Consider the following 57,671-nt stretch of genomic DNA (forward strand, 5'->3'; position numbering starts at 1 on the left):
AACTCTGCGCCGACTCCGACTTTTGGTCAGCCCGGACACGGTTCTGCGTTGGCATCGTGACCTGGTGAAGCGCCACCACGCCCAAGCGAGCCGGCGTCGAAAGCCTGGACGCCCGCGGACCGTGGCATCGATTCGCCGCCTTGTCCTGCGTCTGGCGGCCGAGAACTCCTCGTGGGGCTATCGGCGCATCCACGGAGAACTCGCTCTTCTCGGAGTCGCGATCGCTCCTTCGACTGTGTGGGAGATCCTCAAAGCTGCCGGCGTCGATCCGGCGCCACACCGAGCGACCGTCACGTGGGCCAAGTTTCTGCGCTCCCAGGCTGACGCTGTCCTGGCCATGGATTTCATCGAGACCGTCACGCTGACCGGCGCACGCCAGTACATCCTCGCCGCTGTCCACCACGCCGGTAGACGCGTGCGCGTTCTCGGCACAACCGCGCACCCAACACATACCTGGGTGACACAGGCCGTCCGAAATCTCCTGATGGACCTCGGAGACGTCGACGGCCTCGCACAAATCAGGTTCCTCATCCGTGATCGCGACGGCAAGTACCCCGCACTGATCGATGAGATCCTCGGCGGCGCCGGGATCGCGACGATTCTGACCGGCGTCCGGGTGCCTCGCATGAACGCGATCATGGAACGCTGGGTCAAGACGCTGCGTGGTGAGCTCTTGGACCGAACGCTGATCTGGAATGAGGCTCATCTGCGGCACGCGCTGCGTGAGTACGAGCAGCATTACAACCAGCACCGTACCCACCGGTCCCTCGCTGCCGCAGCACCCTTACGAGCCCGACTTCAAACCCTTGGGCCTGAACGGATCGAACGCCTCGAGGTACTCCGACGGGACCGTCTCGGTGGAGTCCTCCACGAGTATCGGCATGCCGCTTGACCTGTGTGGACGTAGTTTTCGGCACGCACAGGCCCGACGGGGTGTTGCCCTGGTGGCGAAGTGCTCCCAGGCTGCGGCCGGCGTGATTTCTTGCAAAGTTCCTCGATCTACTTGAATCACATCGCTACTTGGGGCTGTCGTGACAGCCCGCGTGGCACTGGTTGCACCTGCTGCCGTCCATGGCCGCGACCTGCCACAGCTCGAGGTCCAACGGGAAACCCGCGTTCCGGATGGCGTCGATCGTGTCCGGCAAAACCTGTGGCTGGGAGTCGCGTTCCTCGTCCAACACGGGAACGTGATGGATGTAGGCGCCAGCGTACGTCTCGCAGAACTCGATGTAGCGAGGCGTGTCCAGCACGAAAGTGTGGACACCGAGATCGACGCTCGGCGTTGGTCCCATCAGCGTTCCGGGGTTCTCGGCGGCTGTCACGAGGTAGGCCAGCGTCTGCCCGAACGTGCGCTCGGCCAGATCGAGGCTCAGGTCGTGGTCGCGCATGATGAGCTTGACCAACCGCGCCCAGACCTCCGGCGAGACGAGGGTCCGAGGGTCGCGAAGCCGGATTGCGGCTGCGGTCATGCGAGGGTCCTTTCTCCGAGGTTCGCCAGGTCCTTTCCGCACTGCCGTAGTCGAGGATGCTTCCGTTCACGGTGATCCACTAGGCCACGCCTTGTCCGTGTTCCTGGTCGTTGAGGTGGCCACATGGACATATTCTGGACAGGTGGTGCCCGCGCAATCACTGTCCGCAGCATCCCTGCGAGAGAGCATGCTCCGCCTTCGCAAAGGAGCTGCTCTTGCGCGCCCTACCTCGGTGCTGACCGCTCTCACACCGGAGGTTCGCGCTCACCTCGGCGGCTCTGGTGGCCCTCCGGGCTCCGCTGAGGAGGTCGGCAGGCTCGTCGCCGCGATCGAGCGCGGGATCGCCCAGTTGTCCGCGGAGCAGCGCGCGCACGTCGAGGTCGACTTCAACCTCGACCGCGAGCATGCACACCCGACGCTCACCGAGAGGCAGGAGTCGCTGGCGCAGAAGCTGGGGTGCGCCGCGAAGACGGTGCGTCGCCATGCTGATCAGGCGTTGGAGACGTTGGTCTACATGCTTCTGGCTGACCAGAAGACAACGGACGAGCAGCCCGCTGAGGATCGAACGAGGGGAGTAGGAGCGGTTCTGCCCGCCTTCTGGCGTCTGATGCCGGGCGCACGCGTCGACATCGTGTGCTCTGAGATTCCGGAAGACGAACGCCCCGAGTACGCGACACCGGCTGATCGCAACTACCTCCGCTACGCGAAGTTCGCGGATCTCGACACCCTGATCTACCTCCGCACTCGATTCGCTCAGCTGAATCCGGACGTGGTCGTCCGCGATTTCGCACCGTCCGAGTACTACGACACCCAGGCAGATGTGCTCTGCGTCGTCGGCGGGCCACCGTGGAACGCGACCTTTCGCGAGTTCCTGCCGATGCTCCCCTTCTACTTCGAGCCGCACGCGCTCGGCGAGGACGATCCGCTCGTCGTGCCGGCGCTCGGTCTGACGATCGGCCCGCACTGGACGGCGAAGCAGGAACTGCTGCAGGACCTGGCGGTTCTCACTCGGCTCACCCTTGCGAACGGTACGACGGTGTTCCTGTTCGGCGGCTGCCTGACATTGGGCGTTCTGGGCGCAGCGCGTTGCCTGCTCGAACCAGATCGCGGCTCTCGCAGCGCCGACTACATCAGCGACCTCGTCGGCCTGGACGACTTCGTCCTCGTGACTGAAGCACGTCGAATCGGTGCGTTGATCGACGTGCCGGACCTCAGCGCGATCGAACCGTTGCTGCTTCTCGCGCGCACGGCGAACGAGCCGTTCACCGCCGTCGTCGACAACACCAGCCGCCATCCTGCGACGAACCGCGCGTCCACGTGATCACGCCCAGGGACCTGCGGTGCTACGTGGTCAACCTGCTTCGTCGGCCGGATCGCCGCGAGTGGATCCAGCGGACGTTGCCTCCCGAGCTCGGCGTCACCTTCACCTCGGACTGGGACGGCCCGTTCGACGGCCGCGACCTCACCCGCGAGACGCTTGAGATCGCGGGCTACCAGCTCTTCCTGTGGCAGATCGAGTCGGACAACCCGTGGTGGAACAGGCCTTTGAAGCTCGGAGAGATCGGCTGCACGCTGGCACATCTGGCTTGCTGGCGTGACGCGGCCGAGCACGGCGACGAGGCGTACGTCGTGGTCCTGGAGGACGACGCCGTCCTCCAGGCCGATTTCCTGGCTGCGCTCCTCGATCGGCTGAATCGCCTGGAGCAGGCCGAGATGGAGTTCGACCTTCTCTACCTAGGGCGCTTCCCGCTCGAACCTGACCGTGAGGTCGGGCTGGGATTCGTAGAACCGGGCTACAGCCACTGCACGTTCGGCTATCTGTTGACGCGCAAGGCACTGGACGCGCTGCTGGCCCTTGAGCTGGAGCAAGCGATCGTCCCGGTGGACGAGTTCCTGCCGGCGTTATACGTCGACCACCCGCGGAGCGATCTGCGGGCCCGTTTCCCCAAACGGCTTCGTGCGTTGGCCCTCGAGCCGCCGCTCGTGCGGCAGCGCCCGAAAGACGAGGCGGGTAGCGACACCGAGGACTCGGAGTTCGTTGTCTCCTAAGACTTCCGAGGCGTGCTGCCACGCCAATGCGCGATGAGCCCTTGGAGCCGTTTTCCGGTCCACCGGTCTGCTGGGGTGTGCTCGTTCACGCCGGTCACGATGTGCTCTGGCGGTACGTCCTTCGTCACTACTGCGCCTGCGGCGACATAACTGCGCGGGCCGATCCGAACCCCGCCGACAACGCGAGCCCCGAAGCCGATAACCGTATCGGCCTCGATCACCGGCGGCTCTTCGTCGACCTCCCACCAGTCTTCGTGCGGGCGGGTGTACTCGTGCACGAGTTCGCCCATCATTGTGGTCCGATCCCCAATCCGAGCGCCGTCGCAGACGAAGCCAGCGACGACCGCGTTCGCGCCGATCGTGACGCGATCGCAGACGAAGGCGCCATACACGACGCGCGTTCCTGCGCCGATGGTGCTGTCATAGCCGATCCGGACGCGGTCTTCGAGCACACAGCCGTCGCCGATCCGCACGCCTTCATGGATTACGACCTGGTTCGCCAGCTGGCATCGCTCCCCGATGATCACGCGCGTCCCGACCAGCGGAGAACCAGGACGTTGCTGCTCTGCGGTGATGCGCGCTTCCTTCGGGTAACCGAGCGTGCAGTGGGTTCCGACCACCGAGGTCTCACCTATGGTGACCGGTGCGTAGAGGGACTCGATGTTCACGCGGAACCCAGCTTCCCGTTCAGCAGCCAGTCGACCGTCACCGCGATCGCCTCGTCTTCTCGTTCGCGCGAGTCGAACCCATGATCTGATCCGACCAGGGTGTGGAAGTCGCAGTTGCTCCGTGCGGCTGCGGTGTCGCGGGCGATGTCGTAGGAGACGTAGCTGTCCCGATCGCCGTGCACCACCAGCGCCGGCCGGGCGTCATGGACGAAGTCCAGCGCCGGCTCGTACCGACTGAACTCGTCGAACATGACACGGCCGAGCCGGAACTCGCCGTCGATGATGAGAAAGCCATGGGAGCGCAGGTACCCCTGCTGCTCGCGATTGAAGTTCTCCTCACCCCACGGCAGCTCCGGTTCCACGAAGGTGCGGCGGAGGTCGAGCACAGGATTCCAGAGGACGACCCTCTCGACCTCCGGCTGGAGCCACGGCAGTGACAGCGACGTGGAGACCGCGCCGAAGCTCGCGGCAACGATCGACAACGGGCCGGGGAGTTCTTGGCAGGCGTAGCCGACCGCGGCTTGGAGGTCGAGCAGCTCGCCCGCGATGGTGGTGCCCGCCTGCATGCCACCGCTGTTGCCGTGGCCGCGGTAGCTGAACCTGAGCGCGTCGAAGCCGCTGACGGCCAGCCGCTCAGCCAGCCGCACGAACATGCCGCCCTCGTTCATGTCGACAGTGATGCCGTGCGCCAGCACCACTGTCCCGTGCGAGTTGTCCGCTGAGCGGTGAACTTCGGCTTCGAGATGAACCCCATCAAGGGCAGTGAGGTGCACGCGCTGCGTGTTCATTGAACGACCGTAGCGAACGCGATGGGTCGCGACTGCGGAGCGCTCACGCTCGGCGCTGTCAGCGCGGTTCGCGCAACCGGAGTGTGTGAAACGGGACCAGTTGGTCAATGAGGCTCACGATCTGCTGTCGGCCATCGGCGTAGCCGATCGAGTAGTTCACAACTCCGAGCCAGTCGCCTTCCGCACTGGGAAAGCGTCCGTGCAAATGACCTGGTACCGCGCCGGTCAGGTCGAGCCCGGTTTCGACGACGTGGCGCGGTGCGCCTGGCGGGCGGGCGAACAGGCGATCCAGGCTGATCATGACGGGCGTGAGCACACGCCGATACCCGTGTACGTCGTCGCCCTCCAGGACGGTGAACGGACTCCTAAGCTCCATGATCGCCCGCTGAGGCCAAAGCTCGCCGGCCACGACTCAGGACGAGCTCCAGGTAGCGCTCCTCGGAGAGCTCCGCGCGATCAGGAGCCGTTGCGCCGGCGGCCAGCCGCCACGAGTGGTCGACGTTGTCGGCGATGCAGACCAGACAACTGATGTGTGCCGCTCCGTGATGGACGACCGCCCGGAACTGGAAGTGGCCGAGGGCGTGCCGGCCCAGCTTGCACCGGGCTGGGAGAACTGCGATCCGGCCGATCGAGTCATGCCGGTAGGTGAGCTTCCCGTCCATCTGGGACGGTTCGAGGTTCTGTCGATCCATGACGCCAGAACCTATCAGGACGATCGCACATATGTTCGATCGGATGCGTGTGGCGTTGGCTGTAGCAACTCAACCAGGCTTCGCCGGGTGGGCTAGTTCCTCCAGGACGACGTCTGCAGGCGCCGGGACGATCTGCGACGCGCGACGTACGGGTTCTGATGTCGTCCAAGCGGCCGAACATGTTGCTAGCCAACAAGAATGAAGGTCTCGCTGATCGGCTCGAGCTAGCGCGTCGCTAGGATCGTGCGCATGACTGCGGGTGAAGAGCCAAACGACGGCTTGGAGTGGGTGCGTGATCCGGCGACGGTGATGTGGTGCGTGACCTGCGTTCAGAACATGTCTGCTGAGGACTTGCTGTTGGTCGTTGGCGCCGAGGTCGACCCGGACGTTCGCTGGAACGCGCAGGAAGCGCAGATCGAGTCGCACCGGCAGGGAGGCTCTGCGGTTCGTGTTGCCTCAGCCGGTTCTTGGGCGATTCTGATCGAGCTGATGTCCCTTAAGGGCGCTGACGGGACCTGGCTGGAGGATGTTTCCCGCGGTCGCACTGCTGTCTGCTACTACCAGACCGGCGGAGGGATGGAGAGGTTCTCTCTCGCGATCGACGGCGTCATGGTCACCGAGTTCGAGCCGGCGATCGCCGCTCACCGCACCGGAAGCAGTCCTGATCGGCTTGTGGCCGAGATGCGCGCGGCTGGCATCGATCCTGATGGCGCAGGCGGTGAGTTCGACTTGGGTGCCGCTGCGCTCGAGTTGGTGGACCGGCTCACCGGGGTTCGTCTGACGAGCGAGATGGTGGTTTCACAGCAGTGGCCAGCCGCAGTCATTCCGCGCCGTCGGCCTGTATAACGCCTGACCGGTTTCCAGAAAGCTACCGCGTACTCGCCTTACTGCTGGAGAAGACACGCGGTAGCCGTCGGATAACTTCTGCTCGATCAGTCCGTAGTGACCCAATACGGACCATCGTCCAGAATTCGCTGACCTTGGACGAACTGGCCGAGATCACCTCCGACGTCCCTGTTCTGCGGTAGCGGCACGTGAGCTCGCATGCAGGTAGTGGTGCTTCCGGCGGGCTTGAGCACGGTGACGGTCCCGTTGTTCGACGGAATGATCTCGGCGCAATCCGGCCCGTTCATGCTGCCGCCCTGTTTGGTTGCGGCGAAGGGGAATTCGTCACAGCTGTCAGACGGCACGGTGCTCAGCTTCGTGAAGCTGGCGTCGCAGACCTTCCAGCGGTTGGCGCGTTGTCGCGCAGTGACTGCCTCACGGCGGAGCGGTGTGCCCCCAGTTTTCAGGCCTGGGTGGCCTGCGAGGTTGTTCTGGGCCCATCGCACACCAGCAGCTGCCACCGGGAACTCAAGGCTGTCGACGTTGAGGGTCGGGATGTGGTCGGGTACCACGCACCCAGATGAACTTCCAACCGCGTTGTCGCAGCGTAGCGTCGGAGCGCTGTAATTGACAGGCGTGTCAAGGAAAGAACCCGGAGAAACCAGGTGCAGCATGTAGCTCGTCTGGAAGCTGTCCACCACGCCTTTTGTCTGAGGATTGCTGTAGGCCATATCTCCCGACAGTGTCTCACCGCCGGCGATCGGGCTGCTATTCGAGAATGGATTGGGATCGGTCGTGGAGCACAGCGAGTTGCACGAGGCGGTCCAGCTCGCGAGCATCGTCGTGACCACGCCAGACGCAGAGCCGGCGACCATTAGAAGCGAAGCGTTCTCGGTTATGTTTGTGCTGTTCGGGTCGAGCGAGATCTCCTGGGTTATCGTGAATCTCGCGCTGCCCACCGGGTTGCCGGTTCGAGCATCGCGGGCGGTATAGGTGAGGCCCGCGCGCCAACAGGCGGAGAAGCGGGTATGTCTCCATTGCGCGTTTGGGTCGATCACGCACGACTCTTCTGCAGTGGATGCTCCGCTGTCTGGAGGCGCCAGTAGCTGTCTGCTGTCCATGCTGATCGTCCCGTAGTACTTCGCTTCTGACCCTAGTGCTGCAGGAGTCAATGCAACAACGAGAGTGGCGACAGCGGCGGTAACTAGCCCAAAACGTTTACTTAACTCCATTGAAAATTCCCTCTGTTGAGTCTAGTTTCTCGTGACTGTTTGAACGTTTGTGCTTCCGTGTCGTGAGTGCAACCTTTCTGGGATGTCTGGCAGTGCTGGTCGTGTGGCAAGCTCTGCGTGTTGCGCTGTTTGGCGCGGTTGGAAATTGTGGCGGTTGGCGAGCTGTGTGTGATATTTGGGAACTTCAAAACCGAGAACCCGAGACTTGCTGTGCGCTCGCGCCCGAAGGTCATTTTTGCCGAGCGTGTTGCTTGTTGTAAACGTCCAATCGGACGAGTGGCGCGCGAGATCAGACTCACACGGCCGAGCTTTCGTGTGAGTGTTGATCGCGTGTGCTTGTGTGCGCATTGCGGCGCCGAAGCTCAGCTAATTGAGCAACCTTCGCGCAACTGTTCGCTGCCGCGTATTCGGTGCATCAAATATCCGCCAAGGTGCGGGCGCCGAGAGTTCCGCCGCAGGCCGGATTGTTGTCGGCCTGGGAGGCGGCCGTGCTGGCGGAGTGGGCACCAGGTGACAAGAGCGAATCAGGAGTGGCGCCCGCCAAGGCAAGTCAAGCAGGCGGGGTGTCGGTGGAGGTGCTGCTTGACACGGTCAGACGGAGGTTGATGACGACGTTGGGGGAGTGCGGCGCGATCATCCGTGCTGCTTGAGGGAGAAGACGAAGGGGTATTTCTCGAAGCTGCCGATGGGCCGCGCCTTCTGGCTCATGTCGAGGCTGGGGATGGTGGAGGGCCAGGTGCCGTGGCCTCAGCTCAAGTGCTCTTGTTCAGTCCGGGGCTCAGGTGTGTACGGTGCAGATGTGTCGACGATTCTGGGACGTGCGTTCGTTGGTATTGCATCCGGAACGTCGGTTGTGGCGCTGTGGTTTTGGGGAATGAATGTATTCGCGCCGCCCGCGACTGCGAGGTCGGGTGGATCTTTGGCGGCTGCTCCGACGTGGCAGGCCGCCGCAGCGTGGAGTTTGTGTGCCGTGGTGATCGCCGTGTCGGCGCCTTTGATCGTTTTGACGGTCTGTCTCCGGTCGGCTCAGCGGCCGCTGACGGTTGGTAGCTGGTGGGTGCCGGTCGGGGCGGGGTTGACCGCCTGCCTGGCAGGGGTCTGGGACCTGGCTGGCGTCTACCGAGGGCTTCGGGCGATAGGGATTGCCGAACACATGGCAGGCGCCGGCTGGTTCGCTGATGCTGCTTGGTGGAGTTGGCTGGTCCGCTATCCGGGCGTCCCCGTCCGATCACTGGTGGCCGGATTCGTCGGGGTTGTTGTCGTCGTGGTGTGGGCGTGGAGGCGTCGGCAGCTGGAGCTTTTCGCAACTGTGGCTGTGGTTGCGGTGGCGTTGTCGGTGTCCATGGAGGCCGGAAGCAGCACCGACGGTGGCGGGGTGTTGACGCCGCTTCCGCCTGATGCCGCAGGGTTCTTGTGGGGTCATGTCGCGATCACGATGGTTTCTGGTGTCGCGTTGACCGCCGGGGTCGTGATGAGTCGCCTTGTTCGTGCGCGGTTTGAGCGCCGGACATTCTCCTTGACGTGAGGGGAATTGCGTGAGCTTGTTGTGGCTACTCGTCGTCCGGCAGTGAGTCGATCAGCCAGGCGCGGATTCGGTACTTCTCGAATCCATCGGGCCTCGCGTCGGTGAGTTCTTGCTTTCGGCTGGTCATGTCCTCGTGTTCGAGGACGTCCTGGCGTGCGGCGAGTGCACGTTCGCGTCCCTGATGGGCGACGTCGACGGCGTAGACGCCTGGTCCCGTAGGCAGTTCCATGCCGGTTGCGTCAGCAGTGGGAGAGCCGAGCTCGAGCAGGCCGCTCGGGCACTCGATTTCGAACGTCTGAGGTGACGACCAGGCGGATTCGTCGGGTTCAGAGGGTTGTACGGACCAGACTTCGAGCGTCGCTGACACCGGCAGGACGTCCTGGGCACAGCTGATGACGAGTTCGTAGCCGGTTGACGCGGCGACGGAGATCTGGGCCCGCGTGATCGCTTCGTCCACGCCTTCGCCTGCGTCGTTGTCCTGGTCGCGGACGGTGAGCAGCCGGTAGCTAGGCACTGTGATCAACTCGGCCTGTGCGAGCAGTTCCGGCACGATCAACCCTCTTCGTGGTGACGATGAACAATTGGAGGGGCTTGTCCGGATTTCCGCAGAAGGTCCGGACAAGATCCACCGGGCACTGATTTTAGCTAGGCGTGACCCGCACGTAGAAGGGGTCGTTGTCGAGGATGCGGTTCTCGCCGTAGAAGTTCGCGAGCTTCGTGCCGCCGCGCTGGTTGTCGCCGGCGTCGATCGGCCGGGCCGAGCCGTTCCACTGGAAAGGCTGGTTGCCCGTCGACTTCCACGATCCCTCGTAGGTGGACTTGAACGGGTACTCGTCGCAGTCCTGGCCACCGGAGGTGTACTCCGGTCCCCAGATGTTGCGGCAGATGTTCACCGAGGCGGTGTGGTTCTTGTCGATCTCGGAGCTGTCCATCAGCCGGTGCAGCGGGGTGGTCTTCCCAGGCGCTACCTTGCCGACGCGGCTGGGGAACGTCCGTTCTGGGTGGTTCTGGGCGTCGTCGACGTGACGGGCTTCGGCGTCGATGGCGGCGCCCGTCAGTGGCAGGTTCAGCGTCGGCACGTGGTCGGTGAAGACGGTGCCCTTGTGCTTGCCGTTGCCCAGTGACGGGCCGGCGTTGTCGAAGCGGACGTGGGCCACCGCGGTCGCCCACTCGTCGTAGGGGTGGGTCCGGCCGTCGCGGTACTCGACGATGAAGTTGAGGCGCATCGTGTGCGTCACGAACTTGAACGTGCCGGTGCCGGTTCCGTCGGGGGAGGTGACGGTGAAGGTGTCCATCCGTGGGTTGGTGTACCAGTCGTTGCTGGCGCCTGTGCGCTCTCGCGGGCCTGAGCACGCGATGTCGGCCATGCCGGAGCAGCTGTCGTAGTTGACTGTGAGCCAGGTGAGCTCGTGGTTGAGCTGGCTGGCCAACGCCAGGTTCTCGATGCTGGTGACGTAGTCGACGCGGCGGCTGCCGTCGTAGGCGAAGCCCAACGTCCAGAGGTCGAAGTGGAAGAAGCCGAGATAGGTGCCGTTGGTCGCGTAGAGGTTCGTCTCCTCCCTGGTGTGGTGGCAGTACTCGAAGCGGCTGCGCGTCCAGCCGTTCACGCGGGCGGCTTCGGCTGAGCGGTTCGAACATTCCTGCCGGAGGTCGGGCTCCTCCTGCAGCTTGGCCAGAGCGGGTGCCGCAGCGGTGCCGGGCGCGGCCACGGCAGGATGGACGGCGCCGGCGAGCAGGCTCGCGGCGATGGCCGAGGTGGCTAAGAGCTTTCTCAACACTCGGGTGCTCCTTGAAAGCAGGTGAGACCGGCGCGAATGCGCGCATCGGCGCTGATCTGGGCATGGTCGAGTAGCCGGTCGACTTCTCGTCGGCCAGCGGGCGCGTGGCGTTGTGGTCAGCTCATGTGGACGGAGATGAGCTCATGGCTCATGCGGTCGAAACTCAGGGCAGCGCGGTTGTGCGATCGGCGGTCGCCGGTGAACTCGCGGACTGGCCCTTCGACGGTCACCGTCACGGTCGAGTCGTTCTGCTGCAACGAAATCGCGCCCGGGTCGCCAGTCAACGCCTTGCGCGCGTTGAGGAAGGTCAACGCCGCAGTGCGGGCGTCCTGTTCCGTGAGCGCTGCGGCTCGGTTGCGAGCAGTGGGTTGGATCGAGGCGGACTCGTTGCACACCAAGCGTTGCCGTACGCAGTCACGCAGGCCAGGAACCAGGTCCATGCATTTCGAAGCGTCGTCGTCCATGCAGTCCTGAAGATGGCGCTGATCGACCTTCGACGTGGCGGTTGTCAGCTGTGGCGACGACTTCGCCGGGCTGGGTGTGGCCGTTCGGACGGACGATTTGGTGACTTCCCACGCCGCGACCGAGCCGGCTCCGTCCTGGGTCACGCTGGTGTCGAAACGCCAGCAGTAGGCGGGGTGGGAGCCGATCGAGCAATCGCCGTTGGGTGCCCTGGTCTTGACGTCCGCCGGTGCGAACCGCTCCCACGTCAGATTGCCGTTGAGCCATTGGATCCTGTTCGTGGTGCGCCCGAACGTGATGCCGTCGTACGAGTCGGAGCTGAGATCCCAGCCGGTGACGACGTGATGCGAAGCCTGGTTCACGCCGTCCTTGGTGGTACCGGCGAAGTTGAAGTCGTAGAAGATGTCCCTGGATCGGCACCCGTCGCAGTGCGGCAAGGACATGAAGCTGTGCTGCCGACCGTCGGACTCGTTCTTGAAGTCGCCGATCGGGTGGTAGTCGTAGCCGCCCGTGTAGTCGACCCAGTAGGCGCGGTAGGTCGTCTGTCCGGTCGGGCTGCCCCAGCCGACGTCGAGTCCGGTCTCGTAGCTGGTGGACATGTTCGCGTCGTCAGTGAAGACGCGCGTCGCGTTGTAGGCGTTGCCCGCGGTCGATCCGCCGTGTGACACCGTCGGGAACACGAACGCGGTGAACGCCCCGTAGATGTGCGCTGCCGTGGTCGCGCACATCTGGGCGACCGGGTTGTGCGGATCGCGATCACACATGCCTGGCGCGGCCTGCGCCGGCGTGCCCTGTAACAGTCCCAGGCCCAGCGTCGCCGCAAGTCCGACGCTTATGAGCACTCTTCGTCCCACCAAAACCCCCAACCGATGTGGACTTCAGTCGGAGACGCCGGGGAGAACCCACGCGATAATCGTTTGCTGCGCGCAAAAGACGCGCGCCAGATCGAGGTCGCGCGACGGATCCCCCAGATCCCCCAGGGCCCACCGTCGCAGCAGTTCGGCGCGACGGTCAATCCGCCTTGGATGCTTCACAGTTGACCGCAGCGCAATGCACGGTGTCGGGTGAACGTTCGTTGGTCACCTGCCGAGGTGGATTCGGATGGTGAACGGCTCCGAGCCCTCGATGTTGATCGCCCCGCAGGCCGAGCCTCCGATCTGACCGGTTTCGATCAGATGCTGGATCTCCTCGGCCTTCTTCCGCATCGCAGCGCTGTTGCACGCGACAGGCTCATCGGCGAGCCAGGCGGTGACCATGTTGGCGATGTCGACTATGCAGATCTCTTCCGCCAAGTCCTGAGCGCTGATTCCTTGGAAGCGGAAGTCTCGAACGCGGGTCTCGCTGATGAGGTATCTGTCTTTGGCCACCGGGAGGTACGCGATCGCGCGTACTCCGCGGTCCTCCGCGGGGCGGACTCTGAACACGTTGGGCAGCGATCTGGGGATCTGGCCCTCCGCGTGCAACTTCCACAGGCCCTGGATCGCCGCCGCGTCGAAGGTGCTCATGAGGAAGCCCGCGCCGTCATCGGCGGGCGTGATGAAGCTGCCGTGGTGGAACAGTTCGTCCTCGGGGATCAAGCCGCTCTCCTGCGCCTCGAAGAACGCTTCGGACCTGTAGAACGCGTTAACGGCGTAGGACAGCAGCGGCCAACGCCCTGACCGGGTCACGAAGTCGCTCGTGACGCGGAGCAACGGCAGTTCGGCGTCCTCGCAGATGCGGTCCTTGATGGCGTCCTTACGCCTCTGGTCGAGGTCAGTCCAGTGCTGACGGCCGTCCATCTCGACCGCGAACTTGGGCAGGCCGCTTTCGTGATCGAGCATCACGAAGTCGAGGTGTGTCGACAGCGCGAACCAGCGGTCCCGCGTGGCCAAGTCATCGAGCGAATCGATGTCGACCACGTCCGCCAGGCGCATCTTGGGCACAAGCCTGTCGCCCATGTCAGTCGAGATCGTTTGCAGAAGTTCGTCCGCCGCCTTCTCGTACCGGTTGCTCATCACCGGCCGCAGCCTGCTCGAGCGCGCCATCAGGAGGGCCTGCCACCACGTCCCGACAGGCTGGCCGAGGCCGGCGGTTCGTGCGCGGATGTGATTGCTACGCGCAGGGCTTCGGACTTCTCGTGATCCGTGCCCAGCTGTGAGACGAGCGTGATGGACGGCGGGCCCAGCGGACCCCAGCCGGGGAAGGACTCGACGGCGGACTTGATGACGTCCTTGCTGGTGTCCGCCCAGTTGTCGTCGGTGGTGGCGAAGAGGAGTTCGTCTGCTCGCAGCCACGCTGCCGCTTGGCACTTCTTCGTGACCTCTCTGCGCCCTGTCCTGCCTTCGAGAGTGCTGCCTGATGATTTGCACTCCGCGACGGTGATCGTGTCGTTGACGTAGGTGATCAGATCGAGCTCGACCACCTCTTGGCCGTTCTTGGAGAAGACGACTTCGCCGACATCGGAGAAGGGCTGTCGTTTGCTCGGGATTCGGGGGCGGCGTTGGAGATGCGATGAGAGCAGCGCCGGGACGTGCCCGTTGTCGCGCAGGACCTGTCGTCCCACGGGGTGCAGGTCGTAGAACCACGTGGGTTCGTCGGGTGGTGCTTTCCACGACCAGTGGTCGAGGTCGTTGAGCGCGTCGCAGCGTAGGCAGGACCAGCGCTGTCCCAGTTTGTCGATCGACAGGAACTGTTTGTCCTCGCAAATCGCACAACGCAGCACCAGGCCTCTGCGAAGCACGCCGGCGCGGCATGCGTCATCGACTCGCTCGCGGAGTTCTTCGTTGCTCAGCTCGAGACAACGGGCACCCAGCCCGGTGAAGCTCAGCACGCCTTCCCGTATGGCCAGCACAACGCCTTGGTTGTTGGGGTAGGCCTTGCTGGTCGAGGCGTTGGTGGGCAGCATCGCCTGCAGCGCCGGAAGCAGCGGGCCGCCGAACAGGTCGGTGTAGGCCTGGCGACCCCCGAGCATCTTGGCCAAGAGCGCGGCGCGCCGTCCTGCGTCGCTCGGCCGGGCGTCGTGGTTGTGCTCCCTCGCTTTGGCCAGCGTCCAGGTCTCCAGGCTCAGATCGCGGAGCGCGACTCGTGCGAGAGTGTTCTCCAGCCGGGTGCCGGCGCTGATGAAGTCAAAGCGCTGGGCCTGGTAGGTGATCCCTTCGCGGCTGCTTCTGGCCCAGGTCAGCATCGTGGAAGGGCGCTCGGCGAAGAGGTCGAGAGAATCGGTGCCGCGACCTCGCACCGCGTTGCCAGGAGTCCAGTCGACGTCCACGTGCCACGTGACGTCAGGCAGGGATGCCAGGCGCGGGTTCGTGAGTACGGGCGGAGGCAGCGGTGCGGCCATGGATACGGTGGATGTTGAATCGACGCTCACCGGGATCGTGGTGATGCTGGCCCACTGGTCTTGTATCGCGAAACCCAGAACGGCGTGCTGCCCCCACGGCAAGTCCTCGATCGGCGTGACCACGACTTCGCCGCTCTGTGGTACGCGACTGACCGTCTTGTCGCTTGCCATGCGATCACGCAGGTTCTGAACGTCAATCGTCGGGAGTGACGTTGACGCGATCGCCAACTGGCCACTACGTCGCGAGAGCCGATGTTGCAGGTCGTCCACTGCCGCGCTGATGGTCCACGACATAGTCGACTGACCGATGCCCAACGCCGAAGGCATCCAGTAGCCGTCTCCGAAGTTGAGAGCCCAGAGGCGCGCCAACGCGAAGTCGTCCGCAGAGTCACCACACACCAGAAGGCCCGTTCGCTTGTACTGAGGGCCAGACGCGAGCGTTTGAAGGAACGTGGCGGTCTGGTCGTTCGCGGTGGGGGTCGCACGGGTGTTGACTCCTGTTGCGGCGCCGGCGTGTGAAACCACCGAATCGGGCGGCGATGCCCAGTCTGCGCCGAGCAGCCACGCACCCAGGTGCAGACGATCGTCGTCCGAGACTTCGGGTTCGTCGCAGGTGCGCTCAGGAGGTGCTGCCACCCCCGCGTGAGAGGCGATCGCGGTACCCAACAACCCTCCCCACGTGGCGGGACAAGCGAGAACCGAGCCTGCCAAGGCATCGGGCACTACCGAGGCCAGAGTGAAGTTCCCTGTGTCGTCCTCCTCAAGGACATCCAGGAATTCGGCCCGCTCAGTTGGTTCAGCGCTCTGGTATGGCGAGCAGACCGCAGCGATCTCCGCTCGCGCTGCCCGGTCTCCAGGCATGTCGACCAAGCCTTCGAGAACTTGATCGAGCATCTCTTGGCGTGCTTCGCCTTCGAGCAGATCCCCGTCTGGCCCTGTGAACCGGACGCTGCCTGGAGAAAAGTGCTCCAGGTCTCCGACTGGCACCCGATAGTTGAGGACGTAGTCCGGGTCGTAGATCCGGCAGGCACGCAGTAGCGCTGAGTGGACTTTGCCGCCATGGTGGGGAACGACCGCGAACCCCGCACCGCCCCAGATGCAACTGGCCCGGTAGAGGGCACGCCGGGCGAGGTAAGTCCAGTGCGCCCCGCCGTCGATCACGATGACCACCCGTGGCGGCCGAACTGTCACGCTCACCGATGCGTACGACAAGGAACCAGCCGAGTCCATCGCGCCACTGAACCACAATGACTCGGGATTCCGACGCAGCCACGAGAAGAACCTGATGTTCGCCGTCCAGCAGGCAATCGCTGGAGAGCGCTCTTCTCAACACGGAGCTTGCTTCCGCAGGCGGGATCAGCCCCCTGACACGGGGAGCACCAACGGCCCGGGCCCACGTCTTGGACACGCTGAGGGGAAGCCTCGACATGAGCGGGCGTCGTATTCAGGAAGACGCAAGTCCTTGTAGGCGAACGACTGCGAACGTTAGTTGTGCACCTGCGGGGTCTTGGTAGGCGGCCACGAACACATCGCCATTTGCGTGCGCCAGTTCGTACATCGACCCGGCCAGGCCGTTGAGGTCGGCCACCTGTTCTGCGTTCCCGGTTTTGGTGTCAACGCGGTGCACTGCGACCCAGTCGGCGGTGACGAGAACGATCCCGCCGCCGATGTGGGCAGTCCCCATGGGATTGCCGGCGTCAAAGGCGTGGCGTCGGACGTCGGAAAGCTCTGGAATGTCCGACACCACGACGGACGAGTTGCCTACGGACGCCACCAGCTCGTCTGACACCCAGGCTGCACCCGTAGAACACGCTGGTGGCCAGCCGAGGGCGTAGCGTTCTTCGTCTCCCGCCTGCTCTCCCAGCTTGGTGAGGGATGCTCCGGGAGTGGTCAAGCCTCCGTTGTCGTACAACCAGACGCTGCCGTCCGGTTGCCGAAGAAGGCTGATGTTGCCCGTTCCTCCGCCGCCCACAGCCGTCAGCTCCCCTGCGTGGAACCGCCCAACTCCATGGCGTCGTGCGAACATCACAGAGCCGTCTTCGAGCGGGACCGTGTTCCGAAGGCAGTCCGCGACAGGAACAGCTACAGCTGTGACTTGCCGATCCAGGTCGATGTCCAGCACGCTCGCCGCGGTGGTGACGAGCAGATGTCCGTTAGACCGGACGGCCACCCCGAGTTGGTTGGAGACAATTCCTGACAACACCGTCTCGCCGGTCACGCCGTCCGCGGCGCTGCGAATCGCGTTGTGCGTCGGGCCAGGGGGCGGGCCGAACCGCACGGATGGGATGTCGGCCGTCGAGCGCAACAATTTCGCCAGAGAAGCGTGAGCGTCGCCGTGGAAGGCGGCGCGGTCGTGCATGAGGCGCATCAGCTCTTCAGGTGGGACCAGCCCGGTGAGCATCGCTTCCCAATGTGATGCGTCGAGCAGGAGAACTTCGAGTCGCTCGCCGTCTGACACCTCTGCGAGAGCTTCGCTGCTGAAGCCGGACATGGACAGGACGACACCGTACGTCCCTGCCAAGCGCTGACGCACACGTTTCTGCAGCTTGGCGATTTGTCCTGTGTCCGCCTTGGGTTTCTGCCACTTGGCTTCGAGCACGTATCTCACGCCGGAGACGGAGAACATTACGTCGATCTCGCCGGTGTTGCGTACGTTCGCGATGGCCTCGACGCCCCAGCAACGTAGCAGTTCGGCGATCATGTTGTTGAACCGCTGACCACGCGATTGGGCGGTGTGTCCCTCCAGGTGCCGTAGTCCGCGGTACTCGCGGATCAGCTCGTGCCACTTCGCGATGTCGCGGATCATGGAGGCATCTTCCTCCTGGCGACGGGTGCTGAACACCTCCATCACGGCGTGTCGTCCGCAGCGAGATGGCTCGGTGACTGACGCACTACGACCGCGACGAATTTGCGATGAAGTGTCCCCAACAGCCTCAGATTTCGGAGTTCTTAGGCGTCAAAGCGCTCCCGTCGCGGCTGGAGAGCAGTCTCGCTGTATGGAGAGGACGCCCATGAATCACGATCGGCTCTCTGGTTGCACAGCTCATTCTCCCTTTGTTCGCTCCCGCGAGGTTGGTGATGCCGCAGCGAGGCCGAGTTCGACTTCTGGTGCGCCGTTGGCGTTCGGCTCTGCTGCGGATGCTGAACAACCCGGGGTAGATGGTGTCCGGCCGTCTGCGGGCCAGTCAGCGGGCGCGTCGGCCCAGATTCTGTTCACGCCCGCGCAGGCGGCGGTGTTGTTGCAGGTGCGGGAGTCGTGGCTCCGGAGGCGTGCCGCTCATCGGCTGGTGCCGTGCACCTTCCTAGGCAAGCACCTCCGCTTCTCCGAGGACAACCTCCGGGAGATCGCTGCCGGCGGACATCGCAGCGCTTACTCGATTCCCTCAACGCGTAGGCGATCAACGCCTCGCAAAAGGCGCGGAGACCACATTTAGTTTGCCCTTTTCGGAAAGGCGAGCGTTCATCTGCGTACGTCGATTCCGGCGTGCTCACAAGTCTTCGAAAAGAGGCAAGCAATGGCGTGGGTAGAGCAACACGGTGGTGGCTGGCGAGTCCGCTATCGCCTTGACGATGACACTATTTTCTCTGAGCCTGGATATCCGAGTTCCGCGGCGGCGGAGGAGCGGGCGCTGGACGTGGAGTCCGATCAGCGGCGGAAGCGGTTCGCCGATCCGCGGCTGGCGAAGACCACGATCGACGAGTGGATCCGGAAGTGGGCGTCCGCGCACGGCGTGACGGCGATGACGTGGTCGACCTACGACTCGCATCTGCGCAACCACATCCTGCCGTTCTGGACCGGCACCGGGCTGGGGGACATCGAGCGGATCCGGGTGAAGGGCTGGGTGAACAAGACACTGCGGTCGAAGCTCGCGGACAAGAGCGCGAAGGACATCCTCGTGTTGTTCTCTCAGATCATCGGGGAGGCGGTCGACGAAGGGCTGATCGGGGCGAACCCGTGCCGGAAGCTGAGGATTCCTTTTGGTGAGTCGCCGGAGCGGCCTCATGCCAGCACGGACGAGGTGGACGCGATCGCGGGCCGGATGCGCCCCGACGACGGGCTGCTGGTGATCACAGCCGCCTACACCGGTTTGCGGTGGGGTGAGCTGGCTGGGCTGCAGTGGATCCGGACCTATCTGGACTCGAACCCGCGGATCGCGGTGGACCCGAAGTTCGGTGCCCTGCACGAGGTTCGAGGGCAGAAGCTTGAACTGGGGCCGCCGAAGACTCCGGCCAGTGCGCGGGACGTCCACCTGCCTCGGTTCCTCGTCGAGGAGTTGCTGGCGCATCGCCGGCGCAATCCCGAGTCGCAGTTCGTGTTTCCCGGTGCGCGGGGTGCGTTGCGGCGGCGGGGCAACTTCCGCAAGCGGGTCTGGTTGCCCGCTTTGGCGGGCGATGAGGCGCTGGGCTGGGCGCCGTTGAAGGTAGGGATGCACTTCCATGACCTGCGTCACACGCAGGAGACGTGGCTCATCGAAGACGATGTGCCGCGCGCGTTGAGGCTGAAACGTCTCGGACACAAGCGCAAAGACGTCGACGACGGCTACTCGCACGTCACTGAGGCCTTGATCGGCCGGATGCTGGCGCAGTTGCAGTTGCGCTGGGAACTCGACGGCGGATGGTCGTGGATCATGGACGGCAAAGACGAAGCCTGGTGACCACTTAGGTGTCGCGAAAGCTGTGAACACTTAGTTGGCACAAATGGGGTCAGGAGCGTCTGCTCCCAATTTGCTCCCACGGAACGCAAACGGCCCGCCGATGAAGATCATCGACAGGCCGTCTGAACTGGTAAAACACACTGTGGGCGATACTGGGATCGAACCAGTGACCTCTTCGGTGTGAACGGATCCTGTCGAGTGTCAGGCAGCTGCGCTTGTCTCACTACTTCGGGCCTAAGCTGCGCAGATAGCTGCCCTGGGTCTTACTGATTCGCTGGCGTCTCGCTGGGGATCTCGCGTCTCAGCTACCGGATCTGCTACCGCCCCTTGATTGGCATGCGGCTTCTGGTGGCGGGTTGATTGGTTCACAGTGTGGTCCAGGCTTAGTGTGGTGCTAAGCCTGGACCACGTAAGCGCGCGCCCCGCCCTCGGTGCCCGACGGAATCAAAGGCTCTGCAGGTCGTGGGAATTTCTGAGTTCGTCCTCAGTTCTCGCTGAGGTGCAGCGAATTCCTGAGCTTGCTGACCTTCGGCCATGTCCAGCCGCCGATGCCGTCGCGTGCCAGTCTGCCGGCGACAATGCTCGCCGAGACGCCGATCTCGTTGGCCATCAAGTGAATGTCGGCGTGGGACTGTGTGTTCGTGAGGCGGTCAAGCCACTTAGGCGGGATGAGCAAGTCGCGGGCGAATTTGTTCGCTTCGTCCTCGGTGAAGCTATCTTCGCTGCCGTCGTGGATGTAGCTGGCCTTCTTCGAATGCAGGAGTAGGTGGCCTATCTCGTGAAAGAGAGAGAACCAGAAGACGTCCTCTTTTTTCTGGCGGTCACTGAGTTGGATCAATGCTTTTCTGGGGGTGAGCCATCGTGATGCACCGTGAACACGGCTTCCAGAGACCTCGGGCTCGAGGACGATTGCGATCCCGACGGTGGCGCACAGCTGCACCAGTTGCTGGATGAAGTCTTTTGATCGAGTCAGTTCGCGGAGAGCAGGTAGTATCTTGCGTACCGCGGACGCGTCGAAAGGATTGCAGGCGAGTTCATGCGCTTTGATTTCGCCGATGCGTAGCCATGTGGCGGTTGCTTCCGCGTTCACGTGGTGTGCCCCGGAACGGCGGAACGAAGCAATCGGCTGGCTCCAGACCTTTTTCCAGGCCTTGATGTCGGCGACCGCGAAGAAGCGCAGGACCTCGCCGAGCGTGCGCCCATTTGGAGTCGCGTCGCTGATGTAGCCGCGTTCGCGCAGGGTGGCCAAGGGCAAAAGGGAGAGCCACTCCGCCTCCTCCAGTCCGACCACGCTCAGTCGCTCGCGGAGGAGGTGGTCGCGGTAGTGCGACTCGAGCCCGTTCCAGGTGCTCGCCGGCACCCCGGTGATGCGCTCGAGCGCCACCGCGGTCTCGTAGGTGAGCGGGGCGTTCCCCTTCATCATGTGCGAGACGTGCTTCTCGGACATGCCCAGCCGGTCGGCCAGGTCGGTCTGCGCCATGCCCAGCTCGGACAGCTTGCTCCTGAGCGTGTCGCCCGGAGGGAACGCGTAGTCGGGCGCGAATGTCACCGGACTGTCGGTCATTGCTGTACGTCCTCTGTCACGTGCGCGGTCACGGCGGTCAACTCGGCGACCGTTGCTCGGTGCGCGGGAACGACGTCCAAGTCGAGATCGACACGGAGGCGAACGATAACGCCTTCACTGAAGGTGATCTCGTAGTCGCTCCTGGTCATGGGCTGGACCTTGGCTCCCGGCAGATGTGCCAGCGCCGCGACGTCGGCGCTGGCCCGAATCTCGCACAAGCGGCGCGCGACCGCAGTCCACCTCTGGCCCCACTTGGCCTCCAAGGCCGCCCTTGAGCAGCACAAACGCGCCAAGTCCGAATCGGGGATGCGCAGCTCCACGAGATCGGCTAACCTCTCAGGTAAAGACATTGTCCTTGACCTCTCAGGTCAAGGATACCGGCAGTCGAGTGAACTCGGCTGCCCGGTGAAGGGAGTCAAGCATGCGGCTCTTCGTGCACCGCGAGGAACACGCCAACCCCGAGGCGATCGAGGTGGACGGGTCGTCCACCGTCGGAGACCTCATCGGACGATCGGGCCTGCAGGAAGGCGGCGATGCGGACGTCACCGCCTGGCTGGAGGACGCCGACGAGCCGCTGGACCGCGGCGTCACGTTGGACACCGCCGGTCTAGTCGACGGCGCCCGCGTGCACGTGGCCCGGCGTAAGAAGATCGAGGTCAGCGTGCGTTACGCAGGCGAGACGAAGACCAGGGACTTCGGGCCTAACGTCCACGTCCAGCGGGTGTTCAAGTGGGCGGTCGGTGAGTCCGGGTTCGACCTGGCGAAGGTCGAACGTGCCAAGCACACGCTGGCCGTGTGCGGTGCGGAGACCGAGGCCGACCGGTACGCCCACGTCGGCTCGCTGGCGTCCGACGGGCGCTTGTGCTTCGACCTCGCGCCGAAGGCCCGGTACCAGGGATGACTCCGGACCACCGGGCCGTGCGGGCCCACCTCGACTCCGCCAGGTTTCAGGCGGCGGTTGTGGCGGGGCGTTGGCGGGTCGTCGCCTTCGACTGGCCTGTCCTCGTCGTGGCGGTCGCGGCGGCGCCACGGCCCGGTGGGCCGGAAGAGATCGCCCTGCGCATGGACGTGACCGGCTACCCCCAGCAAGCGCCGACGGCTGAACCGTGGGACCTGGAGACGGGAGCTCGGCTTGCGGAAGGTCGAAGGCCCAGAGGTGAGGGCGTCGAGGTCGTGTTCCGGACGAACTGGGAGCAAGGTCGGGCGCTGTACGCACCCTTCGACAGAGTGGCCCTGACGAGTCACCCCGACTGGCCGAGGCAGTACCCCGGAGACATGTGGACTCCAGATCGTGATCTCACGTTCTTCCTCGGAAAAGTCCACACGATGCTCAACGACGACGACTACCTGGGGGCGGCGTGATCCGCGAGCGGCTCTTCGGGCGGAGTGCGCGCCTCCGGATCAGCCGCCGTACGTGGCGGCGGCTGGTTCAGGGGTTGGGGGAGCGCGCGGGCGGCCGTCGTGAGGCCGGCGCGTTCCTCCTCGGCAACCGCGAGTCGGGGCCGAGGACGGTTCGGCGCGTCGTGTTTTACGACGACCTGGACCCGAATTCCTTGACCGGTGGGATCAGCTTCGGGTTCGAGGGGTTCCCGCGGCTCTGGGAGCTCTGCGACCGGGAGCGGTTGCACGTGATCGGTGACGTGCATACCCACTTCAACGACCACGTTGCGCAGAGCCACACCGACGCCACCAATCCGATGATCGCCCGGAAGGGACACGTGGCGCTGATCGTTCCGGATCTCGCCGCCCGCTCCCTTCGTGCCAAGGAGGTTGGCGTGCACCGGTACCTGGGTGACGAGGGGTGGTCGAGCAGCATGGGCAAGGACGCCAAGGCGTCCCTCTACATCGGATGGTGGGCATGACGATCCCGACCCCGGACAGCTTGCACCGGACGCTGAAGCTCGAACTGGACGAGGGGCGCGCTCGAAGCGTCGAGGAGGCTCGGCGACTCGTGGAGCGGTACCGCCTCCAGATCGTCGCCGGTTCGGCCATCGCCGGCTCCCGAACGCTCCAGGCGGCCCTGCTCACCGCCGTTGCGGCAGGTGCACGAGCGTTTCCGGGCGGAGTGCTCGTCGTAGCAGAGAAGGACCCGGTGCTATCGGTGCGCTGGGCCAGCGACCTCCGACTCACCGACGCGGTACTCCGCTTCGGCGGACAGGTGGTGACCGCTCCCGACAAGTCGGCTCCGGTGCTGCGCATCGGCACGCCGCCGGACGCTGCTCCGAGTCACGAGATCGACCTGACCCTCACCTGGGAGGGCTGGGCGGCCGGACTGGTGCCTACCGGGGAACCACGGCTGGCCGAGTCCCGGGAGTTCCCGCTGTCGGGCGTGGCCGCCGCGTCGTTGGCGGTGTTCGAACTCTTCCAGCACGCCCGAGGTGACAGCAGGGCGGGGCGTCGCGCGCTAGGAATCTCTTTGTGGGAACCGGATGTTCCTTGGCAGCACCCGACTGCGGTCGGTGAGGCGTGCGAGGTCCTGCCGACCAAGCTGTGGCTGATCGGCCTCGGTCACCTCGGCCAGGCGTACGGGTGGGGCCTGGGCATGCTCCCGTACGCGAACCCGGCGGAGGTCGTACTGACCCTGCAGGACACCGACTCGGTGGTCGAAGCGAACGTCAGCACTGGCTTACTCAGCGAGCTCGGCGACATCGGCATTCCGAAGACGCGGGTCGTCGGGCGGCGACTGGAGGCTGCGGGGTTCACCACCCGGTTGATCGAGCGCGCCTTCGACGAGGACACACACCCCCGCGATGGCGACCCGAGTTGGGCCCTCGGTGGGCTCGACAACCGAGAGGCGCGCAGGTGGGCGGCGTCCGCGGGGTTCAGCCGCTACATCGACGCTGGTATCGGCGACACCGCCGACACCTACTACGACGTGCTCGTCCAGTCCTTCCCATCCGAACAGACAGTCGACCGGGCGTTTCCTCCTCCTGCGGCACCTCGAGCCATGGTGGTGGCTCCGGCGTATGACGACCTGGTGGCCCATGGCGTCCGCGCCGGCAAAACCGAAGCCGAGGCAAGATGCGGTGTCATCGCCATCGCTGGCCGGGCGGTCGGTGCGTCGTTCGTCGGCACCGCCACCGCAGCCCTCGTGCTGGCGCAGCTCCTGCGCGAGCTGAACACCGGTGACGCCTGTGCCGAAGTGATCAGCTTCAACCTCCGGTCACCCGAGTTCGCGGAGCGGGTCGCGAACTCGCAAGAAGCAGGGGCGAATCCAGGCTTCACGAATGACCTGGTGCCAACAGATTGAGCCACGCGACTACAGTCCATAGTGGACGAATTCGGGAGTCGGTCAGGGTGTGGGGGAGGTTGGCACGCTGATGACGTTGGTCAGGGCGGAGACCGTCTCGGGGACCAGGCGGTAGTACACCCAGGTTCCGCGACGCTCGGACTCGACGAGTCCGTTGTCGCGCAGGACTTTGATGTGGTGGCTGATGGTGGGCTGGCTCGCCAAGGCCCGCTAAGACAAGCTCGACACCGTCACCCGCGACCGTCGCACCATGCTGTTGTCGTTGGTGCTCAACTGGATCCTCGGCCCGGCACTGATGTTCGCGCTCGCGTGGCTCTTCCTAGCCGACCTGCCCGAGCACCGCACGGGCCTCATCATCGTCGGCCTCGCCCGCTGCATCACCATGGTCATCATCTGGAACGAAACCTCGCGTGCGGCGCCCGCAAAGCCGCCGCCGTACTCGTCGCACTCAACTCCGGGTTCCAGGTCGTCATGTTCGGCGTGATCGGCTGGTTCTACCTCGACCTGCTGCCCGGCTGGCTCGGCCTCTACACCACGTCCGTGTACTTCTCGGCGTGGGAGATCGCCAAGTCCGTCCTGATCTTCCTGGGCATCCCCCTGCCGGCCGGCTACCTGAGCCGCAAGCTGGGGGAGAGGTCCCGCGGCCACGACTGGTACGAGTCGAAGTTCCTGCCGCGGGTCGGCCCGATCGCCTTGTACGGCTTGCTGTTCACGATCGCCATCCTGTTCGCGCTGCAGGGCGAGACCATCACGAACCAGCCGCTCGACGTCGTCCGGATCGCGCTGCCGCTGCTGGTCTACTTCGCGCTCATGTGGGCGGGGTCGTACGCACTCGGCAAGGCCGCGGGCCTCTCGTACGACCGCACCACCACGCTGGCGTTCACCGCGTGTTCGGCGTGACCTCGGGTCAAGCGCTCGCGGGCGTGGTAGGGCCCTTGATCGAGGTGCCGGTCCTTGTCGGGCTCGTTTAGCTCAGTCTCTGGCTACGGCGCCGACAGGCGGTGCGTCGCCGATGACGTCCGCGCTGGATTGCCTGCCGTCGTGGTAGATCACGTGATGAAGCGCTTCCGGGGTTGCCACTACTGTCCAAGGTGGAGGTTGGTCTGGCGACCCCTCAATCAGGTCGGCACAGGGCATGAAACGCACCGTCGCCGATTTTGCAGCAACGAAAATCCCCGTTGCCGCAGGAGGCGGCAGCGGGGATTCCACTTACCCGAACACTCTCACTCGCGGCACTTCTTGCCGGTGTTCACGCAGTTGACCAGGCGGTTCATGATCTTCTGCGACATCACGTTCGCGAAGTCGTCGTGGTCTGTGAGCGGGTTGTGTTCCTCCTCCGGGAACGAGTCGACCGAGTACAGGCGCGCTTGCTGGACGTCCCTGGGGATGTTGTACGTCAGGGAGATCCGCAGCTGCGGAACGGCCTTGAAGCCCTTCTTGCACTTGCCGTTCCGGTCCGGGAAGACGATGTGATCGCGGTGGTTGGCGGAGTCGATGTTCTTGCCGTCCCAGCAGCTCGGGAAGTCGTGGATGCGCTTGACCTTCGAGCCCTGCGGGCAGATCGGGTACTTGTCGATCAGGACCTTGTCCTCGAAGCCGGAGCAGGTCCAGGACGCCTTGGCGTTCTTCGGGCCGTTCTGGCCGGCCTTGGCATCGCCGTAGAGCACGCGCAGGAACTTCGGCATCGCGACGACCTTGCCGGTCGGCGAACCGCGGAACTGGAGGTCGACGACTTCTGGGCGCTGGATCTCGCCCTCGTTGCCCGGCAGCTCGTTGTTCGCGTTCTCCTCGACGTTGTTCTGGTTCTTCTTGTTCTCGGTGCCCTCGGCCTGGGCGTTGTCGCTGTTCTCGCCGCCGTTCTCGAGGCCCTTGTTGTTCTGGTCCTTCACCTTGCAGGGCGCGAGCTGCTTCAGCTCGGGCGCCTGCTGGTTCAGCCTGCGGAAGGCGATCTCCATGCGGTCCAGCACCGCGACGCGCTTGTCTTTCAGCGGGCCGAGAATCGCGTTCTGCACGAAGTTCGGACCGCCCTGGCCCTGTGACGAGGCAATGCGCTTGTCGGCCTCGTCCATCTGCTGCTCGATGTTCTCCAGCTCGCGACTGATCTCGGCCTGGGCCTTGTCGGGGACGTCTTCAGGCAACGCGGAGGCGACGTCAGGGCATTCGACGGTGGGCGCGGTCTTGTCGGCCTTGTCCTTGTCCTGCTGTGCCTTGTCGTCTTTCTTCGGTGGTGTCTTCCCCTCGTCGTCCTCGGCCTTGTTGATGCGGATGACGGGCCAGAAGTAGGCGGACTTGTCACCGTTCTTACAGGTCGTGCCAGCCTTCTGCAGCGACTTGTTGTTCGAGTCCGCGTTCGTCGACAGGTTGCCGACGTAGTCGTGCAAGTGCTGCGCACCGTTGCGGACACCGGGCTGCGCGATGAAGTTGTCCGGGTTGAAGTGCCCGTTCTCGTTCCGCCCGCAGTCGACGGTGAACGTACCCGTGGTGGCGTCGTTCTCCGGCTTCGGTTTCTTGACGTTCGGCTTCACCTTGGTGATGTCGACGAACAAGCCTTTGTCCAGGGCGCCGTCGGCAAGCGCCGTGCCGTCGGTCGAACCGACAGCCACCACCGCTGCGCCGCCAGCGACCAGTGCCATCGCGGCTGCGGCAGCGGTCAGCCAGATCGTGGATTTCCTGCGGTGAAAAGCCATTTGCCACCTCGTGTAGTCCGATAAAACGGCGTGGTGAAGCTTGCGGCGGTTAGCCGTGTTGTTAGGGTTTAGCTTTGGGGCGCGGTTAGTGTGACCGGGGTCTTCTAGTGTTCGTATTATTTTTGGGTCGCGATATTATTTGCATTCAGGGCGTAGGCCTTGTCGTGAGCCACGTGGAGTCGGTTGGTGAAGAACGAGTCGGACCCATCGCCGTTGGCCCTGTTCATCTCGGCGAGCCAGTCCTTCTGTTCGTCGGTGGCCTTCTGCGGCAACGTGACTCCGAGCAGTGCGCCCGCCCGATTCGCCACGTTGTCCAGCAGGGTGTGCCCCTCGACGAGGTGCTTGCCGGCCGCCTGGATCTTCGGCTGGTCCGGCGGTTTGGCCTTGCCTCTCTCGTCGGCTGGCTTCTCCCGCAGCTCGGCCTGCTTGACCCCGGTTCATGAAGTGCTGGCCAGCCGGTCCGGGCGGGCCCCACTCGGCCTGCGCGACCTCGTCACCACCGGGCGGCGGGGTCCAGGTGGTGTGGAGGGGCTGGCAGCCTGACCAGATGCGCTCCCTGGTGTCGAGCAGCACGGCCGGCGCGGCGGCCGTCGGCGCGACGATGAGTCGCGTCGGCGTCGCCAAGTCTGTGGGGAGTCGCACGAACTGAACTACGAACCTAGGTAGTAGTTCGCCTCAATCCGAGACTTGAGAGTTACTTAAAAGTTATACAATTCGGCGCGCCCCAGGTCTGGCATCGAGACCTCAAGTCCTGAGCGCGAGCGCACGTCTTGAGTGTTGGGGACTCGTTCATCGAGAGGTGAGCGAGTTTGCCCCAAGCGCGCGTTCGGGGTTCTGCGGGACGTATCGCGGGCGGTCGTGGCTCCTGCGGCCACCGGTTGGTCGATCGTCTACTTGGCACTGTCGGGCCGGTCACCGTGACCGCGCCGGCGGGCAACGTGACGGGGTCGACGAACGTGAGTTCGGCTTGCCGTGGGGTGCCGGGGATCGCTGCTTTCGAGCTCGGTGTTCCCCGAGGTGGCACGGCGGCCGGGCCGAGGCCTCGACGGCGAGCCGCAGCGCTGCGGTCACTTGCCGGAAGTTCAACGAGTTGTCTTATGCTTGGTTGGGGTGTTCAGGCTGCGCGGCGCTTGCTGGCCGGGCGCCGCCGCACGCGTCGTCGGGCACGAGGCTGTTCGGCGTGCAGGTGGCCTGGGCTGCCCGAGTCACCTCCCGCAGGAGAGGGCACGAAGGACGTACGTGCGCTGATCAGTTTCGTTGCGGCGGCGGAAAGGCTCTGGACTGGTACAGCCGCGTGTTCTGGTGTCGCGTCTTCGTGCTTGGTTCGGCTAGTACGGGGATCAGCCATGGCTGACGATCATGCTGTTTAGAAGGGCGGATCGTCCCAGGGAGTCTTGACGGTGGCTCGGGGCAACGCAGCTGTGGGAAGCGGCAGGTTCGTCACGACGAACAAGTCCAGGATGTCGTTACGGTCCATGAAGATGATCGACCGCCGTTGGGTGGCGTCGAGCTTGTTGCCGAGCCAGGCCCGAGCCTGTTTGGTGATCTCTCCGCCTGCGACGATGAAGGCGTGGTCGACCAGGACGCGCTTGCTGATCTCGGGGTCGAAGATCTCGTGTCCAAGCATCATCAGGACCTGGTTGTAGATCTCGGCGACGTTGGCGTTGCTCGTCCTGGTGGCGCCGGCGGCGTCCAGCTTGTCCTTCTTTGCCTGTAGCCCGAAGTACAGCACGTGCTGGGTCGGCAGGATGAACTTCATCCAGACGTCCTTGCCGTACTCAAGGGCTTTGTCCTTATGCCCGGCCGCGGTGACGCGGTGGAAGCCGAGCTGGCGGAACAGTGGCAACAGGATCTCCTCGATCAGGTCGTCCTCACTGGCCGTGTCGAGGTAGGCGGCGAGCTGCTCTCGGCGTTCGACTTCTGCGGCCGAGAAGGGTCGGTGCGGGTTGCGTTCGGGGGCTGTTGTGGTGTTGGTAGCGAGGTGGCGGAGGTAGCAGCGCTTGTCTGGGGCGTAGTACGCCTCGAAGCCCTCCCTGGCCAACGCGGCGTTCAGCATGCTCAACGCGCCCGATCGGTGCTCATCGTCGTTCAGAGTGTCGCCAGGATCCATCAGCAGCGCGATCACTTGGGCGAACGACGCGGGCACAGTTCCGGTGCCAGTGTGGGGCTCGTCCAGGATCTTCTCCAGCGTGTCGGCTACCCACCACTGCCGGGTTGAGCCGTCGTGCTCGTAGTCGGTATCGGCGTCAGCGAAGAACTCGGTGAGGAAAGAACTGCTGCGGTACGGGAAGTGTGACGACTCGTGGGAATAGTTCCCGCAGATCATGTCGGCGATCTGCATCAAGGTTCGTCGCTTGAACTTCATCTCGGTCTCCTGCTCGCCTGTAACGGTTGCACCTGGTCTCAGCCGTGCACAGCGTGAGACTGTCGAGAGCAGGGATGTAAGGCGGGAGTTCCGCTCAGTCGACCGCGCGCGAGACGCGCGCTTTCGCGATGTACGCGGTGTTCCAGGTGAAGTGCGACGATCAGCGCAAGCGCAGCGGATACCGCGGGCCACAGCAGGCGATCCCATGAGGCGACGGCCAAGTGGACGACCGCCACGGCGAGAAATACCGCCGCCAATGCCCGTAGCACCCCCGGCTGGTGCTTGATCCCGGTGCTCATACCGGCCGTATCGGGCCTTGATGTGCATCCGTTAACGAGGGCGTCGCCCGGCTTGGCGGCTGGTCTCACATGCCGGGCTGGGTGCCGCTGAGCACGGCCTCCAAGCTCGGGCGGCTGGCCGAGCGCGCGACGCGAGGGATCGTCATTGGTGCGCGCATGGGGCGTTCCAGAAGCCCACGGGCCCACATCGCGTCGCTGTACGGGGTGTGAAGCCACACCGCGCGCACGACCATGCCGTTCTTGCGGAATTCGTCTCGGATGATCTGCCCGCCGTCGAAGGTGGCTTCGTCGTGTCCCCACCCGTGCTCAATGGCCCACTGCAGTACGTCAGGCCTGCGATCGGTGTGCGGAGCAGGCATTCTGCCTCCTACTATGCGGTGACGCACCAGATGCGTCACCTTGTGCGTTACATGATGCGTCACGCTGTTCTAGGCCTCAAGAGCCGCTTCGTCACTATTGGGCGTCAGGTCGTGCTCGAGGTCGGCGCTTCGTGAAGGTCGCACTCGTCGACCCATCGCGCCAGCAAGCTCACGACTGCAAGCCGCTCAAGAGCGGCCTATTCGTCGAGTTCGCTGGTGCTGTGTGCGGCGTTGTTGCGGATCGTCATCTGGATGCCGGGGGCGAGGAACCGCAGGCCGGCGTTCATCGTGATGACGTCTTGGTGTGTCGGGTCGCCCGGCCAGCGAAGTCGCGGTTTACCCGGCTCTGGTTCCTTGTTGGAGAAGATCTCCTGCCACAGTGCCGTGGCGGCCAGGTCATTGCGCTTCGTGCGGGTCTTCACCATCGCGACGACCGACTCGGCCGCACCGGCCACTGCCTCCCGGAAGTGACCATCGCGCCATAGCCGCGCGGCCGCGCCCCAGACCAGGGGATGCATCGCCGCTGCGCCGACCGTCGGGGGAAGCTCAGCTTCAGACTCAAGAATCAAGCCGTCGAGTCTGCCCAGCGCCTGGTCGCAGGCCCCAAGGACGTCGGGAGCTTCCAGCACCGGCTTTGGCTGCGTGATCGTCTGCCAGGCCGCGAACGGGTCGATGACGCCCACGCCCTGCACCCGAATTGCGATGTTGGTCAGCGGGACCGCGGCCCCGGCCAGCCCGGACAGCCGTGACACCTTCGTCCGGCGCCGCTCGATCTCGTCCGGATCGGCGTCATCACGCGGAAACACCGCCGGTGCGATCCCGCGGGCGATGCCTCCCCAGCCGCCGGAGCCTTCGTTGCGCACGTGCAACTCGAGGAACTCGACCAGTGCGACGCGGAACTCCAGCACCGCCGCGGCGATCGACCTCAGGTACTCGGGGTTCTTGCGCGCTTCCACCTGAGGATCGTGTCATGCCTTTGCACATCACGTGAGTACCGTCACGACCTCTGTGAAGGCTGGCTGGCTGTAGGTTCTCGCCGCGGATGACATATTGATCTTGTGTGACCTGCGCGTTCCAAGGTGTCTCACGGCGTTGGCGCCATGATCAGTCTCAGTTGCCTGTGGCGCACGGAGAGGTACTCGCGGATCGCCATGCGCCTCGGCCATGACCGCGCGCTAACGCGACCTGACCCGGCTTCTCAAGAACGCGCGGGACTGCGAGGCGCTCGTTGACGCCGGCCAGAGTTACACCGCTCGTTGAACAGCCCGTGCCAGTTCAACGAGTGGAATTGCGTCCGCCCGTCGAGCTGGGTGGTTCAGTTGCGTGGTGGTTGGTTACGCGGGCGGGGGTGTTCGCGACAGTGGTGGTGTGAAGCGGTTGTGGGCGTTCCGGGTGTGGCATGGCGTGGTGTCGGTGCTGGTGGCGGCCGGGGTGGGTGTGGCGACGAACCTGGCCACAGACGCGTTCTCTTGGGCGTTGAGCTCTGGTCTGGTGGCGTTGGTGCTGGTGCAGGCGGGGTTGTCGGTGTGGCAGGCGGTGGAGGACCAGCGGGACCGGCGGAATGCCCGTGACGAGTTGTTGGGGTTGTTGCGGCCGCCGTTGCCGCCGCCTCCGGTGTCCGACAAGTTCCCGGCGGAGCGGGACTGTTCGGTGCTCGGGGTGGGTGCGGTGGTCGGGTGGGTGACGGCGCCGTTCACACCTACGCCATTGTGGGGTCGCAGCAGGGTGCGCGATCGTCTGGTGGCCTGGTGCATCGCCTCGGGGGCGGGAGCGGATGTGGTGCGGATGGTGATAGGTCCGGCGGGGGTGGGCAAGAGCCGCCTCGCCTTGGCCGTTGCCGAGGCGTTGCCGGCGGGCTGGGCGGCGGGTCGTCTAACCGATAACGCGGCGGGTCTGGTGGAGCGGATCGTGGCCGCAGGGGATCGCACGCTGGTAATCGTCGACGACGCCGAAAGAGTTGCGGCATCCGCTGTGGAGACCCTGGTTACCGGTGCCGTGCGGCACCCGGACCTGATCCGTGTGTTGTTGCTGGCGCGCACTGATGCCGCCCTGCGGTTGCTGTCCGACGAAGTACGGCCTCGCCTGGCTGTCGGGGAGGTTGTCGGTCCGGTGGGTGAGGCCGGGGACCGGCAGCGGTGGTTCATCGAGGCGTCGCGGGCCTACGCGCACGCGTGGCGTGTGCCCGCGCCGGATCTGCCCGACCGGCCGGTCGGCACCGACGGGGACACCCCGTTGGTGTTGCACGCGCGTGCCCTGCTGGCTGTGTTGGGCCGCAGCGGCATCCGAACCTGGTCGCTGACCGACCTTATGACCGAACTGGTGAGCCTGGAGCAGCGCTCCTGGCAGTCCGATCTGCGCCGGTTGCCGGCGGGATGCGATACCGAGCTGCTGGCCGAGGCGTTGACTGTGTTGCTGCTGTTGCCCGCATCGGGCGTGGAAGAGGCAGCTGAACTGCTGCGTCGGGTACCCCAGTTCTCCCACGACACCGCACGGGAGTCCCGGGTTGCCCTGGCTCGCTGGGCACGCCGCCGCTACCCGCCCGGTCCTGACCATCGCTTGGGCCTACAGCCGCACCTGGCCGGCGAGCGACTCGTGCTTGACACCCTCACTCGGACGCCGAACTTGCTCCGCGACGAGGACATCCCCGCCGCGGCATCGGTGCTGACCTTTGCCTACGCCTCGTTCCCAGACGCGCTCGACCACCTCATCGCCCTGCTCGCCCGCCGACCGGATCCACTGCCGGACGCTCTAACTTCCGTCCTCGCCACCGGCGTCACCGGCCACCATCTCGACCACGCCCTTGCCTCTCTGATCAACCCTCACTGCATCGACGTTGACCTGCGCACACGCCTCATCGCACTCGACCACACCACAGCGCTACCCCACCTGCGCCTTGCCTTGACCCGCCTCCGCCTCAAGCACTTCCAACTGCTGCTAGCAGCCGACCCTGGGCGTTACCGCCCCGACCTCGCCCAGTCGCTGCACGATCTCGCGGTCAACCTGTGGGCCTTGGGGTGGTACCGGGAGGCTTTGGCCGCTGCTGAGGAGGCGGTCGGGATCCGGCGGCAGTTGGTCGAAGCCGAGCCCGACCGGTACCGCCCCGACCTCGCCCAGTCCCTGAATGGTCTCGGCCGCAGCCTGGAGAAGTTGGGGCGGCATCGGGAGGCTTTGGCCGCTGCTGAGGAGGCGGTCGGGATCTGGCGGCAGTTGGTCGAAGCCGAGCCCGACCGGTACCGCCCCGACCTCGCCCAGTCCCTGCACCGGCTCGGCCGCAGCCTGATGGAGTTGGGGCGGCATCGCGAGGGCATGGGCGCCACTGAGGAGGCGGTCGGGATCTGGCGGCAGTTGGTCGAAGCCGAGCCCGACCGGTACCGCCCCGACCTCGCCCTGTCCCTGAACAACCTCGGGTCCAGCCTGTGGGAGTTGGGGTGGCATCGCGAGGGCATGGGCGCCGCTGAGGAGGCGGTCGGGATCTGGCGGCAGTTGGTCGAAGCCGAGCCCGACCGGTACCGCCCCGACCTCGCCCTGTCCCTGAACAACCTCGGGTCCAGCCTGTGGGAGTTGGGGTGGCATCGCGAGGGCATGGGCGCCGCTGAGGAGGCGGTCGGGATCTGGCGGCAGTTGGTCGAAGCCGAGCCCGACCGGTACCGCCCCGATCTCGCCCTGTCCCTGCATAACCTTGTGACGCACCTGTGGGCCTTGGGGCGACATCGTGAGGCTTTAGCCGCTGCTGGAGAGGCGGTCGGGATCCGGCGGCAGTTGGTCGAAGCCGAGCCCCACCGGCACCGCCCCGACCTCGCCCTGTTCCTGAACGGCCTCGGGTCGAGCCTGTGGGAGTTGGGGCGGCATCGTGAGGCTTTGGAGGCCACTGAGGAGGCGGTCGGGATCCGGCGGCAGTTGGTCGAAGCCGAGCCCGACCGGCACCGCCCCGACCTCGCCCAGTCCCTGAACGGCCTCGGGTCCAGCCTGTGGGAGTTGGGGCGGCATCGTGAGGCTTTGGAGGCCACTGAGGAGGCGGTCGGGATCCGGCGGCAGTTGGTCGAAGCCGAGCCCGACCGGCACCGCCCCGACCTCGCCCACTCGCTGCACAACCTTGGGGGGCACCTGCGGGAGTTGGGGCGGCATCGTGAGGCTTTGGAGGCCACCGAGGAGGCGGTCGGGATCCGGCGGCAGTTGGTCGAAGCCGAGCCCGACCGGCACCGCCCCGACCTCGCCCACTCGCTGCACGGCCTCAGCACGCTGTTGTTCGAGGCGGAGGACGTCGACAACGCACTAAGTGTCTTTGGCGAAGCGCTGACTGTGTGGAGAGCCTGCGCCGAACAAGATCCGCAGCAGTACGAAGCGCATTACCGACGTGAACTGGCGCGCCTACGAAAGAGATTGGATCTTCGAGGCCGCCACGATGAAGCAGCAGCTCTCGATCTCGGCGCGTCAGACATACCCGATCGGCATGCACGAGAAGAATGATCAATCCCACTTTTCGTGGCACTAATGCCATCTCGGTACCAAGATCTTTGGGAAAGTGTCATCGAAATTGGAACCCTGCATACTCCTGAGTTGCCGGTTGTAGGGTCTCGCTGCGGATGACATGTTGATCTTCTGAGACCTGATCGCTTCCGAGTTGTCTCAGGGCGATGTCACCATGATCAGTCTCAGTTGTAGTGGCGCTTCTTCAGGTGCCGGTGCCCCTCAGTGGTCACCACTGCAGGGGGTCGGTGTGTCAACCCAAACCCGACTGCAGGTGGGTTCCTCGTTCCCACCAGTTCGGTCATCCTTGCGCTAGAAACACGCGGATCACTCGTGTGGCTCGGACTTTAGGTCCCAAGCCAGCTCATTTTGAGCAACACGCACCTGGCCGACATCGACATGCCTGCTCGTCCGCGTGCTGCACGGGGGCGCCAACGGTCGGCTGCGTGCCGCCTGTAGGGGCAGCAGGCTCCGTAGTGTTCCGCAGGAGCGTCGACACCGCGTCGTTCACTATGTCCCATTCGCAGACGCGGTCTAGCCGAGACGGCGCCCTCTCCATTTGCGGTAGACGACCCGACCGGCCGCCGTAATGACCCCAATTCCGAGAAGCCCACTACCGGTCGCGAACCCTGGCGTCAGCTCGCCATCAAGCACCAACGCGATGGTGATCACGCTGATGATCGCTACAACCAGGCTGGCCGTTAGCAGCAAGCGGCTGGTTGTCCGGCCTGCCCCCTCGAGCACGGCGATCGCGTTCTCCGTCTTTTCCTTCTCGCTGATCGCGTACTGCAGCGTCTCGAGCAGCGTCGGCGGTCGCGTCGCGACTTTCGGCGCGATGCCCTGCTTAGCGGTCGTCCTCTTGCTCTTCCGCACGGTCCTCCCCGTCCTCTTCGGTGGCCATACACCTCAAGGTCTATGCACGTGCCCCACGCTTGGATGACGGGGATACGATGCCTCAGAGTGAGGTTTATGTTTGCAAACACCTGTGTTGGATCATCATCACCACGATGGATGCGACATAGATCTAAGGCAGGCCCCGAGGAAACCTGACACCAACTCGCAGGCCCGCAACTGTCGTACGATCCTCAGGACAACGAGATGAGCGTGATCCTCATGGCACCATGCGCGAGGGGGCGGCCCCAGACGGTGCGGTCCAGCTGCGAAGTGCTTGGTCTGGGGGATGGACGCCCACGCATGACCGACTCACGGGCCGGCGAAGTAAGTCAATGCATCGCGGCGAGGTCGTCACGATGACGGGTGAGGCGGACGCTGCAGGAAAGCCCGAAATCGCGCACGCCGACCGGCTAGCCGCAGATGCCGAGCTGTGCGCACGATTCCGCGCTTCCCGGTGCCAGTGCACGGAGTTCCGGGAGTGGGCCAGAAACCTTCTTGTGTCGACCAAGCAACTCCTGATCGCATGGTGCAAGCGCGGCTTGATGTTCAAGAAGTCGCAGGCGACCCCTTGGCCGCGATCCGGAAGCGTCCGCACTTGGGACCCCGAGGAGCTGAGCAGCCTAGTCAACGAGGTCCAGGCGCGGGCATTCAGATTGCTCCGCGACCGGGGGATCAACGGCGGCCTCTGGGATCCCGCTAAGGGCGCGTCGCTGCGCGGCTACTTCCTGAACGGCTGCGTATTGGTGTTTGCAGGTAGATGGAAGACGTGGGCCCGCCACCACGAGGCGTGGTCACAGCTGGAGATGCACGAGAACATCTCCGTGCACGCCGATATCGAACTGGAGGACAGCACCAGCTACGAGTTCGACGCCCTGAGCCTTATGGGACTGCTTCGAAGAAAGTTAACAAACGAGCAGTTCGATGTCTTGGCCATGGCGGCGGAAGGCTACACGAACACTGAGATGTCCGAGATCCTCGGACGCACGCCGAACACTATCGCCGCCCGGCTGTTGCGGGCCCGGAAGGCCGCGAAGAAACACATCGACGAGTGCAGAGGGGAGCTGTAGCTGTGGGCGCTTTTAGGAATGATCGCGACATCCTCGATGAGATGGATGTCAACGCGGACCTCGATGAGATGGACGTCAACGAAGATCTCGTGCAGATGGGCGTCGGCGAGCTGATTGAGCGCTCCTCGCTTGGCGCCGACGCAGCTGCGTCTTACCGTGCGCGTGCGACCGCGGAGGACTACGCGCAGGCCGACCTCGTACTGGACCTAGTTGACGAGCTTGACAGAGAGTGACAACAAAGGTCGTGACACCGAAGCCATCCGCGTCCAATGGCAACTGGACGACCTCGGCACGCACCATAAGGCTGACCAGCCACCTCGGGATGCACCAGGCGTAGGGTCTCAGCGCTCGCTGCATGTCAATCTTGTTTGGCCTGCAGCTCCTCGCACGTGAACGCCCGCTTCTGCGGCTCTGCCTCGGCCACGTGCACCGCACTGTTGACCTCGGTGACGACCTGCACCGGATGAGTGCCGAAGCGCCGCTCGCACTCCGCCGCCCAACCGTAGGCGGGATCGGTGATGAACGCGCAAACGTCCGCACCGCGCCCTGATAACCACGCAAGGTCAAGCTCGCCAGATGGTGAACAGTGCGCAGATCCGCGAACCACTCATCCGCGAGCTGGTGGCTCCACCACCACGGATAGGCACCGGCGTGCTCGAAGAACCGCCGTACCACGCGCACGCCGCGCTCGATCGACGACGGCTTCAGGTTGCGCGCGAGCTGCTGGTTGCCCCAGCCCTGCAGCATCGCTGCGAACACCTGCTCCTCCGCGTGTAGCAGGGGCACTCCGCGGACCAGGTGCATTCCCACCGAGCCTGGAAGCTCTTCGCCGTTGTCCACACGCCCCCTCTCACATTCGCATTCAATGCGAGAATTTCGCATCGAATGCAGAGAAGCGCAGGGCGGCGCGCCATGAACCGAGTAGCTGGGCGTCTGACAGCGCGCTGCGCTACGGTCCCGCCGTGCACAGACACACTGTTCTTGCCAGCGCGTTCCTGACCTCGTCTTTCGTCGCATCACGGCGACGCGTGATCGCATCTGATGAGAACAGGACCTGGTCCCATTGGTCGTGCAAAAGGTGCTGGACACCGTCGCGCTCGCAGGTGCGGAGCGAGCAAGATCGAGGACGTGCTGGCGTTCCAGGGCTTCATCCCTTCGCTGCAACGCAACGTGCGTCTGCGTCACCGGCTGGCGCGGGGGATCTGGGGTGCTCCGGTGCTCGGAGCGGTGTTCGGCCTGGGGTGGACCCACGTCTGGGGCCCACCTTGGCCGGGGTGATCGCACTGGTCAGCGGGACTCAGGCGGGTCCGCCGGTGTGGCGCGGACTTGCTTCGTCACGGCGCACTGCCTGGGGCCGGGGCTGCCGTTCGTGCTGCTTGCCGTGTCCGCGCGGTGGGCGGTCACCACGGCGGGCTGGCTGAAACGCCACACCAGGGCGGTTCAGCTCGCCGGGGGAGTTCTGTTGCTCGCCGTCGGCGCGCTGCTGGTGACCGGACTGTGGGGCGAGGTGATCATCTGGCTGCGCGGACCCATCTCCGGATTCAGCACGCCCCTGTGAACGATGCCTTGGCAGCGCTAGGTTCTCCGTGCCGCTGGGGTCGTGCCGGCCGGGTCGGGCAGGAGTAGGTCCCGGGAGACCCTGGTGAACTCCTCGCCGTACCCGGCTTGGTCGGTTCTCGCGAGGCCGCCGACTTCCACCAGCGTGCGCCCGTTCTCGTTCGGAGTCGCCCGCACCCAGACGCGGCGTCGCTTGATGGTCAACGACATCCCAAGGCCGAGGGTGATCAGCACGGAGAACACGAGCACCCACCCTTGCGTGGGATCGCGGGAGATCTGGATCGACACCCAGTCGCTCACGCCGTCGAAGCGGATCACGGTGCCGTCGTCCAGGCGTAGTTCCTCGCCGACGCGGAGGTTCTGCCGGGCCACCTTCACCAGCCCGCCGTTGTCGACCATCCTCTGGTCGATGGAGAAGATCGACTGGCCCCGTCCGGAGTCGGTACCCAGATCGCCGCGGTAGACGTCGATGGCGACCGCCGGGTCGTTCGCGGCGGGGAAGGCGGACTTGAGCACCTTGTCGCGGAAGTCGGCGGTCGGCGCGAGCAGACCGGTGATCGCGAGTTGGTTGCGGCGGCGCTGATCGCCGTCGGCCATGTTCGGAGGGTCGAACTTCGTGGCGCCCTCGGAGAGCAGTGTGATCATGTCCGCAGGTCGCCATTGTGTTGCGCCGGTGCGGACTTCGCCGCTGGGGAAGGTGACGGTGAACAACGGCGTGTAGCCGTGGCCGAGCAGGTACACGCGGTCGCCCGCGGTGCGCAGTGGCCGGTTGACCTCCAGTGAGTACGGCTTCCAGACGTCGTTGTCCAGGTCCGCGCCCGATTGGTACCCGATGTCAGCGCGGAAGCTCTCAGGCTGCCCGTTGGGCAGATAGCTGGCGGAGAAACCCTCGACCTTCACGCACAACGGAGTTAGCTGAGTGCCGTCCACGCGCAGCCCGGGCCGGAACCAGTCGTAGTTGTAGACACCGGAGTTGCAGAACTGTCCGCCGTTGGCCTGGACGATGACCTGGCCCTCGTAGTTGAACATCTTGCCCAGTGCGAACGCGATGAGCAGACCCAGCAAGGAGAAGTGGAACACCAGGTTGCCCGCCTCGCGCAGGTAGCCGCGTTCGGCGCTGATGGTGCGCACGCCGACGGTCTCCTCGCGGACGGTTCGTCGCCAGCCTTTGAGTCTGTGCTCGACGTGGGCGACGACTTCCTCCGGCGTACGCGCGGTCTCGCCTGCTGCGTGGTGCGGCATCCGTGCGAGGTTGCGAGGCGTGAGAACCGGCTTGGCACGCATCTGCCGCGCGTACTCCGCGGTTCGCGGTAGCAGGCAACCGATCAGTGAGATGAACAGCAGCAGGTAGACAGCCGAGAACCAGTAGCTGGCGTAGACGTCGAAGAACCGCAGGCGATCCAGCATCCGGCCCCACCAGCCGTTCGCCACGATGTACTGGTCCACCCGGACGGCGTTGAGAGAGCGCTGTGGCAGCAGAGCACCCGGCATCGCGGCCAGCGATAGCAGGAAGAGGAGGGTCAGCGCGGTCCTCATGGACGTCAGGCCACGCCACGTGTTGCGCAGGAACGCAAGCGTGGTAACAAAAATGTCAGGCGGCATCAGCTGAACCGCTTTCGTCTGTTTGTCCTCGACACGTCGTTTGCACGTTCGTGTCTACTATGCAGCATAGTTGTGAACGGCGGTTGGCCGGTGTCCGTAGTCACCTAAGGGGGACAGGTCCGCGAGTGAAGGGAACCGCCGTGCCCAAGGGTCGTGTCGTCGTGCTCGTAGCGCTTCTGTTGACCGGTGCTTGCTCGTCAGGTGGCGAGACGGAACCGGAACAGTCCACTCAGGAGCAGAGCGAGCAACGGCCGGTCGGTCCCATCGCCGGCCCGGCCAGCAGCAGGGTTCTCCCAGGCGACATCGCGACCGTGCAGGTGGTCCAACTGACCGGCGGTGGCGAGGTTCTCGCTGACACGCAGCAGTACACGCTGTACCGGAACGAGAAGGACGCCACGAACCCTCCCAAGTCCAGCTGCAACGACGAGTGCGTCTTGGTGTGGCCGCCGCTGCTCGCTCCTGGCAACCAGTTCGAACTGAAGGGGGTCGACAAGGCCCTTGTGGGCACGATGAAGCGTGAGGACGGCACCTTGCAGGTCACGCTCGCCGGGCGGCCTCTGTACCGGTACGTCGACGACGAGCAGGCGGGCGACCTGAACGGCAACGGGGTCGACGGCCAGTGGTTCGCCGTCGCGCCCAGCGGGGAGAAAGCGCGAGGGTGAAGCCGAAGCCAGGTTCTCAGCGGTGTTTCAGCTTCGTCAGCATGGCTCGGTAGGCCGCGGTCTCCTCGTCGTCGAGATCGGACGGCAGCGTCCGGAAGGTGCTCAGCTGGTCCTGGCGGTGCCACTGGACCAGCAGGACGATCTGTGCGCAGACGAGTACGAGTTCGCCGACGACCAACGAGATCACCCCGGCCAGCTGCTGATCGGAGAGCAGATCGACCGGCCACCCGAGGGAGAGCGTCCGGTAGTAGTTCGAAGCGATCACGGTGTCCTTCGTCATCAGGATCACGGCGAACACTCCGTGGAACGGCATGACGGCGAACACCAGGCCGAGGCGGCCGAGGTGGGGCAGCCGCCCCGGTGTCGGATCGACGCCCACGACGACCCAGCAGAACTGGTAGCCGCTCACCAGGACGACCGCGTTCAGGACCATCCGCGACCAGTGCTCGGACATCACCGGCTCGAACAGACCGCCGAAGTACAACAGGTAGTAGCCGGTGACGAACCCGACCGCCGCGACGACCGGGTGACAGAGATACTGAAGTAGACGGGAATCGAGGATCCAGACGAGGAGCTGACGAGCGCTTCCCGCCTCCGTCAATGCCCGCAGGGCCAGAGTTACGGGTGCGCCGAGCACGAGAAGCATCGGCGCGACCATGTTGAGCGCCATGTGCATCACCATGTGCACGCTGAAGCTGGCCGGAGCGTACGCACCAATCCCGGACGACATGGCGAGGAACCCCACTGCGCATCCCGCCAACCATATCGCTGTGCGGTGTAATGGCCAGTGTTCGCCACGTACTCGCAACCGTTGCAGGCCAAGCACATATGCGGCGCCGACGACGAGGAAGCCGATGCCGAGCAGAACATCCGGTCGCCAAGTGAGCAGCAGGTTCATCGCGGACGGTGGGCCGGGGAGTTGGTAGCCGAGCTCGACCTGGACAGGACTGAGGTCGGCTTCTCGCAACACAGGCGGAACCGGCTGCGCCATGCTCGCTGAGACGCCCGCGGTGAACAACAGCAGTGCTGACTCCGACACCAAGAGCCCGATCGTGGTCAGCCTCCGGCGTGCCAGCACGCCGAGTCCGCCGAGCAACGCGAGCGATCCGACCTTGGCGAGAACCATCAGCCCGTACCCGGTGGTGAACAGCTGTGAAGGCGCGACCAGGGTCAGCGCGGCGGTCACGCCCGAAGCGGAAACCGCCAGCCAGCACCACAACGCGAACCGCCGATAGCGTGCGGCCGCGATCTCCGGCCTACCCGTGCCACGCCGTACGTGCAACACCAGGCAAACGAGAACCCCGAGCCACAACGACGCCGCGACGACGTGGATGACGAGGCTGTTCATCGTGATGTCGTGGGCCAGGCCGGCCGAACCGTGGCCTGTCGCGACCGGCGGTAGAAGCCCCAGCGAGGCGAGCACGGCGAGACCCGCTGCCGGCCGCCACTTCAGCACTCGGTGGCAGCACAGGGCGATCACGAGCGCTACCAGCGCCGAGGCGAGCCAGGCGATCGGTTCGTTCAGCACGGAGATGACGACGGCGAGGCCCTCGGGGTTCAGCACCACAGTCACCGGCACACCGGTCGACTCGGCGGCGTCGAACGGGACGAGCAGCAAGGCTGCGGCGAACCACGCCCATGCGGCCCAGCCACCCACCCGGACCGCGCTCCAACCGTCGGCGCTCAGACCGCCCGAGTCCCTGGGAGGAACGAAGAAAGTCGCGTAGCACAACGCACCCGCGCAGAGTGCCGCGGCCGCGTTGGCCGTGAACCGCAGCACGTAGGTGCCGACTTTCGTGGCCGTGCCGGGATCGGCGAGGCCCATCGCCGCGTACGCGTCACCGTTGCCGGACGACAGGGCGATCACGAGCACCAGGTCGGCGACGCCTCCGCCGATCAGCCACGCGGCCAGTCCTGGACCACGTCGCGGAGTCGAGATCGTCACAGGGACCGCTTCCGCTGGTTCGGTCGTTCGGAGTCGCGCTGCGGGCCGAGCAGATCGGCCGACTTGTCTCCCTGCTCGAGCAGCCACCAGGGCGTCACGGTCGAGGCTTCGCCGTGCGCCCGGTCGAGCCGCCGGTCCATCCGGCGCGCTTCCCGCTCGTCGGAGCGGTACCACTGGCGCAGGAACGCCCCGATGAGCACGGCGGCCGCGAGATCGCCGAATCCCCAGAGAATGCCTCCGCCGATCTGCTGGTCGACCAACGGGGACGGACCCCACGACCGGCTGCCGGCATCGACGTAGAAGTCGCTGATCAAGGTCGCCATCATCATGATCGGGATGCCGAGCAGGATGTGCACCGGGCCGAGGCCGACCACCATGACGAAGCGGAAGACGAACGGCGGGCGATGGGGGACCGGGTCCACGCCTAGCAGGGACCAGTAGAACAGGAATCCGACGAGGACGAAGTGCACATGAGACAGATCGTGTGCCCACACGTTCGTCAGCGACCAGTCGTAGATCGGCGTGTAGTAGAAGACGAACTGGCTGACCGAGAACAGCGTGAACGCGATCGCCGGGTGCGCGACGAACCGTGCCAAGGGACTGTGCACCACGGCAAGAAGTACTACGCGGCCGCGCTTGGGCAGGGTACGCATCGCCAGCCGCATCGGGGCGCCGAGCGCGAGTGGCACCGGCGCGATCATCTGCAGGAGCATGTGCTGGATCGCAGGCACGCTGAACAGCACGCGGTCGTACACCCCGAGCGCCGAGGAGACCGCGACGAAGATGATGGACAGGCCGACGAACCAGTAGACGGTGCGGCTGCGTTCCCAGACGTCGCCACGTCGCCGCAACGTCCGCACACCCCACAGGTACAGCGCCCCCGCCGCGACGATCGGCAGGACCATTGCCGGATCCAGCGTCCAGCTGGTCAGCATTTTCGCCACCGTCAACGGAGGCAGGTTCACGTCGGGCATGGTCGCCAAGACGGTGCCGGGCACTGTGTTCACGCCCTCTCGACCCTCGGCTCGAACCGGCGCAGCCTCATGCTGTTGGACACCACGAAGAGCGACGACATCGCCATTGCCGCTCCGGCGACGAGCGGGTTGAGCAGCCCGGCCGCGGCGAAGGGGATCGCCGCGACGTTGTAGCCGAACGCCCAGAACAGGTTTCCGCGGACGGTCCGCAGGGTCGCGCGCGCGAGCTTGATCGCGTCGGGGACCGCGGTCAGGTCGTCGCGCACCAGGATGATGTCGGCGGCGTCGATGGCGACGTCGGTGCCGGCCCCGATCGCCATGCCCAGATCTGCGGTGGCGAGGGCGGGAGCGTCGTTCACTCCGTCTCCGACGAGGGCTACTACGTGCCCTTCCAGCTTCAGCCTGCGCACCTCTTCGGCCTTGTCGGCGGGCAGAACGCCGGCCACGACGCGTTCGACGCCGATCTGCTCGGCGACAGCGCGAGCGACGATCTCGTTGTCGCCGGTGAGCAGCACCGTGCGCAGGCCGAGTCGGTGCAATTCCGTGACGGCCTGCTGCGCGTCGGCGCGCACCGCATCTTGGAGAGCGAGCAGTCCGACGAACTCCTCGTCTTTGGTCACCGCGACCGTGGTCCTGCCCCGTGCTTCCCACTCGCCGCGCAACGCGTCGAGCTCCTCCGGCAGCGCCGAACCCAGATCGTTGAACAACTTCGCGCGTCCGACCCGCACCAGATGGCCGTCCACGGTGCCGGACGCACCGAGGCCGGGCTCGTCGCGAAAACCGGCGACCGATGGCAGAGCACCGGCTTCCACGCGGGCGGCGGAGACGATCGCCAGCGCGACGGGGTGCGTCGAGGCCTGTTCGAGCGCGCCCACCAGACGCAGCAACCCGGTGCGTTCGACGCCGCCGGCGCAATGCACGTCGACCAAAGACATCGTGCCGGTCGTAACCGTCCCCGTCTTGTCGAGCACGACCGTGTCGACGGCCCGTGTCGACTCGAATGCCGGATATCCCTTGATGAACAGCCCAAGGCGTGCCGCCCGGCCCGACGCGACCATCAACGCCATCGGGGTCGCGAGACCGAGCGCGCAGGGGCAGGCGATCACCAGCACCGCGATTGCGGCAGCGACCGACCGCTCGACGGAGCCGTCTACCAGAAGCCAGGCGGTGAGCGTGAGCACCGCGAGAACCAGCACGGCGGGTACGAAGTAGCCGGACACCCGGTCGGCGATGCGCTGGACCGGGGCCTCTCCGCTCTGCGCTGTCGCGACCAGCTGTTCCATGGCCGCCAGCTGGGTGTCCCGGCCGACCCGTGTGGCGTTGACCAGCACAGTGCCGTTGAGGACCACGGTGCCACCGATCACGCCCGTGCCCGCCGAAGCCTCCACCGGCACCGACTCGCCCGTCATCGAGCTCATGTCGATGGCGGCGCGACCGTCGAGCACCACGCCGTCGGCCGCGATCCGCTCGCCGGTCCTGACGATGAACCGCTGGCCGGTCTGAAGCCGCTCGGCGGGAACGATCCGATGTGAGCCGTCGTCGAGCACGAGCACCGCCTCGTCGGCTCGCAACGCCGCCAGCTCCCGCAACGCGCCACCAGCTCGCCAGCGGGCCTTGGCCTCGAAGTAACGGCCCGCGAGCACGAACGTGGTCAGACCCGCCGCCACCTCCAGGTAGATCGCGCCTTCGGGGCGCAGCAACAACCACACTCCGGTGACGTCCTCGGGTGGCGGTGCCGCGAAGAACATCGAGTAGCAGGACCACGCTGTCGCCGCGAAGATCCCGAGGGACACAAGGGTGTCCATCGAGGTCGAGCCGTGCTTCGCGTTGCGGATCGCGGCGCGGTGGAACGGGAGCGCCGCCCAGCCGACCACCGGTGCCGCCAGCACCAGCAGCAACCACTGCCAGCCGGGGAACCGCCATCCGGGCACCACGGTGAAGGTGATCGACAGGTCGGCGATCGGCACGAGCAGCACCACCGCGACCATGAGCCTGCGCAACAGGTTGCGGGAGCGTGCGGCCTCGTCGAGACCGTCCGGCTCCGGCGTCGCCGGTCGCAGGACCTCGGCGTCATAGCCGGCCCGGACGACGGCCTCGACCAGCATCTCGTCGGTCACGTCGCCGTCCGCGGCCACCTGTGCTCGGCCGGTGGCGAAGTTGACGGTCGCGGACACGCCGCTGAGCTTGTTCAGCTTGCGCGACGTTCTGGCGGCACACGCCGCGCAGGTCATACCTGACACGGACAGCTCAACCTCTCGCCGGCTCGTCGCCGTGTCTCCCTGACCGGAGCCGGTTGTGCCGACGGGAACGAGCCCAGGTTCGACCATGTGACAGTCCCGCTTCGCAGAGTCCACTAAATACTAGACGTGATAGTAGATGTTGGGGTCTGCTCGCTGGTTGCGGGTCTCGCCTGGGCTTCTCAGGTCAGCATGCGTCGCAGCAGCCGGATCCACCCTTGTCGTTGCTCGCGATCGACAGGGAGAGCGCCGCGGGGATCGCGGGAGTCACCGTGGTGGTCTCCGGTAGCGACGTGATCTTGGCGGCGCGGATGGCGTTGGCGATGACCAGCACCTCCGCGAGCTCGTGCACGAACACCACGGTGGCCAGGCCGAGCACGCCGAACGCGGCCAGAGGGATGAGCACCCCGATGATCGCCATGGACAGGCCGACGTTCTGCAGCATGACCTGACGGGCATGCCGGGCGTGGGCGAGCACCTGCGGCAGGTGCCGGAGGTCCTCGCCCATCAGCGCGACGTCGGCGGTCTCGATGGCGACGTCGGTCCCCATGGCTCCCATGGCGATGCCGACGTCTGCAGTAGCCAGGGCCGGGGCGTCGTTGACGCCGTCGCCGACCATGGCGACCTTGCGCTTGGTGCGCAGACCGGAGACGAGGGAGGCCTTGTCCTCCGGCAGCAGTTCGGCGTGGATGGCGGTGATGCCGGCTTGCTGCGCGAGCGCGGTGGCGGTGCGAGTGTTGTCGCCGGTGAGCATGGCGGTCTCGATGCCCAGCCGGCTGAGGCCGGCGACTACTTCGGGCGCTTCAGGACGGAGTTCGTCGCGCACGGCGATCGCGCCGAGGAGGGTGTCGTCGCGTTCGACGAGAACGACGGTCGCGCCCGCCGCCTGGAGGCGTTCGACGTCGTCGGTCAGCGGACCTGTCGCCACCCAGCCCGGCTTGCCCAGGCGCAGTTGGTGTCCGTTGTGGACGCCGCGAAGTCCGTGGCCCGCGATCGCGGTGACGTCGTCGGCGGCGACCACGTTGCCTGTGGCGGCAAGGATCGCGCGGGCGAGGGGATGTTCGCTGCGAGCTTCCAAGGCGGCCGCGGAGGTCAGCACGTCGTCCTGGCTCGTGCCGTCGACCGCGATGATGTCGACGACCTGAGGGGAGTTGCGGGTCAGCGTGCCGGTCTTGTCCAGCGCCACCGCGCCGATGCGGCCCAGTTCCTCGAGGGCGGCGCCACCCTTCACGAGCGCGCCCTGCCTGCTCGCGGCGCCGACGGCCGCGACCACGGTCAGCGGGACGGAGATTGCCAGCGCGCACGGTGACGCGGCCACGAGCACGACGAGGGCGCGTTCGAGCCAGACGAGTGGATCACCGAGCAGAGCGCCGAGACCTGCGATGGCCGCGGCCAGGATCATGATCGCCGGAACCAGGGGCTTGGCGATGCGGTCGGCCAGGCGCTGGCCGGTTCCCTTGCGCTCCTGCGCCTCTTCGACGATGTGGACGATCCGCGCGAGTGAGGAGTCCGAGGCGAGAGCGGTGACCTGGACCTCGACGGCGCCGCCGCCGTTGATCGCGCCCGCGTGCACGGTCGCGCCGACGCCGGCCTCGACGGGCACGGACTCGCCTGTGATCGCCGACAGGTCGAGGCTGGTGTGCCCGGCGGTGATCACGCCGTCGGTTGCGGCGCGCTCGCCGGGGCGCAGCACCATGCGGTCGCCGAGCACGAGATCGCCGGGCGCGACCCGCTCTTCGACGCCGTTCCGCAGGACCGCCGCGGTCGGGGGGACGAGGCCGAGCAGGGCGCGTAGTCCGCGTCGGGTGCGCACGATCGCGTAGTGCTCGAGACCTTCGGCGATGGAGAACAGCACGCCGAGCATGGCGGCCTCGGTGAACTGGCCGAGGGCGACCGCGCCGATGGCCGCGATCGTCATCAGGGTGCCCACGCCCACCCGGCGACGCAGCAGGTTGCGCACGGCTCCCGGGACGAACGTGGCGGCGCCGGCCACCGCCGACGCCAGGGTGATCACGTCGCCGGCCAGTTCGGCGCCGGAAAGCGAGAGAGCGAAGCCGATGCCGAGCAGCACGCCCGCCAGTGCGGCTAACTGGAGTTCACGGACTTCCCAGAGGCGCTGAGGGCCATGATCCTGCTCCGCCTTCTGTTCGGTTTCCCTGGTCTCTTCGGGACCGCAGCAAGCATCGGACACGTCATTCTCCCTTCGCGGCGACGCTGTCGAGGCCGAGGACGGCGGTCACGAGCGTGCGGCCGCGGTCGGTGAGCGCGTACATCGCCATGCGGCCGTCGCGGCGAGCCGAGACCAGACCGGCGATCTTGAGCTGGCGCAGGTGGTGCGACACGAGGTTCTGCGCCTGGCCGACGACCCACGCCATGTCGCAGACGCACAGCTCGTCACCCGACAAGAGGGCGGTGGCGATGGTCAACCGGGTCGGGTCGCCCAGCGCTCGCGCACCCGCTGCCGCCGTCTCCACCTCGGGCAGCGGCCTCAGCGAGGCCCGGATCCGCTCGGCGTGCGGAAGATCCAGGCAGAGGAGGTCGCAGCTGTCGTCTCGCTCGTTCGTCACATCAACATACTAATGAACGTTGAGATGTTGGCTACCCCTGTTCGGGTCACATCCCAACGTTCGTTAGCGTGTCGCTTCGGCAGGAGGTGAGTGCGGCTGTGTGGCGGTTCTGCGTGCTCTTCGCCCTGGTGGTCGGCGTGTTCCTGCTGCAAGGGGCACCGTGCGACAGCGTCGCCGCCGTCTCCGAGCAGTGCCACGTCACAGTCACGTCGGTGGACGTGGCGACCGATGCGCCGCCCGATCTCGGCGGTGTGCTGGAGCTGTGTCTGCTGGTGCTGCTCGTGATGGTCGCTTCCGCCGGCCTTCGTGATCCGGACTTCGTTCCGCTTCGTCGCGTGCGGCCTCTGGGCGTTCCGCCGCGACCTGCTCCACCGCTGCCGCCGGCGATGGACCAGCTCTGCGTGCTGCGGGTGTAGACGCGCGTCGACGACTCGACCCGCGTTCCCCACCCCACAAGCTGGAGATGTTCGATGAGTACGTCCCGCGCGCGTCTGCGCGCCCTTTGTTGTGCCGCGCTGGTGGCGTTGTCCGCGTGCAGCACCGGATCCGACGCGGTCACCACCGGCCAGTTCGAGTTCGTGGCCCCAGGCGGGCAGACGACGATCTTCTACGACCCGCCGGAGCAGCGTGGCCGGGTCGCCGAGATGACCGGCGAAAGCCTGATGGAGGAAGGCGTCGAGCTGAAGCTCTCGCGGTACGAGGGCAAGGTCGTGGTCCTCAACGTCTGGGGTTCATGGTGCGGCCCGTGCCGCGCCGAAGCCGACGATCTGGAACGCGTCTACGAGAAGACCAAGGAATCCGGCGTCGAGTTCCTCGGTGTGAACGTCCGGGACGAGCGGACCGCCGGGCAGGACTTCAACCGGAACTTCCAGGTCGGCTATCCGTCCTTCTTCGACCCTTCCGGCCGGGTCATGCTGGCGTTGCAGGGTTTTCCTCGCAGCGTCGTGCCCGCCACCATCATTCTCGACCGCAAGCAGCGGGTGGCGGCCGTGTTCCTGGTCGCGCTGCTCGACACGGATCTTCTCCCGGTCGTCGAACGCATCGCCGCCGAGGATCCGCAGGCCGAGGTATCTTCGACGGCGAGCACCCCGTGACCGAGTTCGCGATCTCCGGGCCGTTGTTGCTGGCCGCGCTGGTCGCCCTCGCCGCGGGCACGATCTCCTTCGCCTCGCCGTGCGTCATCCCGCTGGTGCCGGGCTATCTGGCCTATCTCGCCGGGCTGGTCGGCGCCGAAGCCCCTGCCTTGTCGGAAGGGGAGGAACCGCGGCGCGACCGGTGGCGGGTCGCGGGCGGCGCGCTGCTGTTCGTGCTCGGGTTCACCGTCGTGTTCGCCGCGGCGGTGCTCACCGTGCTGGGCGTGTCCGACGCGTTGCTGGCCAACGAGGAACTCCTCCAGCGCATCGGGGGAGTGGTGACCATCGCGATGGGGCTGGCGTTCCTCGGCCTCATTCCCGCACTCCAGCGGGACGTCCGACTGAAGCACCGCCCTCGCCGCGGCGTGTGGGGTGCTCCGGTGCTGGGAGCGGTGTTCGGGCTTGGCTGGACGCCGTGCCTGGGACCGACGTTGGCGGGTGTCATCGCGCTGGCCAGTGGCACGCAGGCGGGGCCGACGCTCTGGCGGGGCGTGCTGCTGGTGCTCGCCTATTGCGTCGGGCTGGGGCTGCCGTTCGTGTTGCTTGCGGTCAGCGCGCGCTGGGCGGTGACCACCGCGGGCTGGCTGCGGCGGCACACCAGGGCCGTCCAGCTCACCGGCGGCGGTCTGTTGATCGTGGTGGGCGTCCTGCTGGTCACTGGCCTCTGGGCGGAGCTGGTGCTGCTTCTGCGCAGTCCGATCGCGGGGTTCACGACGCCTTTGTGACCAGGGGCGGGAGGAAGCGGCCGCTTCGGCTGACGTAGTGCCGGTAGGCCTCGCCGTGGGTGCGCAGCAGGTAGGGCTCCTCGACCGCCCGGACCTGGATCTCGATCGCACCCACGAGCGCGGCCAGCCCGGCCAGCGCGACGACGTTCGGGGTGAGCACGGTCAGGCCTGTAGCGGTCGCGATCATCGCGGTGAAGATCGGGTTGCGGACGCGGGCGAACGGGCCGTCGGTGACCAACGTCGTCGCTTCCGCTTCGTCGACCCCGATGCGCCACGACGTGCCCATCGCCTGCTGGGCCAGCAGTGTGCCCACGATCCCGCACGCCGCCAGCGCCGCCCCGGCGAGGTGACCCGCGAAGGCGAGCGGACTGACGACCTCCGCTAGCTGGAGGGCGGGGGCCGCGAGTCCGAGGACGAGGGCCAGCACGAACAACGCGCCGCCCCACCACTCCAGCGAGCCGGGTCTTCCGCTGACGCCCCGGAAGCCCGTTGAGCCGGTGTGCCGCCATTGCAGCCAGCTGCGCACGCCGAACGCCGTGCCGAGATAGACCAGGTAGAGACCCAACGCGAGCCAAGCCACGGGACACCCCTCCAGACCGCCGATCGTCACACCAACATATAGCGATATATGCATGTGTTCAAGACCGCTCGCAGTTGTTGTAACGCGCGGGGCTGTTCGGTCGACGATCGATGCGACGGCCATCTACTAGGCGAATTAGTAGTGGCCGACTGACTCTCAGTGAAGTCGGGGCCGGTTTCCGCGAAAGGTGAGGTGCATGAGGGCGCACGAGGCGAGGCCCCGTCCGTTGAGTCGAAGATGGATCCGGCTGGCGTTGTCCTTTGTGGTCACGCTGGGGATCGTCGTGCCCTTCGCGGTGTCGAGCGCGCCGTCGGCGCTTGCGGCGCCGTGCGACACTCCGGTGACGAACAAGGTGCTGTGCGAGAACACCAAGGCGGGCACGCCGGACTGGCAGGTGTCCTCACGGGACGACTCGATTCTTGGCTTCACCACCGACATCAGTGTCACGCCAGGTGGTCGCGTCGACTTCAAGATGCTGACCACGGCGTCGTCCTACAAGATCGACATCTTCCGGCTCGGCTACTACGCCGGTGTCGGCGCCCGGCAGATCGGGTCGGTGTCGCGCAACACCACGCAGAACCAGCCGCCCTGCCTGCGCGACGGGCCCACGGCGTTGATCGACTGCGGGAACTGGGCGGTGTCACTGTCCTGGATCGTGCCGGCGGACGCCGTCTCGGGCATCTACTACGCCCGGACCACCCGCAACGACACGGGTGCGCAGAACGAGATCGTGTTCGTCGTGCGCGACGACACCTCGCGCGCGAAGATCATGCTGCAGACCTCGGACGCGACGTGGGTGGCGTACAACCGTTACGGCGGCAACAGCCTCTACTTCGGTGACGGGCCCGGTCAGGGTGGGTCCTCGTACAAGGTGAGCTACAACCGGCCGTACACCGGTGGTGACGGCGACGAGAACTTCATCTTCAATGCCGAGTACCCGATGCTCAAGTTCCTGGAGGCCAACGGGTACGACGTCACCTATACCACCGAGGTCGACACGGCCCGGCGCGGTGAGCTCATCAAGAACCACAAGGTGTTCATGCCGGTCGGGCATCCCGAGTACTGGTCGAACGAGCAGCGGGCGAACGTCGAGGCGGCCCGGGACGCCGGCGTGCACCTGGCGTTCCTGACGGGCAACGAGATCTTCTGGAAGCACCGCTGGGAGAAGAGCATCGACTCCGGCCAGACGGACTGGCGGACGATCGCGTGCTTCAAAGAGACCAAGGGCGCGCAGGACGACGGCCTGAACGACTGGACCGGCACGTGGCGCGACCCGCGGTACAGCCCGCCGCAGGACGGTGGCAGGCCGGAGAACGCGTTGCTGGGCAACCTCTTCACCGTCAACGGCCGCCGCGACGACGCGATGCAGGTGCCCGCCGCGTACGGCAAGATGCGGCTCTGGCGGAACACGCCGCTCGCGAACATGGCCGCGGGCACGACGTACACCTTCCAGCCTGGCACGCTCGGCTACGAGTGGAACACCGTGGAGGACAACGGGTTCCAGCCGCCGGGCGTGGCGCAGCTGTCGCGGACCACGGTGGACCTGCAGGGCTACTTCGCGTTGAAGAACCACGGCGACGAGTACGGATCCGAGGTCAAGACGCACGCGGTCACCTACTACCGCCATCCCAGCGGATCGCTGGTGTTCGCTGCGGGCACCGTGCAGTGGGCCTGGGGCGTGGAGGACGACCACGCGTTCCGCACCAACACACCGACGTCCGACGTGCGGATGAAGCAGGCCACCGTCAACTTCCTCGCTGACATGGGCGTTTTTCCGCAGTCCCTGCAGTCAGGCCTCGTCGCGTCTACGCCGAGCACCGACACCGCACCACCGGGCGTCACGATCAGCTCGGTTCCCGCGCAGTCGACGGTGGGGCAGCCGTACACGTTCTCCGGCACCGTGATCGACGCGTCCGGCCAGGTCGCCGGGGTCGAGGTCTCGACCGACGGCGGGAACCGCTGGCACCCGGCGAACTGGGTCGCGGGCCAGACGACGTGGAACTACACCTACACGCCGTCCCAGGCAGGTGCTGCTCAGTTGCGGGTTCGCGCGGTCGACGACTCGGCGAACCTCTCTCAGCCGGTGTCTGCGACTCCCGGCGTCACGGCGCGAGCGTGTCCGTGCGGGGTCTTCGCGGGCAGCGACCTGCCGAAGGTGGAGAGCGCGAACGACAGCACCCCGCTCGAACTCGGCATGAAGTACCGCAGCACGACCGCGGGTTACGTGCGGGGCGTCCGGTTCTACAAGGGCGCGGGCAACACCGGGACGCACACCGGGTCGTTGTGGTCGTCTAGTGGGCAGTTGATGGCGAGCGGCACGTTCGTGAACGAGACGGCGTCGGGCTGGCAGACGCTGCTGTTCCCGTCGCCGATCGCGGTGTCGGCGAACACGACCTACGTGGTGTCGTACTTCGCGCCGGTCGGCCGGTTCTCGTACGACAGCGAGTACTTCTTCCGCAAGAACAAGTCCCTGGAACCGTTGACGGGCCTGGAAAGCGGGACGGACGGCCCGAACGGCGTGTTCAGCTTCGGCGCCGGCTTCCCGGCGCAGACGTTCGGGCACACCAACTACTGGGTCGACGTGGTGTGGGCGCCCGACCCCGGTCCGGACACCCGCGCGCCGATCCAGACGTCGAGCTCGCCGGTCGCCAACGCCGGTTCGGTCGCGCTGACCACGGCGGTGTCGGGCACGTTCGACGAGAACGTCTCGCTCACCGGAGCGCAGTTCACCGTCACGGGGCCATCGGGTGCGGTGCAGGGCGCGCTCTCGCTGTCGCAGGACACGCGCACGGTCACGTTCACGCCGACAGCACCGTTGACGGCGGCCACCGCCTACACGGCGTCGTTGAAGGCCGCGGACTCGTCGAACAACATGTCGTCGGTGACGACCTGGACCTTCACGACGGGGTCGCCCCGTCCCGCGAACTGCCCGTGCACCGTCTGGGAAGACTTCGCGGCGCCTGCCTCGCTGGACTCCGGTGACACCAACCAGGTCGAGGTCGGCACGAAGGTCCGCTTCGACGGCAAGGGAGAAGTGCTCGGCGTTCGTTTCTACAAGGGCACGGGCAACACCGGCACGCACACCGGCAGCCTGTGGACCTCGACCGGGCTGCTGCTCGCGACCGGCACGTTCACCGGTGAGACCACGTCCGGCTGGCAGAAGCTGATGTTCAGCTCACCGGTCGCGGTGCAGGCGAACACCACCTACGTCGTGTCGTACTACGCGCCGAACGGCCGTTACTCGGTCACGTCCGGGTACTTCGGCGGCCAGGGTGCGGACTACAAGTCGTTGCACGCGTTGCAGAACGGGACAGACGGCGGGAACGGCGTCTACAAGTACGGCGGTGGCTTCCCGAACAACTCCTACAACGCCACCAACTACTGGGTCGACGTCATCTACCGCAACGGCCTCAACGGTGACACGACCCCGCCGACGCTCACCGCCCGCACGCCGGCGGTGAACGCGACGGCCGTGTCGCTGACGGCACCGCTCACGGCGACGTTCAGCGAGGCGGTCGACCCGGCGTCCGCGCAGATCTGGCTGAAGGACCCCGGTGGGACCAAGCTGACCGGCTCGATCTCGTTGTCCGGCGACCAGAAGACGGTCACCTGGACGCCGAGCGGCAAGCTCGCGCCCGGCACGAAGTACGAGGCACACCTGGGCATCGCGGACGCCAACGGCGTGCCGATGCCGGACGCGGCCGTGTGGTCGTTCACCACCAGCACCACGGCGGTGTGCCCCTGCACGTTGTTCAGCCCCGCCACCGAACCGACCGTGACGTCCTCGGACGACACCGGCGCGTACGAACTGGGCGTGCGCTTCTCGCCGAGCCAGTCCGGCCAGATCACCGGCGTGAAGTTCTACAAGGGCAACGGCAACACCGGCACGCACACCGGCTCGTTGTGGAACGCCAACGGCAGCCGCCTGGCGACCGGCACGTTCTCGAACGAGACCGCGTCCGGCTGGCAGACGCTGACCTTCGCGCAACCGGTGATCGTCAGCGCCGGCCAGACCTACGTCGCCTCCTACACGACGACGGCCGGACGGTATGCGGTCGACGGCGGGTACTTCGCGCGCACGGCGGTCAACTCCGGACCGCTGACCGCGCCGCAGGACCAGAACGGCGTGTTCGCCATCGGTGCAGGGTTCCCGACGCTGACCTACGGCTCCGGCAACTACTGGGTCGACGTCGTCTACCAGCCCAACGCGGACAACACCGCCCCGGTCGTGCAGAGCCGCACGCCGCTCGACGGCGCGACCGCGGTCGACCCGGCGGGCACGGTGTCGGTGTCGTTCGACGAGCCCGTCGACCTGGGCAGCGCGCAGTTCTCGCTCACCGACCCCGGTGGCGCGAAGCTCATCGGCACGCTGGCGCTGGCGGGAAACCAGCGCGGCGTCACGTGGACGCCGTCCGCGAAGCTCGCGGCCGGCACGCGCTACACGGCGAGCGTCAGGATTTCCGACGCGTACGGGAACCTGATGCCGCAGGCGAGCACCTGGTCGTTCACGACCGCGACCACGCAGACCTGCCCGTGCTCGTTGTTCAGCTCCGCGACGGTGCCGACTGTGGCCGCCTCGGACGACAACGGAGCCTACGAGCTCGGCGTCCGCTTCACATCCTCTGTGGACGGACGGGTGACCGGCGTCAAGTTCTACAAGGGCGCGGGCAACACCGGCACACACACCGGGTCGCTCTGGTCGGAGGACGGGCAACGGCTGGCCACAGGCACGTTCTCGAACGAGACGGAGACCGGCTGGCAGACGCTGACGTTCGACAACCCGGTGACGATCACGGCCGGCACCACGTACGTCGCGTCGTACACCACGTTGACGGGCAGGTACGCGCTGGACACGGGGTACTTCTCGGCCTCCGCGGTCACCAGCACCCCGCTGAGCGCCGGTATCTCGAACGGCGTGTTCCAGCCCGGCTCCGGGTTCCCCGCCACCACCTACAACGGTGGCAACTACTGGGTCGACGTGGTGTTCGCCCAGCAGTGACGTGAAACAGATGAGGGGGTCGTCCGCTGCTGCGGACGACCCCCTCACCGCATGATCAGAACGGCAGCAGGAACGGGCACAACGCAAAGGCAGCCACCGTGAGCAGCGCCGCGCCCACCGCCATCGGCAACGCCATCGCGACCACACCGGCGATCCACGTCGGCGTGGTCGAGCGCGACGCGCCACCGAGGTTGCGCAAGCGCAGCTCGACGCAGTCCCTGGCCATGGCCAGAGCCGCCGGAGGAGTTCCGCCCGCCGTCATGGTCAGCAGTGCGGACCGGACTGCCTCGGTCCCGTGTGCGCGAGCGGCTACCGCGTCGGCGGCCAGTTCCACGAGGGCCGAGACCAGCTCGGGGGAGCGGCGGGTCAGGGGCGTCCACGGCACCGCCGAGGCCAAGGCCCGTGCGAAGCCGACGAGCAGGTGGTGGTGGCCGAGGATGTGCGCGCGTTCGTGCTCGATCACGGCGTCCACCGAGGCCTTGCTGAGGTGCTCGTTGAGCCCGTCGGTGGCGACGACGAGCGCGGACCGGCCGGACAGGCTGTAGGCGAGCGGGGTGGAGTGCGGGATCCACCACGTCGGGATCGCGCCCGGCTGGCGATGCGCGACGATGGTGAGCGCTTCGCGTTGCTTGCGCTGCACGCGGTCCTGCGTCCGGCGGTGCCGCACCAGCGAGATCGCGATCTTCACCGCGACGGTCAGCAGGATCGCGGCGCAGGCGAGACCGGCCACCTCCTCGGCCCGGGGGGTGCCGCCGTGCTGCAGGGTCTGCCAGCAGCTGTGGACGAGCCCGACGAGCTGGGGCGCGGGACCGTGACCCGGCAGCACCGCGATCACCACGGCGGCGGTCACCGTGGTGAGGCAGCCGGCGACCATCATGAACCAGCCGGTGAGCAGCACCGCCGGAGGCGCCTGGCGAGCGAGCAGCCCGTCGAGCATCCGGGGACCTGCCCACGCGACGGTGAGCGCGCCGAGCAGCAGCGCGACGGCGACGGTCATTTGCGCTTCCGCAACGCCTTGCGCAACATTGCGGCCTCTTCCTCCGTCGCGGACTGCGCGAAGTGCAGCAGCACGCCCTCCGGGTCACCGGTCGAGTCCAGCACCGCGCGCAACGCCCTGGCCGCGGCCTCCGCACGGGACAGGACGGCGCGGTAGTGGAACGCGCGACTGACCTTCGTGCGCTCGACCCACTCCTTGCGGTGCAGGTTGTCCAGCACCGTCATGACCGTCGTGTACGCGAGATCGCGTTCCGGCGCGAGTTCGTCGAGGACGTCGCGCACCGTGCGGTCGCGGTCGTCGCGCCAGAGCACGTCCATGACCGCTGATTCGAGTTCCCCAAGACCCTGCATGACACCTCCGTGCCCAGAGGATACGGATCAACCGGCGATGCGCCGCGCTCCCATGAGGTGCCCGTCGCCACGGCTGGGGCGCACGTCCACGACCTGGCCCTCGGTCGGCGAGTCGACCATCTTGTTCTCGCCGACGTACATCGCCACGTGGTGGATGGTCGCGGGGTTGCCGGTCCCGTCGTCGTAGAACAGCAGGTCACCGGGCTGCAGGGCGTCGAGGGGGACGGCCTTGCCCGCGTTGTACTGGGCGGCAGCCACGCGGGGGAGCGTGATGCCCGCCTGCTTGTACGCCCACAGCATGAGGCCGGAACAGTCGAACCGGTCCGGGCCCGTGCCGCCCCACAGGTAGGCGGAGCCCCGCTTGGACAGCGCGGCCTGGAGCGCGGTGTTGGCCGCACCGGGCGGTCCCAGATAGCTGCCGTTGTCCTTCACCCGGCTCAGGTTGTTCTTGAGAGCGGGGTCGAGCGAGCCGAGCGCGGCGCGGACCTCCTTGATCTTGCCGTCGAGCTCCTTCTGCTTCACCTCGACCTCGCCGACCAGCTTGGCCGCCGCCTCGGTGGCCGCCTGGGCCTTCGTCCTGGCGTCGTTCGCCGTGGTCACGGCGGAGGAGAGGCGGGTGAGCGCCTCGGCGTTGTCGGCCGCGAGGAGTTCGAGGGCCGACATGCGTTCGATGAAGTCCTGCTGGGAGTCGGCCACCAGCATCGCCGAGAGCTTGCTGAACTGCGCGCCCTCGAACGTCGACGCGGTGAGCTGGTCGACCTGCCCTCGGAACTGCTCCTCGTCGGACCTCGCCTGGCGTTCGGTCGCCTCGGCAGCGGCCTGCTCGTCCTGCCTGGCCTTGAGGTCACCGCGCGCCTTGAGCAGGTCCTCGTTGGTCTTGGCGGCCTGCGCGCCGAGCTCGTTGTAGCGGGCGAGCGGGTCCTGAGCAG

50 protein-coding genes and 1 pseudogene (2 of these 51 only partly in view) are annotated in these 57,671 nt (G+C 66.1%); 21 read left to right on the top strand and 30 right to left on the bottom strand.

Going from position 1 to position 57,671, the window contains the following annotated elements:
* Positions 1–892 carry the 3' portion of an integrase core domain-containing protein gene (locus ACQEU1_RS39525; RefSeq protein ID WP_433214060.1) on the top strand. Its footprint begins 209 nt before the window's first position, so only the last 892 of its 1,101 coding nucleotides appear in the window; the start codon falls outside the window, past its left edge; the stop codon is at positions 890–892.
* A 124-nt stretch (positions 893–1,016) separates the two neighbouring features.
* Here ACQEU1_RS39525 and ACQEU1_RS39530 read toward each other — a convergent pair whose 3' ends face one another.
* Positions 1,017–1,469 carry a glycine-rich domain-containing protein gene (locus ACQEU1_RS39530; RefSeq protein ID WP_433214063.1) on the bottom strand — a complete coding sequence of 151 codons (453 nt, stop codon included), beginning with the start codon at positions 1,467–1,469 and terminating at the stop codon, positions 1,017–1,019.
* Positions 1,470–1,818: 349 nt separating this feature from the next.
* Here ACQEU1_RS39530 and ACQEU1_RS39535 point away from each other — a divergent pair, with 349 nt between their 5' ends.
* Together ACQEU1_RS39535 and ACQEU1_RS39540 are read left to right on the top strand one after the other, a co-directional pair.
* Positions 1,819–2,790 carry a hypothetical protein gene (locus ACQEU1_RS39535; protein WP_433214066.1) on the top strand — a complete coding sequence of 324 codons (972 nt, stop codon included), beginning with the start codon at positions 1,819–1,821 and terminating at the stop codon, positions 2,788–2,790.
* Between the two features lie 26 nt (positions 2,791–2,816).
* Positions 2,817–3,518, top strand: a complete 702-nt coding sequence (locus ACQEU1_RS39540; RefSeq protein ID WP_433214069.1) for a glycosyltransferase family 25 protein — start codon at positions 2,817–2,819, stop codon at positions 3,516–3,518.
* Here the strand turns inward: ACQEU1_RS39540 and ACQEU1_RS39545 are convergent.
* From ACQEU1_RS39545 to ACQEU1_RS39560, 4 genes are read right to left on the bottom strand one after another with little or no spacing between them, the layout of a single operon-like run.
* A complete protein-coding gene (locus ACQEU1_RS39545) occupies positions 3,515–4,186 on the bottom strand; it encodes a DapH/DapD/GlmU-related protein (protein WP_433214072.1) in 672 nt (223 codons plus the stop codon). The two genes, ACQEU1_RS39540 and ACQEU1_RS39545, sit on opposite strands and share 4 nt — an antisense overlap.
* Positions 4,183–5,082: an alpha/beta hydrolase gene (locus tag ACQEU1_RS39550; RefSeq protein WP_433214075.1), complete on the bottom strand. Its 900-nt coding sequence runs from the start codon at positions 5,080–5,082 to the stop codon at positions 4,183–4,185. The genes ACQEU1_RS39545 and ACQEU1_RS39550 overlap by 4 nt, the downstream gene beginning before the upstream one ends.
* A complete protein-coding gene (locus ACQEU1_RS39555; protein WP_433214078.1) occupies positions 5,033–5,290 on the bottom strand; it encodes a hypothetical protein in 258 nt (85 codons plus the stop codon). Before ACQEU1_RS39555 ends, ACQEU1_RS39550 begins: the two co-directional genes overlap by 50 nt.
* A 49-nt stretch (positions 5,291–5,339) precedes the next feature.
* The gene (locus ACQEU1_RS39560; protein ID WP_433214081.1) at positions 5,340–5,666 is read right to left on the bottom strand and encodes a hypothetical protein; all 327 of its coding nucleotides are present in this window, start codon (positions 5,664–5,666) and stop codon (positions 5,340–5,342) included.
* A gap of 249 nt (positions 5,667–5,915) precedes the next feature.
* On the opposite strand from ACQEU1_RS39560, the gene ACQEU1_RS39565 reads away from it, so the two are divergent.
* Positions 5,916–6,512, top strand: coding sequence for a DUF6461 domain-containing protein (locus tag ACQEU1_RS39565; protein ID WP_433214084.1), 597 nt, complete (start codon positions 5,916–5,918; stop codon positions 6,510–6,512).
* A gap of 86 nt (positions 6,513–6,598) precedes the next feature.
* Here ACQEU1_RS39565 and ACQEU1_RS39570 read toward each other — a convergent pair whose 3' ends face one another.
* Positions 6,599–7,549: a NucA/NucB deoxyribonuclease domain-containing protein gene (locus ACQEU1_RS39570; RefSeq protein WP_433214087.1), complete on the bottom strand. Its 951-nt coding sequence runs from the start codon at positions 7,547–7,549 to the stop codon at positions 6,599–6,601.
* Positions 7,550–8,522: 973 nt separating this feature from the next.
* Between ACQEU1_RS39570 and ACQEU1_RS39575 the strand changes: the two genes are divergently transcribed.
* Positions 8,523–9,248, top strand: a complete 726-nt coding sequence (locus ACQEU1_RS39575) for a hypothetical protein (protein WP_433214090.1) — start codon at positions 8,523–8,525, stop codon at positions 9,246–9,248.
* 25 nt (positions 9,249–9,273) lie between these two features.
* Here the strand turns inward: ACQEU1_RS39575 and ACQEU1_RS39580 are convergent, their stop codons facing one another.
* The 6 genes from ACQEU1_RS39580 to ACQEU1_RS39605 all read right to left on the bottom strand — a co-directional run bounded on the left by ACQEU1_RS39580 (position 9,274) and on the right by ACQEU1_RS39605 (position 17,655).
* Entirely contained in the window at positions 9,274–9,798 is a 525-nt protein-coding gene (locus ACQEU1_RS39580) for a hypothetical protein (protein WP_433214093.1), read from the bottom strand.
* 91 nt (positions 9,799–9,889) lie between these two features.
* Complete coding sequence (locus ACQEU1_RS39585; protein ID WP_433214096.1) at positions 9,890–11,026, bottom strand: NucA/NucB deoxyribonuclease domain-containing protein; 1,137 nt, start codon at positions 11,024–11,026, stop codon at positions 9,890–9,892.
* A 116-nt stretch (positions 11,027–11,142) separates the two neighbouring features.
* Positions 11,143–12,330: a hypothetical protein gene (locus ACQEU1_RS39590; RefSeq protein WP_433214099.1), complete on the bottom strand. Its 1,188-nt coding sequence runs from the start codon at positions 12,328–12,330 to the stop codon at positions 11,143–11,145.
* A 237-nt stretch (positions 12,331–12,567) separates the two neighbouring features.
* Positions 12,568–13,482, bottom strand: a complete 915-nt coding sequence (locus tag ACQEU1_RS39595) for a DUF2726 domain-containing protein (protein ID WP_433217009.1) — start codon at positions 13,480–13,482, stop codon at positions 12,568–12,570.
* 29 nt (positions 13,483–13,511) lie between these two features.
* Positions 13,512–15,977, bottom strand: a complete 2,466-nt coding sequence (locus ACQEU1_RS39600; protein ID WP_433214102.1) for a hypothetical protein — start codon at positions 15,975–15,977, stop codon at positions 13,512–13,514.
* Between the two features lie 274 nt (positions 15,978–16,251).
* On the bottom strand, positions 16,252–17,655 hold the full coding sequence (locus ACQEU1_RS39605; RefSeq protein WP_433217012.1) for a restriction endonuclease: 1,404 nt from the start codon (positions 17,653–17,655) through the stop codon (positions 16,252–16,254).
* Positions 17,656–18,322: 667 nt separating this feature from the next.
* Here ACQEU1_RS39605 and ACQEU1_RS39610 point away from each other — a divergent pair.
* Positions 18,323–19,462, top strand: a complete 1,140-nt coding sequence (locus ACQEU1_RS39610) for a tyrosine-type recombinase/integrase (protein WP_433214105.1) — start codon at positions 18,323–18,325, stop codon at positions 19,460–19,462.
* A gap of 484 nt (positions 19,463–19,946) precedes the next feature.
* On the opposite strand, the gene ACQEU1_RS39615 is transcribed toward ACQEU1_RS39610, so the two are convergent.
* Both ACQEU1_RS39615 and ACQEU1_RS39620 read right to left on the bottom strand, forming a co-directional pair.
* Entirely contained in the window at positions 19,947–21,026 is a 1,080-nt protein-coding gene (locus ACQEU1_RS39615; RefSeq protein ID WP_433214108.1) for an ImmA/IrrE family metallo-endopeptidase, read from the bottom strand.
* On the bottom strand, positions 21,023–21,346 hold the full coding sequence (locus ACQEU1_RS39620) for a hypothetical protein (protein WP_433214111.1): 324 nt from the start codon (positions 21,344–21,346) through the stop codon (positions 21,023–21,025). The genes ACQEU1_RS39615 and ACQEU1_RS39620 overlap by 4 nt, the downstream gene beginning before the upstream one ends.
* 101 nt (positions 21,347–21,447) lie before the next feature.
* Between ACQEU1_RS39620 and ACQEU1_RS39625 the strand changes: the two genes are divergently transcribed.
* From ACQEU1_RS39625 to ACQEU1_RS39640, 4 genes are read left to right on the top strand one after another with little or no spacing between them, the layout of a single operon-like run.
* The gene (locus ACQEU1_RS39625) at positions 21,448–21,927 is read left to right on the top strand and encodes a hypothetical protein (RefSeq protein ID WP_433214114.1); all 480 of its coding nucleotides are present in this window, start codon (positions 21,448–21,450) and stop codon (positions 21,925–21,927) included.
* Positions 21,924–22,388, top strand: coding sequence for a DUF7665 family protein (locus tag ACQEU1_RS39630; protein WP_433214117.1), 465 nt, complete (start codon positions 21,924–21,926; stop codon positions 22,386–22,388). Before ACQEU1_RS39625 ends, ACQEU1_RS39630 begins: the two co-directional genes overlap by 4 nt.
* Entirely contained in the window at positions 22,385–22,888 is a 504-nt protein-coding gene (locus tag ACQEU1_RS39635; RefSeq protein ID WP_433214120.1) for a hypothetical protein, read from the top strand. Before ACQEU1_RS39630 ends, ACQEU1_RS39635 begins: the two co-directional genes overlap by 4 nt.
* Positions 22,885–24,276 carry a hypothetical protein gene (locus ACQEU1_RS39640; RefSeq protein WP_433214123.1) on the top strand — a complete coding sequence of 464 codons (1,392 nt, stop codon included), beginning with the start codon at positions 22,885–22,887 and terminating at the stop codon, positions 24,274–24,276. Before ACQEU1_RS39635 ends, ACQEU1_RS39640 begins: the two co-directional genes overlap by 4 nt.
* A gap of 42 nt (positions 24,277–24,318) precedes the next feature.
* On the opposite strand, the gene ACQEU1_RS39645 is transcribed toward ACQEU1_RS39640, so the two are convergent.
* Positions 24,319–24,480: an ArsR/SmtB family transcription factor gene (locus ACQEU1_RS39645; RefSeq protein ID WP_433214126.1), complete on the bottom strand. Its 162-nt coding sequence runs from the start codon at positions 24,478–24,480 to the stop codon at positions 24,319–24,321.
* 10 nt (positions 24,481–24,490) lie between these two features.
* Here ACQEU1_RS39645 and arsB point away from each other — a divergent pair.
* Positions 24,491–25,247 (top strand): annotated as a pseudogene (gene arsB / locus ACQEU1_RS39650) (ACR3 family arsenite efflux transporter); the annotation flags it as partial.
* A 252-nt stretch (positions 25,248–25,499) separates the two neighbouring features.
* Here the strand turns inward: arsB and ACQEU1_RS39655 are convergent.
* The 4 genes from ACQEU1_RS39655 to ACQEU1_RS39670 form a co-directional block, all read right to left on the bottom strand.
* Positions 25,500–26,909 (bottom strand): DUF1996 domain-containing protein, encoded by a 1,410-nt coding sequence (locus ACQEU1_RS39655; RefSeq protein WP_433214129.1) that lies wholly within the window; start codon positions 26,907–26,909, stop codon positions 25,500–25,502.
* A gap of 1,420 nt (positions 26,910–28,329) precedes the next feature.
* Positions 28,330–29,328 carry a hypothetical protein gene (locus tag ACQEU1_RS39660; RefSeq protein WP_433214132.1) on the bottom strand — a complete coding sequence of 333 codons (999 nt, stop codon included), beginning with the start codon at positions 29,326–29,328 and terminating at the stop codon, positions 28,330–28,332.
* A gap of 364 nt (positions 29,329–29,692) precedes the next feature.
* Positions 29,693–29,986: a hypothetical protein gene (locus ACQEU1_RS39665; protein ID WP_433214135.1), complete on the bottom strand. Its 294-nt coding sequence runs from the start codon at positions 29,984–29,986 to the stop codon at positions 29,693–29,695.
* A 197-nt stretch (positions 29,987–30,183) separates the two neighbouring features.
* Positions 30,184–30,942 carry a TIGR02391 family protein gene (locus ACQEU1_RS39670; protein ID WP_433214138.1) on the bottom strand — a complete coding sequence of 253 codons (759 nt, stop codon included), beginning with the start codon at positions 30,940–30,942 and terminating at the stop codon, positions 30,184–30,186.
* Positions 30,943–31,354: 412 nt separating this feature from the next.
* Between ACQEU1_RS39670 and ACQEU1_RS39675 the strand changes: the two genes are divergently transcribed.
* A complete protein-coding gene (locus ACQEU1_RS39675; RefSeq protein ID WP_433214141.1) occupies positions 31,355–34,453 on the top strand; it encodes a tetratricopeptide repeat protein in 3,099 nt (1,032 codons plus the stop codon).
* A 534-nt stretch (positions 34,454–34,987) separates the two neighbouring features.
* Here the strand turns inward: ACQEU1_RS39675 and ACQEU1_RS39680 are convergent.
* Positions 34,988–35,326 (bottom strand): hypothetical protein, encoded by a 339-nt coding sequence (locus ACQEU1_RS39680; protein ID WP_433214144.1) that lies wholly within the window; start codon positions 35,324–35,326, stop codon positions 34,988–34,990.
* Between the two features lie 377 nt (positions 35,327–35,703).
* On the opposite strand from ACQEU1_RS39680, the gene ACQEU1_RS39685 reads away from it, so the two are divergent.
* The 4 genes from ACQEU1_RS39685 (at position 35,704) to ACQEU1_RS39700 (ending at position 37,972) form a co-directional block, all read left to right on the top strand.
* Positions 35,704–36,414: a sigma factor-like helix-turn-helix DNA-binding protein gene (locus ACQEU1_RS39685; RefSeq protein ID WP_433214147.1), complete on the top strand. Its 711-nt coding sequence runs from the start codon at positions 35,704–35,706 to the stop codon at positions 36,412–36,414.
* Positions 36,415–36,455: 41 nt separating this feature from the next.
* Positions 36,456–36,647 (top strand): hypothetical protein, encoded by a 192-nt coding sequence (locus ACQEU1_RS39690; protein WP_433214150.1) that lies wholly within the window; start codon positions 36,456–36,458, stop codon positions 36,645–36,647.
* A 343-nt stretch (positions 36,648–36,990) separates the two neighbouring features.
* Positions 36,991–37,191 (top strand): hypothetical protein, encoded by a 201-nt coding sequence (locus ACQEU1_RS39695; protein WP_433214153.1) that lies wholly within the window; start codon positions 36,991–36,993, stop codon positions 37,189–37,191.
* A 538-nt stretch (positions 37,192–37,729) separates the two neighbouring features.
* Positions 37,730–37,972: a cytochrome c biogenesis protein CcdA gene (locus ACQEU1_RS39700; RefSeq protein ID WP_433214156.1), complete on the top strand. Its 243-nt coding sequence runs from the start codon at positions 37,730–37,732 to the stop codon at positions 37,970–37,972.
* A 17-nt stretch (positions 37,973–37,989) separates the two neighbouring features.
* On the opposite strand, the gene resB is transcribed toward ACQEU1_RS39700, so the two are convergent.
* Positions 37,990–39,573 (bottom strand): cytochrome c biogenesis protein ResB, encoded by a 1,584-nt coding sequence (gene resB, locus ACQEU1_RS39705; protein ID WP_433214159.1) that lies wholly within the window; start codon positions 39,571–39,573, stop codon positions 37,990–37,992.
* Positions 39,574–39,713: 140 nt separating this feature from the next.
* Here resB and ACQEU1_RS39710 point away from each other — a divergent pair, with 140 nt between their 5' ends.
* A complete protein-coding gene (locus ACQEU1_RS39710; RefSeq protein ID WP_433214162.1) occupies positions 39,714–40,235 on the top strand; it encodes a COG4315 family predicted lipoprotein in 522 nt (173 codons plus the stop codon).
* Positions 40,236–40,251: 16 nt separating this feature from the next.
* Here the strand turns inward: ACQEU1_RS39710 and ACQEU1_RS39715 are convergent, their stop codons facing one another.
* The 5 genes from ACQEU1_RS39715 to ACQEU1_RS39735 form a co-directional block, all read right to left on the bottom strand.
* A complete protein-coding gene (locus ACQEU1_RS39715) occupies positions 40,252–42,180 on the bottom strand; it encodes a cytochrome c oxidase assembly protein (RefSeq protein WP_433214165.1) in 1,929 nt (642 codons plus the stop codon).
* Positions 42,177–43,187: a cytochrome c oxidase assembly protein gene (locus ACQEU1_RS39720; RefSeq protein ID WP_433214168.1), complete on the bottom strand. Its 1,011-nt coding sequence runs from the start codon at positions 43,185–43,187 to the stop codon at positions 42,177–42,179. Before ACQEU1_RS39720 ends, ACQEU1_RS39715 begins: the two co-directional genes overlap by 4 nt.
* On the bottom strand, positions 43,184–45,481 hold the full coding sequence (locus tag ACQEU1_RS39725) for a heavy metal translocating P-type ATPase (RefSeq protein ID WP_433214171.1): 2,298 nt from the start codon (positions 45,479–45,481) through the stop codon (positions 43,184–43,186). Before ACQEU1_RS39725 ends, ACQEU1_RS39720 begins: the two co-directional genes overlap by 4 nt.
* A 97-nt stretch (positions 45,482–45,578) precedes the next feature.
* Complete coding sequence (locus ACQEU1_RS39730) at positions 45,579–47,582, bottom strand: heavy metal translocating P-type ATPase (protein WP_433214174.1); 2,004 nt, start codon at positions 47,580–47,582, stop codon at positions 45,579–45,581.
* Position 47,583: 1 nt separating this feature from the next.
* On the bottom strand, positions 47,584–47,958 hold the full coding sequence (locus tag ACQEU1_RS39735) for an ArsR/SmtB family transcription factor (protein ID WP_433214177.1): 375 nt from the start codon (positions 47,956–47,958) through the stop codon (positions 47,584–47,586).
* Positions 47,959–48,026: 68 nt separating this feature from the next.
* Here ACQEU1_RS39735 and ACQEU1_RS39740 point away from each other — a divergent pair, with 68 nt between their 5' ends.
* Genes ACQEU1_RS39740 through ACQEU1_RS39750 form a run of 3 tightly spaced genes read left to right on the top strand, consistent with a single transcriptional unit; the run spans position 48,027 to position 49,816 of the window.
* Positions 48,027–48,374, top strand: a complete 348-nt coding sequence (locus ACQEU1_RS39740) for a hypothetical protein (protein ID WP_433214180.1) — start codon at positions 48,027–48,029, stop codon at positions 48,372–48,374.
* 54 nt (positions 48,375–48,428) lie between these two features.
* Positions 48,429–49,052, top strand: coding sequence for a TlpA disulfide reductase family protein (locus tag ACQEU1_RS39745; RefSeq protein ID WP_433214183.1), 624 nt, complete (start codon positions 48,429–48,431; stop codon positions 49,050–49,052).
* Positions 49,049–49,816: a cytochrome c biogenesis CcdA family protein gene (locus ACQEU1_RS39750; RefSeq protein ID WP_433214186.1), complete on the top strand. Its 768-nt coding sequence runs from the start codon at positions 49,049–49,051 to the stop codon at positions 49,814–49,816. The genes ACQEU1_RS39745 and ACQEU1_RS39750 overlap by 4 nt, the downstream gene beginning before the upstream one ends.
* Here ACQEU1_RS39750 and ACQEU1_RS39755 read toward each other — a convergent pair.
* A complete protein-coding gene (locus ACQEU1_RS39755; RefSeq protein ID WP_433214189.1) occupies positions 49,800–50,396 on the bottom strand; it encodes a methyltransferase family protein in 597 nt (198 codons plus the stop codon). The two genes, ACQEU1_RS39750 and ACQEU1_RS39755, sit on opposite strands and share 17 nt — an antisense overlap.
* Positions 50,397–50,592: 196 nt before the next feature.
* Here ACQEU1_RS39755 and ACQEU1_RS39760 point away from each other — a divergent pair, with 196 nt between their 5' ends.
* Positions 50,593–55,395, top strand: coding sequence for a DUF4082 domain-containing protein (locus tag ACQEU1_RS39760; RefSeq protein WP_433214192.1), 4,803 nt, complete (start codon positions 50,593–50,595; stop codon positions 55,393–55,395).
* A gap of 55 nt (positions 55,396–55,450) precedes the next feature.
* Here the strand turns inward: ACQEU1_RS39760 and ACQEU1_RS39765 are convergent, their stop codons facing one another.
* The 3 genes in view from ACQEU1_RS39765 to ACQEU1_RS39775 are tightly spaced (at most 27 nt apart) and all read right to left on the bottom strand, a layout consistent with a single transcriptional unit that may run on beyond the window.
* Positions 55,451–56,392, bottom strand: coding sequence for a M56 family metallopeptidase (locus ACQEU1_RS39765; protein WP_433214195.1), 942 nt, complete (start codon positions 56,390–56,392; stop codon positions 55,451–55,453).
* A complete protein-coding gene (locus ACQEU1_RS39770) occupies positions 56,389–56,742 on the bottom strand; it encodes a BlaI/MecI/CopY family transcriptional regulator (RefSeq protein ID WP_433214198.1) in 354 nt (117 codons plus the stop codon). The genes ACQEU1_RS39765 and ACQEU1_RS39770 overlap by 4 nt, the downstream gene beginning before the upstream one ends.
* 27 nt (positions 56,743–56,769) lie before the next feature.
* Positions 56,770–57,671 carry the 3' portion of an NlpC/P60 family protein gene (locus ACQEU1_RS39775; protein ID WP_433214201.1) on the bottom strand. It continues 85 nt past the right edge of the window, so 902 of the gene's 987 nt are visible here — the last part of the coding sequence; its start codon lies beyond the right edge, outside the window — the gene reads right to left on this strand; it ends in the stop codon at positions 56,770–56,772.

The organism is Lentzea sp. CA-135723 (assembly GCF_050936595.1).
Taxonomy (GTDB): domain Bacteria; phylum Actinomycetota; class Actinomycetes; order Mycobacteriales; family Pseudonocardiaceae; genus Lentzea.

Bases quoted from the DNA above. Each gene is read 5' to 3' on its own strand.
- ACQEU1_RS39640 (WP_433214123.1), top strand. From the start codon at position 22,885: ATGACGATCCCGACCCCGGACAGCTTGCACCGGACGCTGAAGCTCGAA.
- ACQEU1_RS39655 (WP_433214129.1), bottom strand. From the start codon at position 26,909: ATGGCACTGGTCGCTGGCGGCGCAGCGGTGGTGGCTGTCGGTTCGACC.
- ACQEU1_RS39610 (WP_433214105.1), top strand. From the start codon at position 18,323: ATGGCGTGGGTAGAGCAACACGGTGGTGGCTGGCGAGTCCGCTATCGC.
- ACQEU1_RS39615 (WP_433214108.1), bottom strand. From the start codon at position 21,026: ATGACCGACAGTCCGGTGACATTCGCGCCCGACTACGCGTTCCCTCCG.
- ACQEU1_RS39660 (WP_433214132.1), bottom strand. From the start codon at position 29,328: ATGAAGTTCAAGCGACGAACCTTGATGCAGATCGCCGACATGATCTGC.
- resB (WP_433214159.1), bottom strand. From the start codon at position 39,573: ATGCCGCCTGACATTTTTGTTACCACGCTTGCGTTCCTGCGCAACACG.
- ACQEU1_RS39625 (WP_433214114.1), top strand. From the start codon at position 21,448: ATGCGGCTCTTCGTGCACCGCGAGGAACACGCCAACCCCGAGGCGATC.
- ACQEU1_RS39560 (WP_433214081.1), bottom strand. From the start codon at position 5,666: ATGGATCGACAGAACCTCGAACCGTCCCAGATGGACGGGAAGCTCACC.
- ACQEU1_RS39725 (WP_433214171.1), bottom strand. From the start codon at position 45,481: ATGGTCGAACCTGGGCTCGTTCCCGTCGGCACAACCGGCTCCGGTCAG.
- ACQEU1_RS39760 (WP_433214192.1), top strand. From the start codon at position 50,593: ATGAGGGCGCACGAGGCGAGGCCCCGTCCGTTGAGTCGAAGATGGATC.
- ACQEU1_RS39630 (WP_433214117.1), top strand. From the start codon at position 21,924: ATGACTCCGGACCACCGGGCCGTGCGGGCCCACCTCGACTCCGCCAGG.
- ACQEU1_RS39690 (WP_433214150.1), top strand. From the start codon at position 36,456: ATGGATGTCAACGCGGACCTCGATGAGATGGACGTCAACGAAGATCTC.
- ACQEU1_RS39605 (WP_433217012.1), bottom strand. From the start codon at position 17,655: ATGGAGGTGTTCAGCACCCGTCGCCAGGAGGAAGATGCCTCCATGATC.
- ACQEU1_RS39530 (WP_433214063.1), bottom strand. From the start codon at position 1,469: ATGACCGCAGCCGCAATCCGGCTTCGCGACCCTCGGACCCTCGTCTCG.
- ACQEU1_RS39565 (WP_433214084.1), top strand. From the start codon at position 5,916: ATGACTGCGGGTGAAGAGCCAAACGACGGCTTGGAGTGGGTGCGTGAT.
- ACQEU1_RS39745 (WP_433214183.1), top strand. From the start codon at position 48,429: ATGAGTACGTCCCGCGCGCGTCTGCGCGCCCTTTGTTGTGCCGCGCTG.
- ACQEU1_RS39770 (WP_433214198.1), bottom strand. From the start codon at position 56,742: ATGCAGGGTCTTGGGGAACTCGAATCAGCGGTCATGGACGTGCTCTGG.
- ACQEU1_RS39595 (WP_433217009.1), bottom strand. From the start codon at position 13,482: ATGAGCAACCGGTACGAGAAGGCGGCGGACGAACTTCTGCAAACGATC.
- ACQEU1_RS39665 (WP_433214135.1), bottom strand. From the start codon at position 29,986: ATGCCTGCTCCGCACACCGATCGCAGGCCTGACGTACTGCAGTGGGCC.
- ACQEU1_RS39695 (WP_433214153.1), top strand. From the start codon at position 36,991: ATGGTGAACAGTGCGCAGATCCGCGAACCACTCATCCGCGAGCTGGTG.
- ACQEU1_RS39685 (WP_433214147.1), top strand. From the start codon at position 35,704: ATGACGGGTGAGGCGGACGCTGCAGGAAAGCCCGAAATCGCGCACGCC.
- ACQEU1_RS39765 (WP_433214195.1), bottom strand. From the start codon at position 56,392: ATGACCGTCGCCGTCGCGCTGCTGCTCGGCGCGCTCACCGTCGCGTGG.